Genomic DNA, 41,726 nt, shown 5'->3' with positions numbered 1-41,726 from the left:
ACGGCAGCCTTCCCCTGCGCGCTTTCCTGTGTCCTCGACATCTGCGCCGACGCGACCGCCGCGAGCGCGCCGGCGACCTGGGCGATGTAATGGCTGCCGACGAGCTCTTTCTTGGCGAAGTCGATCGCGATGTATTTTTCGCGGATCAGGATGCCTGACACGAACAGCACGGCGGTCAGGTCAAGCATGTAGATCAGCGCCAGCTTTCTGGCTACCGTAAGACTGCCGACGAGCCTGCCGATCGTTTTCATGGTCCACCCGAATGTGCGTTTCAGGTTTTCCTGGCTGCAATTAACGTGCCAAACCGGTGTGGTTCAATACTGTTTGTAGGGAAGGAACTTGCCCGACAAGACCACGTTGACGCGGTCGCCTTTCGGATCGGGCTCGCGCTGGATGTCCATCGAAAAATCGATGGCGCTCATGATGCCGTCGCCGAACTCTTCGTGAATGAGTTCCTTGATGGTGGTGCCGTACACGTTGACGATTTCATACCAGCGATAGATCAGCGGGTCGGTCGGTACGGCGGTGGCGAGCGATCCCTTGTAGGGAACGATCTGCAGCCAGGCGGTCTCTTCGTCGGTGAGGCTGAACAATTCCTTGGCGGTCGCCGCCTGGTCTTCGTCGAGCGTCATCTGGCCGAGCAGCGCGGCGGTCGTCCACTCCTTGCTGGCGCCGATTTTGGCGGCGATGTCCGCCCATTTCATTTTCTTCGCAACCTTGGCGGTCATGATCTTCTTCGTGACTTCGATGCGGTCCATCTCGGCTCCCTGCTGTCATGGAAAGCCGGAACAATGCAAGCGACATGCCCGGCCCGGCTGGAGTGCTTGAGCCCGACCGGCGCATGGGTTGGAGGCGGCCGTGAACGATTTCGGTGCGCGCGGGTGCGCTGCCGATGCAGCGCGCACCGGTTTGGCCGCTGCCGCCAGCGTGGCGCAGCGCTACTGCCTGCTCGCGATGTACCTGTCGATGATCTTCTGGATGGCGCCGCTCTCGTGCCCTTTCTTCAGCACGACGTCCACCTGCGCCAGGAATTTTTTCTTGTCCATGCTCTTGGCGAAGGCGAGGTAGTTCGGGTCTCGCGCGAAGGGCACCGGCAGGATGACGAACTTGTCGCGGTGCTGCGCCAGGTCGACGCCGGCAACCTTTCCCCGCAAGGCTTCCTCGAAGCCGGCACGGCCCACCGTCACCAGCACCGCGTCGATGCGGTCGTGCAGCAGCATGGCGAGCTGCGCGCTCGCGCTGTCGCCCGGCACGGGTTCGAAGATCTTGTCGCGGACGGCCTGGTCGTAGGCGTCGCCATGGCTGCAGTTGCGGCAGACGCCGATGAGCTTGCCCTTGAGGTCGGCCACCGTCGAAAAGGGAAATTCCTTGCCCGCCCTGGTCACCAGCACCAGTTCGTCATGGAAGAGCGGCTGGGCCGGATAATCGAAGATGACGAGCCTTTCCTTGTTGACCGACAGGCCGATGATTCCCGCCTCGCCGTTGGAGGCCATCTTGAGGGCGCGGCTCCAGGGGTAGAGCTCGAGGTTGAACTGCTGTCCCATTTCGTCCTGGATGTAACGCATGATCTCCACCAGGATGCCCTGCGCCATGCCTTGCTGGTCCTTGAAGACCTTGGGCGGACGCGATTCGTTGGCCGCGATCAGGATGGCTTCGGCATGCGCCGGCTTGACGATCAGGCCGGCGGAGAGGCTGGCGCAAAGCACGAGCAGGACAGAGGCTGCCACCTTCTTCATCGGAATCCCTCCCAGGGCATGCCATCGCGCACGTGCGAAGGCCGGCAGCCGGACGGAGCCTGCGCGGATGCCGTTCATTGCAGAGTAGCATCAATCCAGGCATTGTCACGTGCCCGCGAAAAGCCAAGCCGACGTATTCGGCAGTTTTCCAACGCATGCCGCAACCAAGGAATGACGAAATTCCGGATTTGTCCATGACAAATGCATTATGATGGCGGGGCGCCGCGCCCTTGCGCCCGCCAACCACACCATATCCATACCGAGGGAGACACCCACCATGAAGCCGCCCATCCTGCTTGCAGCCGCCCTTCTCGCCATCCAGGGCATTGCTGCCGCCAGCGACCGCCTGCCCACCATCCCGCCCGAGAAATACAGCCCCGAGCAGCAAAAGGCGGCGGAAGAATTCCTGGCATCCCGCAAGGTGCCTGTCTTCGGTCCCTTCGAGCCCCTCATGCATAGCCCGCAAGTGATGAACCAGGCGCGCGCCATGGGCGATTACCTGCGTTACAACTCCGCGCTCGGCAATACCCTGAGCGAGCTCGTCATCCTGATCACGGCGCGCAAATGGACCCAGGACTACGAATGGTATGTGCACTATCCGATCGCCCTGAAGGCAGGCATCAAGAAGGAAGTGGCGGATGCGATTGCGGAAGGCCGCCGGCCCACCGGCATGAGCGAGGACGAAGAAATCGTGTATGACTTCTCGACCGAACTCCACGAGAACAAGCGCGTCTCCGACCGCACCTTCGACCGGGCCGACAAGCGCTTCGGCAAGAAGGGCGTGGTGGATCTCACCGGCATCAACGCCTACTACACCTTGCTTGCCATGCAGATGAACGTGGCGCAGTACCAGATTCCGAAGGATGGCAAGAAGCTGTCGCGCTACCCCGACTAAGGATCATCCGACAGGCCGGCGGTGGCAGCACGGAAAGGCGCGTGTCCCTGGGGAGCGCGCCATCCGTGCATCACGTACCTTTGCGTGCCATCGCCGCCATGCGGCAACGATGCGGCAACGACTTATTTTGCGGCAGCCGGGCTGCTCGACGTCGATGAGGAAGAAGACGAGGACGAGTTCTTGCGGTCGCTCTTGCTGCCGGAACGGGAATCGGACTTGCCGCTGTCCTTCTTGTCCGAGTCGGACTTGGCATTGGCGGACGCGCTCGCTCCGCTGGACTGGTCGCTGGACTTCGACGCCTTGGACGTCGAGGCGGACTTGGCGGCCGCACCCGACTTCGCCATGCCGTTCACCGTCAGGCCGCTTTCCGAGAACTTCGCCGAGTTCTTGTCGCCGACCCCTTTCACCCGCTTCTCGAAGTCATCCCAGTCCTTGAACGCGCCATTCTTGCTGCGTTCGTCGATGATGCGCTTCGACATCACCGGTCCGATGCCCTTGATGCTGTCGAGCGCGGCCTGGTCAGCCTTGTTGACTTCCACTTCCGCGAATGCGATTCCCATGCTGAACAGCAGGGCCATCACCCCCAGGAACAGTTTTCTGAACATGGCACTCTCCTCGTCGTTGGATTAAAAAAGGTACAACAAAACTTGGAGAACCGCATTATTGGGAAAGTTCAACGTCCCCGGCGCGGGTGCGCCGCACCGTTTGACCGAAACTGGTCTAGCATCCTGCCATCCCCACTTTTCCTTTTGCGACATGGATATCTTCTACAGTCCCGAACACCGGGCGCACCGCGGCGAATTTGAATTCTTCCGGGGCGAGCTCGTGCCCTGCTTCGAAAAACCCGAGCGCGCCGATTACATCCACGCCGCCCTCGTGCGGCAGGAACTCGGCAACATCGTGGCCCCCGGCAGCTTCCCGCTGGACGCCATCGAGCGCGTGCACGCGCCGCGCTACCTGCGCTTCCTGGAGGGCGCCTGGGATGAATGGGCGGCGCTGGGCAATACCAGGGATGCCATCCCCGCCGTCTGGCCCATCCGCGGTTTCCGGCATGACGTCGAGCCCGACAGCTTCATCGCCCGCCTCGGGATGTACTCCTTCGATAGCGGCACGCCCTTCACTGCCGGTTCGTGGCAGGCGGCGAAACTCGGCGCCGACATCGCCTTGAGCGCGCAGCGCCGCATCGCCGGGGGCGCGCGCGCCGCGTTCGCCCTGTCGCGTCCGCCGGGCCACCATGCGGGCGCCGATTTCCTCGGCGGCTACTGTTTCATCAACAATGCGGCAGTCGCGGCGCAAGCCTTCATCGACGGCGGCGCGCACCGCGTCGCCATCCTCGACGTGGACTACCACCACGGCAACGGCACGCAATCCATCTTCTACGGCCGGCCGGACGTCCTGTTCCAGTCCATCCATGGCGACCCGAAGACGGAATATCCCTTTTTCCTCGGCCACGCCGATGAAACCGGCGAAGGCGCCGGCGCCGGCTTCAACCAAAACTATCCCTTGCCCGCCGGCAGCGGCAACGACGCCTGGTTCGCGGCCTTCGACCTCGCCGCGTCCCGCATCCGCGCCCATGCGCCCGATGCCCTGGTCGTGTCGCTCGGCGTGGATACCTACGTCGGCGACCCGATCTCGAAGTTCAGGCTCGATGCGCCGGAATACCTGCGCATGGGAGATGCCATCGCCGCGCTGGGCTTGCCGACGCTGTTCATCATGGAAGGAGGGTACGCGGTAAAGGAGATCGGCGACAACGTGGCAAGCGTGCTGCGCGGCTTCCGCGATCGCGCGGGCTGATGTCCGGGGCTGTCAGCCAGCTGCAACCTCTCTCCAGGACCGGACTCCAAGCTGCATGCCGCTTTCCGCATTCCCGCGGGGAAGCCCAATCAGCATGGTGATGTCATGGCAGGAAGAATCGCAAAAGCAACGATATTCATGATGGCGCTCAGCCTGGCGGCGCCCCCATCCTTCGGCGCCCGGGTTGGCGGCGGCCGCTCCGTCGGACGACAGGCGCCTCCCGCCGCGATGCGGCAGCGCAGCGCACAACCGCCGCGCAGCCAGCCCGCGCCGGCCGCTCCCGCGCAGCGCAGCCAGGACATGGCGCGCCAGACGGCACCAGTTGCGCCCAATCCTGCGCCGGTGCGTCCGCTGCCGCGCCAGGCCGGCAGCCCATGGGGCGGCATGCTTGGCGGCGCCCTGGTCGGCCTCGGGCTGGGATCCCTGCTTGGCAGCCAGCATCGCGATCCGGCACAACAGCCGCCGGTCCAGAGCGAAGGCGGCAATGGCGATCAGGACGCGGGCAGCGCCAGCGGAGACTGGACCCAGCCGGGAGCTCAGAACCAGGTTGCGCAGCAGGAACAGCAGCAGGGCCGCTTTGGCACGGCGCTGCTGCTCGGCCTCGCCGCGCTCGTGATCTATTTCCTGGTGCGCCGCGGACGCCGCCGGCAAGGCCGTTACTGAGAGCCGGCGCCGGCGCTGTCGCCGTTGCCGGAAACGACCAGGTCAATGGCAGTCCGGCACGTCCTGGTCGAGATAGACCTCGAAGGCGATGCTGCGCGCCGCCTTGTTGAGCAGGCTCTGCTGCACGCGCCTGGCGGACCAGTCATTCACGGCCTTCTTCAGGGCGGCGATGGTCCGGGTTTCGCCGGCCGGAACGACGAAGGCCAGCATGCCGGACGGCCCGCCGCGCAGGCGCGCGGAAAACTTTTTCCATTCGGGCATCTTGAGTAGCTCTTCGAGCAGCGCATCGTCATGCACGGCGGCATCGCAGGCGCCGGTGCGCAGGGCAATCAGCGAATCTGCCGGGGCGCGCTGCGGCATCTCGACCGCGCCGTAGCGGGCCGCCAGCGTGCCGGCATGATTCCCGCCTTCCGTCACGCATACCTTGCGCCCCTTGAGTGCTTCCCACGAACGTATCGTGGTATCGCTGCGCATGATGGCCATCGGCGCGGCGGCATATCCCGTTGGAATGGCGACGTGGCCGGCCGGCACCCCGCCCGTCGCGGAAAGCGTGGTGAGCACGAGATCCGGCCTGGGCAGCACCTTGCGCCGGCCATGGCCGGATTCGAGGGTGGTCAACGGCAGCCCCATGCCTTTCGCCAGTTCTCCCGCCAGCGCCTGGTCGATGGCTTCCGGCGTGCGGAACTTCGTGCCCGCCTTGTACTCGGGAACGGCTGCGTCGATGGCAACCAGCAGCCGGCCCCGCTGGCGCGCCTGCTCTAGCGCTTCCGCCGCGCCGCACGCCGAGGCGGCAGCCGCCAGCAAGCCGGTCAGTACCAGGGCGGTGATCCGGAAACGGCGTGACGACATGGCAGGGCGACTCCTTAGACGTACTGGTAGCGCAGCACGCGGTGCTTGAGGTTTTCCAGCAGCAGCTGGTCGATCAGCGGCGCGAGGATGGCGATCGCAAGGATGTTCGTCATGACGCCCACCATGTCGGCGGTTTCCCCGGCATAGGACAAGGAACGGCCGAGTCCCTTGCCGAAGCCGACCAGCATCTCGCAGGAGATGAGCGCGCGCCAGGCGTTGCCGAACGCGAGCTGGGCGCCGGTGATCAGCTCGGGCATGACCGCCGGGAGGTACACGCGCTTGAGCAGGTCCCATTGCGAGGCGCCCATGACCCGGGCCGCGGAGACATGCACCTTCTGCACGCTTTCGGTGGCATTCATGACCGACAGCGCGGCGGGAAAGAAGGCCGAGATGGCAACGACGACGATGATGGGCATGTTGCCGAATCCCATCATGATGAGGAACAGCGGCACCCAGGCGATCGACGGAATCGACTGCAGGATGATGATGGCGTACTTCAGCACCTCGCGGAAGAATGCCAGCACCGCGCCGACCAGCCCGAATCCGATGCCGAACAGCAGGGCCGAACCATAGCCGCCGCCCAGCCGGGCGAGGCTGTCCGTCAGGGCGGTGCGGAAGGCCGGCGTCTGCAATTCCTGCCACAGCCGCGCGGCGACTGTCGGCACGCCGGGCATGAGGAAGGAAGGAAGCACCCATGCGGCGATCTGCCAGATGAACAGGATGAAGACGACGGCGAGGATCATCGCCAGTTTTTTCTTGTTGCCGGTGATGCGGGTTTGGGTGCTCATGGATGTTGCAGGGGCTGCGCGAAAGATGGAGGGATGCCGCTATTGTAGTGGACCTTGCCACCTGACTTCATACCTGACTTCGCGCCGATGCGCCTGACGCCGGTTCAGCAGACGATCACGTTTCCGGATTCGTTGCGCGCCCGGCTCTTGACCACGCCCAATCCCAGCCTTTCCGCATCGACGCCTTGCTTCTTGGCCAACAGGCAAGCCGCCAGGGTGGGATTGCGGCTCCAGGCGACCAGCATGTCCTGCATGCGCGCGAGATCGCCCTGTTCCGGGACGCCGAACATGCGTGCATGCGCCTCGCGTTCGGCCCCGGTCAGCAGGCCGGCTTCCTTGCGTCCGGCAAGCCGGTTCCAGGTCTCGGCGCCGTCCGGGGTCAGCTCGAAGGCGATCACGGCTTCCATGTTGCCCTTGGCGTCCGCGGCCAGCACTTCGCAGCGTTCGGCAACGTAGTCTTCGATCGCCGCGAGCGCGCGCTCCCGCGCCCTTCCCAGGTCGCCGTCCGTGCCGATGAATACCTGCGGCCGGGTCCGGACCAGGTTGGCCGCGATGGCCAGCCGCACGTCGTCGCTCAACAGCTTCCGCAGCATCGCAATGCTCGTCACGCCCACGACGAAAGCGGAGTTGGACGGCTTGTACACGCCGCGCGTGCTCACGTGCGCGGACAGCAGCCTGACATCGCTTTGCAGCTCGAAGGGCGAATAGCCGACGAGGGAACCGAGGAAGCTGCCCGCATCGGCATTCTCGAGCGATGGCATGCCGCGCACCGAAAGCGATCCCTGCACCTGCACCACCTGCTCGCGGCTCGACCCGAGGAACTCGCGATAAGCCACCCGCTGCTTGACGTGCGCCACGCTCAGGCCCAGTCCGGCGGTCTTGACGAGAACGCCGGACAATCCCGCGCCCTTGTTCCGGAGGCGCACCTCGGTCTCGCCGACGGACAGGCTGAGCTGGGGCTGCATCGCCAGCTGGCGCAGCGCCATGCCCGGCCCGCCCGGCGCAGAAGCACGCGTGAGTTCGCGGATGTGGCGTCCGAGGCCATGCCCGCCCGACAGCATGGGATCGCCGCGCGCGCCGGCATCGATCCGCCTGCCATCGACTTCGAGGCTGCCGTCGCGCTCCAGGCTGAGCGCGACGGTCCGTTCGCTCAGCTTGCCGGCGCCGGCTTCCACGCCCGCGCCGAAGGCGCTGATTCCGCCGATGTTGCCGATGCCCGCGCCGAAGGTGAGCCCCACGCTCGACAGGGCGTTCGCGCTGATCTTCAGCGCCTGGCGCGCATCGGTCGTCTGCATGGCGACGGATACCGTCTTGGTGCGCCCGATGTTCAGGCCCAGCGCGAAGTCGACGCTGCCGGCGCTCAGCGCCAGGCTGGCCATGGAGGTATTGCCGGCGACGCGCACGGCGTTGCCGCTTTCGAAGGCGATCGCGTCGCCCAGCCGCGTGCCATGCTCGCTGATCGCCTCGAGGATGGCGCCGGGATGCCGGCGACGCTGGCGATGCAGGAAACCGGCCGCCAGGTTGCGGGTGCGCGAACGCCTCAGCCGCGTTCGCCATCCGCGCTCGATGCTGCCCAGCATCACGCGCATCTTCCTGCCATCGATGCCGTCGAGGCATTCCTGGATGAACGCCATGCTTCGCCTCAGTCGGACCAGACGCGGGCTGCGCGCCGCGAAGCGCGCGCCGAGCCGTGCGGCGGACGCATCATGCATCATGCCGTCCATGCCATCGAGCGCCTGGCGCAGCGCGCCGAGAAAAGCGCCGGATACCCGGTCGTTCTCCCGTGGCGGAAACGTCGGCATGTCGGGCAGCATGCCGCAAGACAGGCGCGCAAGGCGTTCCGTGCCCGAGCGCATCGCCTGCAACGCCTCGTCCATCGCCGCGCGGTCGAACGGTTTTTCCTCCGCCTGCGCCAGCAAGGTCTTCAATCGGCAGGACGCCTCGAGAAAGTCCATGCGCGCCTGCATGCGCCGCTCGCAGGCGCGAACGACCTCGCGCATGGCGCGGCCGCGCGCCCGCGGGCCGGCATGGTCCATCGCTTGCTGGACCCGGACGTAGGCCCTTTCGAGGATCGCGAGCTCATGCCGGGGATCGGCCAGCCGGTCCGCCTGCTTCTTCGCCGTGCCATCGCCGTATGCCTTGCCGCAGGCCTTCTGCAGGCGCCTGCGATGCCAGTCCACGCGGGCGCGAAAGTAGGCGAGCGGCATCGGCAGCGCCCAGTCCAGCCAGGGCAGGCGCAGCGTGCAATGTTCCATGATGCGGGTGGTCCAGGCATGCTCGAGCGCTGCCGCGCGCAGGATGCCGTCCTTGCCGTTCGACGGCACCCTGTCGAGCAGGTCGCGCAGCCTGGCAACCGGTTCCCTGTCCGCACCGGCTTCGCGTTGCGGCGCTTCCTGCCGGGTGCCGGCATCCTCGTCGAGCTGGCGATTGAATTCGGTTTCGATCCGCCCGAGGATGTTGCGGCCGCGTGCCGGATCCGATGACGGACAGACGAGCGTTTCGCGGCGCAGCGGCGTGTTCATGAACCAATTCAGCGCCACGCGCCGCGTATTTCGCGCGCATGCCGCGGGAAAGCGCTCCTGCGCGATCCGCGCCGCCTTGCCGGCAAGGTCATCGGCGACCTGTTCCGGCAGCGGGGCGCAGCGCAGGGCGAACAGGCTGGGCTGGTTCCAGTGCTCCAGCATGACCTGCTCGCAGATCAGTTCGAGCACGTCGTGGCCGTGCCAGCGCCTGCGTTCCACCGGCGTGGCGCCATGGGCGTCCGTGCCGAAGCGGAACAGCTCCTGGTGCATCTTCAAGGCGCACGGCGCAATGACGTGGCCCTCGGCGGCGCGACCGTGATAAGCGGTCTTGCCGATGATGTCCGCACCGGCATCCACATGGTAGAAGGGGCTTTTGCGGAAGAAGCCGAGCACGGCGCGCCGCAGCCGCGGCAGGCTGGCGCGCGTTATCCAGGTCCTGACCTTGGACTGCCGCAGGTCGGCGGCATGCAGGGGGGTGCCGCGCGCATCCGAAAGGAAGCCATTGCGCACGGCATTGATGGCGCCGCGCTGGTAAGCCGTCAGGGCCGGGTCCTTCGCGTAGCCGCACAAGCTTCCTGCGCGCTCGCCCTGGCTGCCTTGCAAATGATCGTTCCATGCCCGCCAGGCGCAGAACGTCAGCCGATGCTGCAGCAGCATGCGCCATGCGGGGTTGCCGGCGCAGCTTCTTTCCAGCTCGGGGGTCGCGACCGTCTCCCTCGAAAGCATGGCGCACGCGCTGGAGAATTCCGCCTCCCCGTGCTCTGGAAAAGCTGCCATGAAGGCGTTCCTTGCCATGCCATGATGCACGTGGAGCAAGAGGTAGGTGCGCATCAGCTCGCACTCGACCAGGTCCAGCGGGCCAAGCAGGTGCTGCAGGAACGCGTAGAGCGCGCCGGCATGCTCCATGCGCGAAAGCCGCGTCGCCATGTCGACGAAGGCATTGATCGCAGGTGCGGTGGCCGCGTCGCCGGCAAGCGCCACGGACAGGATGCGCATGAAGCGCAGGTGAGGCGCCCGGCCCGGGGCGGCGGGCTGGGCCGCGAGGAGGGCGTCGATGCCATCGCGCAGCGCCTGCAGGCCGGCCATGCCGGTGCCCAGCTTCTCGCAGGCGGTGTCGAGCAGGCCGGGAATGGGCGGCAAGGCAAAGGGCGTGATGAGATCGGGCGGATGCAGGGCGGGCGGTTGCGGATCGGGGGCGCCGGACACCTCGACCCGGTCGCCTCGCCTGACGCCGGTGCGATAGGCGTATTCGGGGCGCGACTCGCCGCAAGACCATTGGGCATAGCAGATCGGCAGCTTGAAGACCGCGCGGTCTCGTTTCGCAAGGTGGGCGAAGGTGAAGGGAGGCCGCGTGCCGTGTGCTGCGGCGCGCTTTCCGTCGGCGCGCCTCGCTACCTGGAGGTTGCCGCCGTTCCGGTGCGTGATCCGCACGCGCCGTCCGATGACGGAGTGTCCCCGCGCGTCCATGGACGGCTCCACGCAATGGCCGTGTCCCAGAAGCGGAGTCTGGAGCGAACGGTGATGGCCATTCGCTGGCCGGTGTTGCAACAGGCTGGTCAGTCCGCTCATCGATGAATGGGTCGAACAATTAGAAATGACGATTCACGAACATCTGCTGCTTCCACCAAGGAGGTTCGCAAGGCATTGACGCCGGATAATGTCGGTGATTTGCGGAACCGCCACTTTGATCATTATCAGCTTGTGGCGCAGGCATTCCGCCCAAACAAAACGCCGTTGCCGAACGGGATCCTCTCCGTTCGCGCAACGGCGCATGCTGGCGCATTCCGGGCCGCGGCCATCCGCCGCGGCACCCGCGAATCGTCAGAGCTTCCTGTCCTTCTGCCAGCCCAGTTCCAGGATGGACTTGACGTCGAACGGCTTGCCGTCCTTCGTCTTCAGCGCGCCCTGTTCCTCGAGGATGCCCGCGATTTCCTGCATGCGTGCCTGCTCCTTGGTCGTTACCGCCGGGCTGAACACCTGGGTCTTGATGGCATCGGTGATCACCGCCTCGCGCGGCAACTCGCCCTTCTTGAGGGTCTTGAGCGTCGGTTCAGAGATGAAGTAGCTGGCGATGTACTTCGAGGCGTCGGCGGGCTTCTTCTGCAGCATGTCGATCGCATCCTTCTGTGCGTCCAGCGACTTCCAGACGGCATCCTTGCGCTTCTTCAGCGTGTCTCCGGAAGTAATGACCACCATGCAGGGGAAGGGCCAGACCTCGCCGACCTCGTAGATCTGCTTGACCGGCGCGATCAGCTTGGCGATGCTGGCCTGCGGCTCGAAGAGGAAGGCGGCATCGACGCGCTTGGCGGCAAGCGATTGCACCGCGACCTGCGGACTCACGCCCATGACATTGACGTCGTCGGGCTTGAGGCCGGCCTGCTTGAGGACCACGCCCTTCAGGACGGTGTCGGCGGTGCTGCCTTCGGCTTGCGAAGCGAGCGTCTTGCCCTTCAGGCCGTTGATGTCCTTGATGCCGGCATCCTCGCGCACGATCATCGCGTGGTAGCCATTCTGCGCACCGCCGACGACCTTCAGGTCCGCGCCCTTGGACGCCCAGGCGATCGCATTGGTGAATCCCAGCACGCCGGAATCGAGCTGGCCGCCGACGATGGCCTTGATCAGGTCGGTGCCCGACTTGAATTCGATGAGCTCGACATCCAGGCCGTGCTTCTTGTACAGGCCGGCTTCCTGCGCCAGGATGGCTTGCGCATCATCCATCACGCGCAGGTAGCCGACCTTGAATTTTTCTTCCGCCATCGCCTGGGTGGCGAAGGCAAGGGTAATCGCCGCCGCGGCGGCAAGCTTGGTGAAACTCATACTCCAGCTCCTTCCATCAGGGGAACGTCATCGTGTTCGGCACGGATGCCGAGCAGCTCCAGGATTTCACGACGCATCGCCGCGAAATCGGAGAGGTCGTGGGTCTTTTCGATATGCACCAGGTTGAATTCCTTCAGCACCTTGGCCGGGCGCGGACTGAACACCAGGATGTGGTCGGCCAGGAACAGCGCCTCGTCGACGTCGTGGGTCACCAGCAGCACGGTCGGGCGCGCTTCCCGGATCAGGTCGCGCAGCACGTCCTGCAGCGTCATGCGCGTCAGCGCGTCGAGCGCGCCGAAGGGTTCGTCCAGCAGCAGCACTTCCGGGCGCGAGATGAAAGCGCGGGCCAGCGCCGCGCGCTGCCGCATCCCGCCCGATACCTGGTGCGGGTAATAGGCCTCGAAGCCTTTCAGCGCGACCTTCGCCAGCCAGGCTGCCGCCTGTTCGCGCGCCTCCTTCTTGGCGACCTTCTGCAATTCCAGGGCCATGGCAACGTTCTGCTCAAGGGTGAGCCAGGGATAAAGCGCGTTCTCCTGGAACATCAGGGTGCGCTCGGGCCCGGGTCCCGTGATCGCCCGGTCGCCGATGCGCACGCCGCCGTTGCTTGCTTTCTCCAGGCCGGCGGCGATATGCAGCAGGGTGGATTTTCCGCAGCCGGAAGGACCCACCAGCGCCACCAGTTCGCCCTGCTCGAAGGTACGGCTGAAGTTTCCGATCACGTCGAGGCCGGAAAACTGCTTTGAAACATTGTCGAAGGAAAGCTTCATCTTCAATTCAATCTGACGAGGGAAAGCCGCGCCCGGCTTGCCTGGGGGCAGGCAAGCCGGGCGCGGTGCCATGGCTTATCAATATTGGGCAAGGATATGCATTTGCCATGCCATAGACAACAACATTTACCGACTAAGCTTATGTCGCGTGCACATAAGCTTCGCCTCCAGCGAAAGCTCAGACCTCGACCACGAAGGCCGGATCGAAGCAAGTGTTTTCCCAGCGGATATCCTGCAGGCTGGCGGCGTCCCGCAGGTTGAGCGCGTAGCCGCGGGGATTTGCGAGGATGCGCGTGCCGTTCACGGCGTAATCGAAGCTGTCGTGCACGTGCCCGTGTATCCAGAGCCGCATCTTTCCCATCAGGCCGGACAGGTCGCTGATGAAGCCGGCGTTCAGCAGCGATCCCGCGTAGCGCGGATGCAGGGAGCCGGCATGCGGCGCATGGTGCGTCACGACCACGGTGGGGCCGTCGAAGGGTTCGTCGAGCTTGCCTGCCAGCCACGCCCGCGAGGCATGGTGGATCCGCCGCGCGTCTTCCGCCCGGAATTGCCCGGCGGCAGTGCGGATGGCCCGGTGGTCGTGCAGGGTCCTCTCGACGTCGGCCATCGCCGCTTCCCGGCAACCCGGGATGAACTCGAAGTCGGTCCAGAGGCAGCAACCAAGGAAACGAACGCCTTGAAGGCGGAGCTCGCCGTTTTCCAGGTGATGCACCCGGCCTCCGGAAGACGCTTCCCCCAGGCGTTCCAGGGTCTGCTCGTAGGTTCCGTCATAGAACTCGTGGTTGCCGTGCACGTACACCACCGGCACCGGCCAGTCGGCGAAGCGCTCGATGGCGCGCGTGCCGCCATGGATGTCGCCCGCGATGACGAGCACGTCGGCGTCGGCAGGCGCAATGATGCGCTCGCCGGCAAAGCGCCGGTCGATGAAATCGAGATGCAGGTCGGAAGCGAACTGGATCTTCATGGGCAATCACGCATCGTCGAGTCCGCCGGTGCGCCTCAGCTGCCGGCGCAGCGCCTGGTTTTCTTCCCGGCGCGCCCGCTTGGCGGCGCCGATGGCGCCATGGGCGCCGGCCTGCCGGAATTTCGCCGTCACCACGTGCGGATTGCGCGGTTTCGGCGGCTTGATGCTGGTCTTCATGGGGATTTCTCCTGTGCTGTCTGCGTGGCATGCTCCTTGTTTGAACGGGAGTGCGGCAAAAAGATGCGGCGATTGTCCTTGTCGAGGCCAATCATGTCAAAGCGGCCATGACCCGGAGAAAGAGGCTGTCTCATTTCCGGCAACGCCGTAGGCCGTCCCGCGCAGGGCAGGCATGGCGTGACCGTCACTTTGGTTTTGCAATGCAACATGCAACAGCCGTCAAAAATTTTAACTGGTTGTTGCCAGGATGCAACCATGCAGCTACTATGGAACGATACGCATAAACACGGGCACAGGAAGCGAACGGAAGCGCGCGTTACGCTCCAGCCCCGTTACACGGAGATGGAGTGGGCCCGTTCATGGAATGGTCGAGCCGTATGCAAAGCAATGTGAGCCGCAACCGGCACCTGGCAGCGCTTAGCCTGGGCATTTGCCTCGGCCTCCTCGTGCTTGCCGCGCCGTACGTCGCGGCCTGGCTTCGCTATACGACCGCCCCCATCCTCGTCCTCCTGATCTGGTTCGTCATGACCGCCGATCGCGCGCAGTCCGACGTGGCCTTGCGAGAATCCGAAAAGAAATTCCGCAATTTCTTCGAGCAGTCGCTCGTGGGCCTGTATGTGATCCAGGACGGCCGCGTCGCCTACGCGAACAACAAGACCGCCCAGCTGCTGAGCTACGACGGTCCCGACGAGCTGATCGGCGTGCCGCTGGAGAAACTGACGGCGCCCGAGGACCTGCCCAAGCTGCTCGAGAACCACCGCAAGCGCCTTGACGGCGAAGTCACGAGCATCCGCTACACCTACCGCGCCCTGCGCCGGGACGGCCAGCGGGTGTGGGTGGATGTGCAAGGCAGCGCATGCATCTACGAAGGGCGTCCCGCGGTGATGGGCGTGGCGCTCGACGTGACCCGGCAGGTGGCATTCGAGCACCAGTCCCGGCTCGCCAACCGGGTCTTCGATTCCACCAGCGAAGGCATCGTGATCACCGACGCGGAATGCCGCATCGAAGCCGTCAATCCGGCGTTCACGCGCATCACCGGCTATGGCGCCGAGGAAGCCGTCGGCAAGCTGTCCCGCATGATGACCGGCCAGGGCGCGCAGGCGAAGATCAACCGCGACATGCTGGCTCACCTTGCTTCCGACGACCACTGGCAGGGCGAGATGCGCGACCGCCGCAAGAACGGCGAGTGGTATCCGGCCTGGCTGTCGATTTCCACGGTGCGCGACGCCGACCGGAACATCACCAACTACGTGGGCGTCTTCACCGACAATACCCGCCGCAAGCAGGCCGAGAGCCGGCTGCAATTCCTGGCCAGCCACGACAGCCTCACCGGCATGATCAACCGCAGCGGGCTGATGGCCAAGTTCAGCGAGGAAATCCACCGCGCCGCGCTCGACAACCGCCAGCTCGCCCTGCTGTTCATCGACCTCGACCGCTTCAAGACCGTCAACGATACCCTCGGACACCTTGCCGGCGACCAGCTCCTGGTGGCCGCCGCCGAGCGCATGCGCCAGCAGCTCAAGGGAAGCGACGTCGCTGCCCGCCTCGGGGGTGACGAGTTCACCGTGCTGCTCAACGATCCCCAGTCCTCGGGCGCCGCGGCCAAGCTGGCGGAACGCCTGATCGCCGCCATGGGTCAGCCGTTCATGATCGGCGGCCAGGAAATGTTCGTTACCGCCAGCATCGGCGTCGCCTGCTATCCCGCCGACGGCACCGACGCCCCGACCCTGCTCAAGAACGCCGACGTGGCGATGTACCGCGCAAAGCAGCGCGGCCGCAATACCTTCCAGTTCTTCACGAGCGACATGAACACGCTCGCGTTCGAGCAGTTGCTGCTGGAAAACAGCCTGCGCCGCGCCATCGAGCGCAGCGAATTCGAGCTGCATTACCAGCCGCAGCTTTCCACCGCCACCGGTCAGCTTGCCGGCATCGAGGCTCTCATCCGCTGGCGTCATCCCGAACTCGGGCTGGTGCTGCCGGGAACCTTCATCACCATGGCGGAGCAGAATGGCCTCATCGTGCCGATCGGGGCCTGGGTGTTGCAGGAAGCCTGCCGTCAGGGCAAGGCCTGGCACGATGCCGGATGGGAATTCGGCCACATCGCTGTCAACCTGTCGGCGCGGCAGTTCGCCTCGGACGACCTACTGGACACGATACGCGCCGCGCTGGACAAGAGCGGCCTGCCGCCTTCCATGCTGGAGCTCGAAATCACCGAAAGCACGATCATGCAGAGCCCGCAGGAAGCCATCAGCCTGCTGGGCAAGCTGCGGGACATGGGCGTGGCGCTGTCGATCGACGACTTCGGCACCGGCTATTCCTCGCTTGCCAGCCTGAAGCAGTATCCGCTCGACAGCCTCAAGATCGACCGCAGTTTCGTCAAGGGCACGCCGGACGACGCCGATGACGTCGCGATCACCGAAGCCATCATCGCCATCGCGCGCAAGATGGGCCTGAAGGTGGTGGCGGAAGGGGTGGAAACCACCGAGCAGGCGGAATTCCTGCGCGCGGCGGGCTGCGACCTTGCCCAAGGGTTCCTGTTCGGCAGGCCGGCTTCGGCCTCCGATCTCGAGCGGCAATGGCGCGGCGTCCGCCTCGCCTCGGTTGCCTGATCCTGCCGTCGCCTTCGCCGCACCCACCCGGGCAAACCCGCGCGAGCGTCCTTTGCTTCAGCTCAAAATCTTGCCGCGCCGCGCACGCAAGCCTGCCGGAATTGGATAGGGTCGCACAGTGCAACCCCGTTATCCATCCATTCCCTGACGCATGTTCGGACCACAGGCAGATTATGTGCTGGCCCATCCCGCCAGCTTCATGGCCCGCGCCATCAAGGCCTTCCGCGCCAACCAGGGCCTGCTGCTGGCCGGCGCGGTGGCCTACTACGCCCTACTTTCCATCGTTCCCCTGCTCATCCTGATCGTCATCGCGCTGTCCCACCTGCTCGATGCCCGCGAGCTCCTGCTGACCCTCGGCCGCTACCTGGAATGGATCATCCCCGGGCAATCCCGGCCGATCATCGCCGAGCTGGCGAATTTCCTGGATCATCGCGAAGTCGTCGGCTGGTTCCTGCTGCTGACGATGATCTTCTTCAGCTCGCTGGCCTTCACCGTGCTCGAGAATGCCATGTCGGTCATCTTCGTCCACCGGGTGGCGATACACCGGCGGCATTTCCTGGTGTCGGCGGTGATTCCCTACTGTTACATCCTGCTGCTCGGCATGGGCTTCCTGCTGGTGACGCTGGTGGCCGGGGTGCTGCAGACCATCGGCCAGGAAAGCGTGCTGTTTCTCGGCCGCGAGTGGTCGCTCAGCGGCGTATCCGGCGTGCTGCTTTACCTGCTGGGCCTGGCGGGTGAAATCTTCATGCTGACCTCCGTCTACCTCGTCATGCCCGTCGGCCGGCTGTACCTGCGCCATGCGCTGGTGGGCGGCGTGACCGCCGCGCTGCTCTGGGAAGTCACCCGCCACCTGCTGGTGTGGTACTTCACCACCCTCTCCCAGGTGAGCGTGGTCTATGGATCGATGACGACCGCCATCGCCGTCCTGCTCAGCCTGGAAATCGCCGCCACTTTGCTGCTGTTCGGCGCCCAGGTCATCTCCGAGTACGAAAGGCTGGGACGCCTCGACCGCGACCAGCCGCCGGAGGGATTTCACACCTGACGCCGTCCCGGTTTGTCACGGCGGAAGTACTTCCGCCAGGCAAATGACAGAGGTTTGGAGTCGATCAAAGCAGCCCGCATGCGGCTTGCCTATATTGAAACCATCTTTGTCCCGGAGGTCGTATGCAACAAGCTGATGCCGTCGTCGTCGGACTCGTCGTGGCGCTGGTGCTTGCCGCCGTCGCTGCGATTTTCCTGATCCCGCACTGATTCCCGCCATCTATGCGCGCCGCGCCGCTGGCACGACCGGCGGCGCGGCGTTTCACTTGATGAGTTGCAGGCATTCCCGGAACCGGGGATGGGTGCTGCGCTCCAGCCATTCGAAGATCATCATTTCCGTCGTCACGATGTCCACCCCGGCAGCCGCCATGCGCCGCAGGGCCGCTTCCTTGTTGACGTCGGCGCGCGAGCCGATCGCGTCGGCCACCACCATCACCCGCATCCGCTCGCGCAGCGACAGCGCGGTCTGCAGGACGCAGACATGCGCCTCGCAGCCGGCCAGAACGGCAATGTCCCGGTCCGGCGACAGCGCCGCCAGCAGGCCGGGTTCGGCGCTGGCATCGAAGGCGTCCTTTTCGACGACCACGCCGCACAGCGCTTCGATCCGCGGATGGTTCGGCCCGAGCGACGCCGGGCTCTGCGCGGTGCCGACGATCGGGACGCCGAGCAGGCTGGCCGCCTTCGCCAGCTTGACAGTCTGGTAGAGGACGGTTTCCGCGCCGGCGATCGCCGGCATCAGGCGTTCCTGGAAGTCGATGAGCAGCAGGTTGGCGCGCGTGGACTGGCAGAGCCGGGACATGGGATTCCTTTTCGCTCAGCTTGCGGAGGCGGGAAAGGCCGGCCCGGCCGTCGTGCCTGTGATACCTGTGGTGCCTGTGGTGCCTGTCGAACCCGTGGTGCCCGTAGATCCGGTCGTTCCCGTGGTTCCCGTCGTGGCGCCGGCCGCGATCGGCACGGGCGGGATGAGCTGGGCGCGGATCTCGCCGTTCGGGAACGACAGGCTGTGCAGGTCGATGTAGTAGCCGCCGGCATTCAGCTGGAGGATCTGCGACGCCGTCATGCGCCCACTGCCCAGCCAGGTGTCGCCGCCGGGCGTTGCCTGCGACAAGGTGAAAATTACCGGACCGTTGATGCCGGCGATCGCATCGTGGATATGCGCCGACGTCGGCAGCATGCCGCTGACTGATACGCTGACGGTGAAGTCTCCACTCACCGGGTTGATGGCAAGGACGCCGCTGCCGGCGGCAAGGCTGGGATTCGGCGGCACCGCCGCGCTGCCGTCGAGCGTGAACGGAAACGTGACGCTGCTGGCCGGCGCCGCGGCAGCCGCGGCGGGAAGGGCAGGCACGTTGGCCGCGCCCGTGGCGGCCGTCACTCCCGGATTGCCGCCCCCGCCTCCGCAGGCGCCGAGCAGGCCGATGCATAGCAGGGCGGCGAGCGCCGCGCGCCCGCGTCCGAAGAACCTCATGATTCCTCCACCTCGTTGGATGTTGCTCCCTGCGGATGACCGGAACCGGTCATGCCCATGACATGTGGACGGCCGCGCCCCGCCGGTAATTCCCGGACCGCGCCGTTTGCTTGAGGCGACTCAGCACCTGCCGGCGGGCAAGCCTCAGGCGGCGACCAGCACGCTGCACTTCACCTTTTCCACCAGCACCGCGTCCATCGCGCCGCGCCACCAGCGCATGGCGAAGCTCTTGTGGCGCGAATGCCCGACGATCACGAGCTCGACGCCGAGCTTGTCCACCAGCGAAGCGATGACGGTGGCGGGTTCGCCGACCTCGAGGTGGGGAATGACCTGCAGTCCTGCTTCGGCCAGCATCGCGCGGCCGGATTCGAGCACCTGCTGCATCGCCTTCTGCTCGGCCTGTTCCTCCTCGACGGTGGGCACGGCGGCGGCGAATTCGGCGGCGATGACGATCGGCATGGGCGTGATCACGGCCAGCAGGTGTACTTCGGCTGAGCCGCCCGGGGCCAGCCGGATGCACTCCTTGAGCGCGACCCGGCTTTCCGGCGTGCCGTTGTAGGCGACGAGAATCTTGCGGTACATAATTGCCTCCGTGGAGAATGCCTCAGGAACAGGAACCGACGTCGCGATGATAAAGCATGTTCGTACGCTTCAACCCGGCTTTTCTCAAGACCGCCCGTGCCGGCTTTCGCCCCCCGCTTTCATTGTAGGGCGAACGCGGTCGGCCGCAACGTGCTCCGGTAACGCAAAGTTTTGTGGCAGCCCGGGAGCGCTTTGCGCATAATGGGAGTCATCCCCATGCCAGACAAGGTCAACGCATGCTGAAATTCGTTGTCATGGACACCAACGCCATTTCGCGCAACCTGCTCGCCTCGGTGCTCGCCAACGGCGGACACGAGGTGATCGGCGAGTTCAATACCACTCCGGCCTCGATCGCCACCATGGTCAAGCTGCAGCCGCAGGTGGTCTGCATCGACATCGGCGACGCCGACGGCGACGGCCTCGGCAAGCTCGACCTGATCCGCGCCGAACTGCCGAAGGCGCTGCTGTTCATGGTGTCCGGACAATTCGCGGCCGAGGCGGTGCAGGCCGGCGCCGCGCGCGGCGTGCACGGCTTCATCGTCAAGCCGTTCAAGTCGGCCACCGTGCTGACCACCATCCGCAACGCCATCATCAAGATCGCCAGGCGCCACAAGGAAGGCGCGGAGCAGGACTCCTGACGCCGGCCGGCGGGCCGGAGCCCGCCACCAAACTCATCGTTACCTGCCGAATTGCGCGAGCCGGCGCTCCATGGTTTCGCCCGCGGTGCCGGGCAGCCGGTCGAAACGATCGCCCATCTGGCGGTCCAGCATCTGGATGCGGGTTGCGGGCGCGGGGTGGGTCCTGAACAGCAGGGCGAACTCGCCGGCGCTGCCGTTTTGCGCCTGCAGCATCTGCAATACCGCCGGCAGGCCGAAGGCGTCATAGCCGGCGCGGGCGGCGATCACCACGCCGAGGCGGTCCGCCTCGAACTCGTCGTCCTTGTCCAGGCCGCTGACATACAGCTTGCGGCCGACGTTCAGCAAGGCCGCGCGCGCTTCCGGATGCGGACCGTTCGACCCCCTGTTCGAGGCGCCGATGACATCGCTCACCAGCGCCATCCCGGCCTGCTTCTGGACCGCGCGCAGATGGTGCTTCTTCAGCACGTGCCCGATCTCATGGGCGAGCACGCCGGCCAGCTCCGCCTCGTTGCGCATGCGCGCGACCAGCCCGCGGGTGACGAATACGTAGCCGCCGGGCGTGGCGAAGGCGTTGAAGCCGGGGTCGTCGAGCACGCCGAAGGTCCAGGGCAGGTCGGGGCGCTCCGTCTGTAGCGCCAGCCACCGGCCGAGCGCATTCACGTATTGCTGCAGCGCCGGATCGGGCGCCAGCGGCTTGGCCCCGAGCAGTGTGGCGGCGAACTCCTGGCCGAGCCGGATTTCTTCCGATTCGTCGGTGTCCTTCGCCGCCTTGGTCAGGTTGCCCAGCGTGTTTTCCAGGTTCAGGTTGCCGAGCTTGCTGCCCAGCTTGTCGCTGAGTTTGTCGAGGCCGGGAATCGCGAACGGCAGTTGCGCCATGGCGCCCGTGCTGGCGCACAGCAGCAGCGCGGCGAGGGTGGATCGGATGTGTCGCATGTCAGCCTCCTTCCATCTTGCGCAGGCCGGATTGCGCCGGCTCGCCGAGATAATCCACGCGCGCCGGCGTCAGCCGGCTGCGCTGGGCGAAATCCTGTGCCGCGTTGCGGTCCGTGCCGAAGCGCTGCAGCTTCTCGAACTCGGCCGGATTCGCCTGGGCGCGCTGCAGGTCCTCTTCCGACAGGCCGCGCACGCCGGTGGTCACGGTCGCCGTGTTGGACGTGCGGCCGGCGGTAAGCAGGCCATTGATGGCGTTCATCGCGCCGGACGCGCCTCCGGCAGGCGCCGGCGCGGCAATCGCGTTCTCGGGCCGCAGGCTGAGCATTCGCACCCAGCCGCTCTGGCCCGCGCCGGTCTTCACCTGCCGCCAGGCGCCCTGTCGCGCCATGACCTCGACGCGGGTGTTTTCCGGCAGCCTGGCGACGATGTCGGAATCCGCCTGGCCTAGCGACTGCAGTTCCGCCGCGCGCGTGGTGACGGCGCTTTCCGCCTGCGCCAGGCCGGCGGCGAGCGCCAGCGTCATCACCCAGATGGGTGCTCTCCTCATGTGCTTCTCCTTGGTTCGTATAATTCGACGCGCGCCGCCCTGCCCTTGACCTCGAAGTTGCCGCGCCTGACGAAGGCAGGGACATCGCCCTGCCCGCCTTCCGCGGCTTCCATCGTTTCCCGCGTGACCAGCACCCTCGCCACGCCCTTGGTCAAGCCTTCCACGCGGCTCGCGAGGTTGACCGTGTCGCCGATGGCGGTGTAGTCCAGCTTCTGCGGCGCGCCGATGAAGCCGACCACCGCCGGGCCGGTATGGATGCCGATGCCGACGTCGAAATCGCCGACGTCCGATCCCTCGTCGATCAGCATCTGCCGGAATTCGAGCAGCACCCTTTCCATGTCGAGCGCGGCCGCGATGGCGCGCGACGCGTGCGCCGCGTCGTCGACGGGCGCGCCCCAGAAGGCCATGATGCAGTCGCCGATGAATTTGTCGAGGGTGCCCCCGTGGCGAAAGATCACCTCGACCTGCCGCTCGAAGTAACGGTTGAGCAGGGCCACCACTTCCTGCGGGGAGCGCTGTTCCGACAGCGTGGTGAAACCCCGGATGTCCGAGAACAGCACGGTGATCTTGCGCTCCTGGCCCGACAGGCTTTCCACTGTTTCACCCTGCTCCACGATCTGCTGCACCACGTTGGGATTGAGAAATCGCCGGAACAGCGACACGGCCTGCTCGCGGGTCCGCCGCTCCCGCAGGTAGCCGGCGAGGGCGGCGCATACGAACCAGGTCCAGGCAAAGATCAACGGTGTGGCAACCGGCAGCAGCAGGTTCCGCTCCACCATCTGGTCGGCCAGCGCGAGCGCCGCGGCGGAGACCGCCAGCAGCGCCGCCCCGGTTGCCACCGGGTTGAGGCGGCGGGCGAAGCTCCAGGAAACGAACAGCAGCAAGGCGGCGCCGAGCAGGAAGGGCCCGAAGGGCGACCCGGTCCGCAGGCTGCGTCCGCTGATGAGGTTGTCCAGCGCCACCGCCAGCACGTCCACGCCGGGATATCCAGCCCCGAGGGGCGTGAGATGATGGTCGAAGGAAGACGCCGCCGATGCGCCGACCACGATCAGCTTGTTGCGGAACATTCCGGCGAGGACTTCCACCTCGGCCTCGCGCATCGCCGGCCGTTCCTCGGTGAGCAGCTTGTACACGTCGCCATAGGGAATGCGCCGGTGTCCCCGCGCCGGCCAGCGAAGGCGAAAGTCGGCGCCATCGGGCAGCACCGCCCCGGAGGCGGCGGCGACGCGCGCCGGCAAGGATGGCAGCCGCATGCCGCCGTCCTCTGCGTACAATCGGTAGCGCCGCAGTACGCCATCGCCATCCTCGAGGCGGTTGATCAGGCCCAGCCGCCAGGCGGCTGGCTCGATCGCCATCGGGAGCTGTACCGTTGCGGGACGCGCGGCCGGCGCGCGCGGCGCGGCGGAAATGCCGAAGGCCTTCGCAAGCAGATCCGGGCGCACCGGCACGAGGCTGGGCGAAGCCGGCACCTGCATCGCCGACACATAGACCTGGGGCGTGGCCGCGATCACTTCCGACAGGCGGGCATCGCTTTTCGGACGCTTCAGGTCCTGCTCCGAAAAGGCAACGTCGAAAATGATGGCGCGCGGCGAGAATTCCGCCAGCGCCTCGATCAGGTCGGCATGGATTTCGCGCGGCCAGGACCACAGGCCTGCAATCTTCTGCATGCCGCGCATGCTGGCGTCGTCGATGTCGATGATGACGATGGAAGGATCGGCGGAATAGTTGCCGGCATGCCGCTGCAGATAGATGTCCGCCGTGCGCGCTTCGATGGTGGCGAGCAACCTGGCGCCGAACAGCTCGCCCGCCAGGGCGGCCGCGAACGCCAGCGCGAGCACGACGTAGAGGCGCGCCGGCGCATGGCGCGACCTGGCTGTGGTGAATGGAGCGGACGAAGGAGGCATGCGGCGGCGGCACCCGTGCCGCTCGATGAATGATGTTGGTGACAGGCAATGTTATCTGCAACGCCGCTTCCGCCGCAAGGACATTTGCCGTCCGGGCAAGCTCGGCCGCGACAGGAATTTCCTGATTCCAACCGTCATCTTTTTTGATGACAAGCAAATATGTTGATGCATCAATCCGCCATCAAGGCAGTCCTACTCCTTACCCCGTTGCGATGCGCATCGTCGTCGCGCGCAGCGGGGGATTTCTTCACTCCAGGAGTCGAACATGTTGCAGATCCCTTCCAGTTCAACCTTGACGCAGACAGCACGCTGCATGTCAGCCATGATGCTGCTCACCCTGCTCACCGCCTGCGGCGGAAGCAGCGGCGGCACGGCACTTGCCGTCCTGGGGACGCAACCTGAGGCGCCAGCCAGCACCGGCGTCGTTCCCACCGCCGTCGGCGGCGTGTCGGAAACCGCCACGCCCGCGAGCAGCGGCAGCGGAGGCAGCAGCGGCACTACCGGCGCGAATGGCACGAATGGCACCACCGGCAGCGGCGGGGCAGCGTCCGGCATGACGGACACGGCGCCGGTTGTCACTCCAAACACCCCGCCCTCCACCTCCGCTTCCACCAGTACCGCGGGCTTGAGTGCAAGATTCAGCTTCCCGGTCGGCATCGCCATCGACGGCGCCGGCAATCTCTACGTTGCCGACCGCAACAACAGCACCATCCGCAAGATCACGCCCGCGGGCGTGGTATCCACCTTCGCCGGCGCGCCGCAGCAGGCCGGAAGCGTCGACGCGACCGGGGGCACCGCGCGCTTCAACCTGCCTTCCGGCGTCGCGGTCGACCGTGCCGGCACCGTCTACGTGGCCGACACCGCCAACCACACCATCCGCCGCATCGCCGCCACCGGTGCGGTGGTTACCATCGCCGGACAGCCGATGAACAACGGCAGCAACGACGGCGCGGCGTCCGCTGCACGCTTCAATTCGCCCTCCGCCATCGCGGTGGATGGCGCGGGCAACCTCTACGTCGCCGACACCCTGAACTACGCGGTGCGCAAGATCACCCCCGCCGGCATCGTCTCGACCCTCGCCGGACAGGCAGGCGAGCCGGGATACGTGGACGCGCAGGGAACGCAGGCCCGCTTCATCAAGCCGGAAGGCATCACCGTGGACGCGGGCGGAAACGTCTTCGTCACCGATACCGATTTCTTCCCCTCATGCCATCTTTGCACGCGCACCAATTCGACAGTCCGCAAGATCACCCCGGACGGCATGGTGAGCACCATTGCAGGCACGCCCCTGACCATCGGCAGCGCCGACGGCACCGGTGCCGCCGCGGCCTTCGCCTACCCGGCCGGCATCACGGTCGATGGCGCGGGAACGATGTACGTGGCCGATACCAACAACTTCACGATCCGCAAGGTCACGCCCCAGGGCGCGACGAGCACGCTGGCCGGGATGGCGGGCATGGAAGGCAGCGTGGATGGAACGGGGGCTGCGGCGCGCTTCGCCTATCCCAAGGGAGTGGCGGTGGATGCCGCCGGCAACCTGTACGTTACCGAGGCTTTCACGGTGCGCAAGATCAGCCCGCAAGGCGTGGTGTCCACCTTCGCCGGCAAGGCTTTGACGTCGGGCAGCGACGACAGCGCACCCTAGCGCGCAATGACCGGAGCATCCTTGTCTCCGGTCTTGCTTTCGGACTTCTTCTTGTTGCGCTTGTCCACGCTGCCGGTCGCGGAATCGATCTTCGGATCGACGCTCTTGGGCGGCGTGGCGATGGACTTGGAATCGGTCGTCGGCGGCACGACGACCGCCCCCGAGTCCGATGGCGTTTTGGTGCCGTTATTGCCGGGAACCGGCATGCCCTTCTCCGGCGCGGCCTGCATGCCGGGGTCGCGCGGCATGGGCAACTTGTCTTGCGAGAGAGCCTGCTCCATCGCAGCCAGGGAGGCCACGGCAGCCAGGGCGGCCGCCATCCGTGCCAGCTTGTTCAGTCGACGTTTCGCATTCATCGCCATCTCCAGGGTGGGATACGATCATCTCAATGGCGCGGCGGATCCTGTCTCCTTCGTCACCGTCTCGCGCGGTTCGCCACGGCGTGACAATTCTTCCTGCAAGGCCCGCATTTCCTCGCCAAGCTCCTGCCGGCGCACCGCATCCATCAGCTTGAGCACCTTGGGAAACAGGTGCTCTTCCTCCTCCTTGTGATGATGCTCGGTCTGCTCCTTGAGCACCTTGAACTTGGGATCGAAGGTCTGTTCGGACGGCTTCATCTCGAGCAGGTCCGCCAGCAGGCGCTTGAGCGAGAGATGCTCTTCAAGCGACTCGAGGAGGATGTCCTCGGTGCGCGCGGCCTTGACCGCCGGATAAAAGATGCGCTCTTCCGACGCGATGTGGACCGTCAGCTGGTCGGCCACGCTGGCGAACACCTGTTTCTTCTCGCCTTCGTCGGCATCTGCCACCTGGTCCATCATTTCTTCCAGCAAACGATGCTGGGCCGTCAGGTATTGCACCGCGTCGATGCCATTCTGTTCCATGCCTTGTCTCTCCAGGTTGTTTCGCACAGGTTAGAGAAGCCGGAGGGGCACAGGTTCAGCCCGTTCCCGAAGGAATGGCGCAAGGAACGCGGGACGCTTTGCGCTTACAATGGTCGCCCCTGCCCTTTCCACGATGAAAATGAACCGCCGACCTCTCGATGCGACCGCCATGCTGACGCTCCTCGTCCTGTGCATCTTGTGGGGCCTGCAGCAGGTCGCCGTCAAGGCGGTGGCGCCATCGGTGAGCCCGACGCTGCAGCTCGGGCTGCGGTCGCTGGTGGCGGCGGCGCTGGTGTATGGCCTCATCCTGGTCCGCGGGCCGCGCCTCGCGCTACGCGATGGCACCTTGTTGCCGGGGCTGGGCGCAGGCTTGCTGTTTGCCATCGAGTTCCTGTTTGCCGCCGTAGGCCTGCAGTACACCACCGCCTCGCACATGTCGGTCTTTCTCTACACGGCGCCCATCTTCACCGTGCTTGGCCTGCAGCTGATGGTGCCAGGCGAGCGGCTGAGCCCGCGGCAGTGGGCCGGCGTGCTTGCCGCCTTCGCCGGCGTCGCGGTCGCATTCTCCAACGGCTTTTCCAGCAGCGAAAAAAGCATGACGGACATGTTGCTCGGCGATGCGCTGGGCGTGCTGGGCGGCCTGTTCTGGGCCGCGACGACGGTGCTCATCCGCTGCAGCGCGCTCTCCGAAGCGCCGCCGGCGACCACGCTGTTCTACCAGCTCGCCGGCTGCGGCGTGCTGCTCAGCGCGATCGCGGTCGGCAGCGGACAGCACCATGGCATGCAACTCACGCCGCTCGCATGGGGCAGCCTGTTCTTCCAGTCGGTGATCGTGGCCTTTGCAAGCTACCTCGCCTGGTTCTGGCTGCTGCGTCGTTACCTTGCCTCGCGCGTCACGGTGTTTTCCTTCCTCACGCCGATGTTCGGCGTCGGCTTCGGCGTGCTCATCCTGCACGATCCGGTGGACATCCGCTTCGGCATCGGCGCATTGATGGTGCTGGCGGGCGTGGTGCTGGTCAATCTCAGGCGCCCGGCATCCTGAGCCTGCACCGCATCGCGCACGTCTGATTGCCATCTCGACAGGCATTTCCGCTGCCTGCGCGCTTGATATTGAACTGCCACGATTCGCCCCAACATCACGTGAACAACGCGCGCGATGCCGCCGCTCAAGCAAGGGAAAGCCATGCGAATTCGTGTAATCGTGATACTCGTGCTGCTCGGATTGCTCCACGCCTACATCGGCTGGCGCATCCTGCCCGGCCTGCCGGTCGAACCGGCGTTCAAGATCGCCGGCGGCCTGCTGCTGGCTTGCTCCCTCGGGCTTATCCCCGCCGGACTGCTCGCACATTCGGTGCGCCAGCCCTGGGGCGACCGCCTCAGCTGGGTAGGCATGCTCGCGCTGGGCGCTTTCTCCTCATTGCTGGTGCTGACTTTCCTGCGCGACCTGGCGCTGCTGGCGGCGGCCGTGGCCGGCTGGCATGATCCGCTGTTTTCCAAGCGCACGGCGGCAGCGGTTCCCTTGCTGGCGGGCGCCATCACGCTCATCGGCTTCTTCAACGCCCGCCGCGTCGCCTCGGTGGTCAGCGTCGACATTCCGATCAGCGGCCTGCCCAGCGAATTGCACGGCTTCACCATCGCGCAGATCAGCGACATCCACGTCGGCCCGACCATCAAGCGCGGCTACCTCGATGCGATCGTCGACAAGGTGAACCGGATCGAGGCCGACGTGGTGGCGGTCACGGGGGACCTCGTCGATGGCAGCGTCCGCCACCTCGCGCCGCATACCGCGCCGCTGGAACGATTGCAGGCACGGCATGGCGCCTACTTCGTGACCGGCAACCACGAGTATTATTCCAACGCCCATGAATGGATCGCCGAAGTGAAGCGCCTCGGCCTGAACGTCTTGCTCAACCGCCACGTGGTGCTCGAGCACGAAGGCAGGCAGGTGGTGCTGGCCGGCGTGACCGACTACACAGCGCATCACTTCGACCCCTCGCACAAGAGCGATCCGGGCAGGGCCATCGCCGGCGCGCCGCCCGGGGCGGCAGTGAAGATCTTGCTGGCGCACCAGCCGCGCACCGCCCGCGCCGCGGCCGATGCCGGCTTCGACGTGCAGCTTTCCGGACACACGCACGGCGGGCAATTCTTTCCGTGGAATTTCTTCGTGCCGATGCAGCAGCCCTATGTCGCCGGCCTCAACCGGCTGCGGCAGCTCTGGGTCTATACCAGCCGCGGCACCGGCTACTGGGGCCCGCCGAAGCGCTTCGGCGCACCGTCCGAGATCACGCGCCTGCGGCTGGTGAGCGCATAAGTTACCTTGGCCGCCTCACTTGACCATGGTGTTGGTGCGGAACAATTCCTTGAGTTCGCGCGGCTGCGAGCGCCAGTACTGCGGCGGTGCATCCACCTGGGCGCCCAGGGCCGCGGCGGCATGCCATGGCCAGCGCGGATCGTAGAGAATGCCGCGCGCCAGCGCGATCATGTCCGCCTTGCCGGACGCGATGATGTCCTCGGCCTGCTGCGCCTCGGTGATCAGTCCGACCGCCATCGTCGGCATCCCGGCTTCCCGCTTGATGCGTTCGGCGAAGGGTACCTGGTAGCCGGGACCAAGTTCGATCTTCTGCAGCGGCGACAAGCCGCCGCTCGAGACGTCGATGTAGCCGCAGCCGCGCTGCTTCAGGGCTCGCGCGAACGCGACGGTCTGTTCCACGTCCCATCCGCCATCCACCCAGTCCGTCGCCGAAACGCGCACGCCGACCGCTTTCTCCTTCGGGAAGTTGGCGCGCACGATATCGAAGATTTCCAGCGGAAAGCGCATGCGGTTTTCCAGCGTCCCGCCATAGCCGTCCTCGCGCCGGTTCGACAGCGGCGACAGGAATTGATGCAGCAGGTAGCCGTGCGCGGCATGCACCTCGATCGAGTCCAGCCCCAGCCGGGCCGCGCGCCGGGCCGCCGCGGCGAAGGCGTCGCGCACGCGCTGCAGGCCGGCCTCGTCCAGCGCCAGCGGCGTCTCGTCATGACCGGCGAAGGGGATGGCGGAAGGCGCGACGGTGCGCCATCCCTGCGGCGCGGTCGATGGAATGGATTGGCCGCCTTCCCAGGGCACGTGCGTCGAGGCCTTGCGTCCCGCGTGGGCAAGCTGGATCGCGACCGGGATGGGCGAATGGCGGCGCACCGCCTGCAGCACGCGCGCCAGCGCGGCTTCATTGTCGTCCGACCACAGGCCGAGATCGCCCGCGGTGATGCGGCCTTGCGGTTCCACCGCAGTCGCTTCGATGATCAGCATGCCCGCACCGGACAGCGCGAGGTGCCCGAGGTGCATCATGTGCCAATCGGTCGCGGAACCTTCGCTGGCGGAGTACTGGCACATCGGCGCAACGACGATGCGGTTGGTCAGCTGCAAGGACCCCAGCTGCATGCTCGTGAAAAGATGACTCATCTATTGTTTTCCCGATGATGTTGAGGAGACGGTTAAGGAGGCATTAAGCAGGATTGCCAATAAGGACATGGTCGCCCACAATGGCGGCCAAGCCGACTGGATGAAAACCACCATGCATATGCAGAACAACAAGAATTTAACCACTATTGCGTCTTACGTGCTGGCAGCGGTTACGCTGCTGGTCGTGATGAAGGCGGGCCTGCTGGCCTCGCTGTTCGCCGGCCTGCTGGTATTTTCCCTGGTGCACATGCTCGCGCCCGCTCTCGGGAAAAACATCAGCAGCCAGCGCGCCAAGGTGATCGCGGTGACGGTGCTGGTCGTGCTGATCGTGCTGGCGCTCAGCGCAGCGATCTGGGGCGCGGTCACCTTCTTCCAGAGCGATGCGGGCAGCATCGGAAACCTGATGCAGCGGCTGGCGGACATCGTCGAAGCGTCGCGCGGCAAGATGCCGGAATGGTTGCGGTCCCATGTCCCGGCCGGCGCGGATGCCCTGCGGGAAATGATTTCCAGCTGGTTCAGGGCCAATGCCTCGAATGCCCAGACCATGGGCGAGCAGGCTGGCCGCACCCTGGCCCATGTACTGATCGGCATGGTGGTGGGCGCGATGGCGGCGTTGTACGACACCACCTATCCTCCCGACTACAAGCCCTTGTCGGCGGCGCTGCATGCGCGCATCGCCAACCTGCATGCGGCTTTCCAGAACATCGTGTTCGCCCAGGTCAGGATCGCCGCCATCAACGCCATCCTGACCGCCATCTACCTGATGGTGATCCTGCCGCTGGCGGGCATCCACCTGCCCCTGGCGAAGACCATGGTGGCCGTGACCTTCCTCGCCGGACTGCTGCCGGTGATCGGCAACCTGATTTCCAACACCGTGATCGTCATCATCAGCCTGTCGCATTCGCTCGAGATCGCGGTCGCGTCGCTGGTCTTCCTGATCATCATCCACAAGCTGGAGTATTTCCTGAACGCGAAGATCATCGGCTCCCATATCGACGCCCGCGCCTGGGAACTGCTGGCGGCCATGCTCGTGATGGAAGCCTTGTTCGGCCTGCCCGGGGTGGTGGCCGCGCCTGTCTTCTATGCCTACCTGAAAAAGGAACTCAGCGACAACGGGCTGGTGTAGCGGGCTGACGCCGCCTTTCCGCTTCCTCAGGCGTCGCCGACGGTAACGACCACCATGCCGGTGCCGCCGCAATTCGGGCAAGTCTTGCCGGCAAGATTGCCTTGGCCATCGCATTCCGGGCAGGTGACTTCCCCGGTCTGCGGCGTCCCCGGCGCGGCTTCGTCGCCCGGATGCAGCAGTTCGGTGGCCCGTTCGGTCTTCTGCGGCGTGGGATGTGCGTTGCTTGCCATGGCGCTACTCCTCGAAAAGAGACGACGAAGAGACGAAGGCGAGCAATATGCAGGCCAGTCGTGCATTCCACGCCGCCCCTCCCCGCACCGCCCATGCCCGGCTGTGTCTCGCGAGAGAATTTGCCGCCTCGCGTAGAAATTCCACCGGGACCCGCAACGGGCCAAATATCGCTACGTTTCCGTTTTTCCGAAGTTTTCCTTCTGATTACTTCGATTTTTCCATTGACGGCGCTTCGCTATGATCCATTCGTCGTCAATGACTTTCCGGCCGCCGGCAAGGCGCCCGGCATGAAGCGGTTTCTTACCCTGGAGGATGCATGAAAAAATTGTTGGTGACCCTGATGATCGCGGCCAGCGCGGCGTCCATGGTGGCCGTGGATGCGAATGCCAAGCGCATGGGCGGCGGCAGTTCGATCGGCAAGCAGTCGCAATCGGTGAGCCGCCAGCCCGCTGCGCCGATGCAGCAGCAGGCCGCACCGCAGCCCGCCAGGCAAGCCGCTCCCGCCGCGGCTCCCCAGGCACCGGCGGCGAAACCGTCGATGCCCTGGAAGAGCATGCTCGGCGGCGCCCTGCTCGGTCTGGGCCTGGGCGCACTGTTCTCGCATCTCGGCCTGAGCGGCGCAATGGCCGGCATGCTGAGCTCCCTGTTGATGATCGCCTTGCTGGCAGCGGCCGGTTACTTCATCTTCCGCATGCTGCGCAGGAAATCCGGCGATAGCGCGGGTCCCCGTCCCGCCTATGCCGGCGCGGCTGGCGCCGCCACGCCGGAGATCGGCTCGCGCCTCGAACCGGCATTATCTTCGCCCGCGGCGCGCCAGGCGGAATTCGCAGGCGGCGGCGCGGCAGCGAACGTGGCTGAGGCGGTCCCCGTCGTCGACGTGCCCGCGGGCTTCGACGTGCAAGGCTTCCTGCGCCACGCGAAGACCTACTTCATCCGCCTGCAGGCGGCATGGGACAAGGCGGACATTAACGACCTGAAGGAATTCACCTCGCCCGAGATGTACGCCGAGCTGAAGCTGCAACTGCAGGAGCGCGGCCCGTCGACCAACCATACCGACGTGGTATCGCTCGACGCCGAGCTGGCTGCCATGGAGCAGATCGGCGACCAGTACATGGCCAGCGTGCGGTTCAGCGGCATGATCCGCGAAGCGGAGAACGCCCCGGCGGAAGCCTTCGCGGAAGTGTGGAACCTGGTCAAGCCGGCATCAGGCCAGGGCGGCTGGGTGCTCGCCGGCATCCAGCAGCTGTCCTGACGCAGCGCACAAGCTCCTCATCCGCTCTCCCTCCCTCGGAGCGGATTTTCACCCGCACAAGGATTCGCCTTGTGCGGTTTTTTTTTGCGCCGCCGCGAGTGTCCGCCGTGGCCCGTCAGGGCAGATGGGCGCGGATCAGCCTGCCGGCAATCGAGAAGTCGGGCGCGATTTCCGGCAGCGGATCGCCCGGCCCTACCCAACGGGCTTCCGCGATTTCGGTGGGATCGACCTGGATGTCGCCGCCGGCGTGGTCCGCCGTAAAGGCGATCATCAGCGAGTGCGGGAAGGGCCATGACTGGCTGCCGAAGTAGCGCAGGTTGGTCACGTTCAAGCCGACCTCTTCCATGACCTCCCGGTGCACCGCTTCCTCCACCGATTCTCCGGGCTCCAGGAAGCCTGCCAGCGCGCTGAAGCGGTTGGTGGGTGACATGGCATTGCGCGCCAGCAGGATGGCGTCGCCCCTGCGCACCAGGACCATCATCGCGGGCGAAATGCGCGGGTAGGCGGTCATGCCGCACTGTGGGCAGCGGGCGCAGCGTTCGTGATCGAGATAGGCCGTGGCCGTGCCGCAGGCGCCGCAGAAGCGGTGGGTGCGCGCCCATTCCACGATCTGGTAGGCGCGTCCCGCCAGGGCCACCATGCCATCGTCCCAGATGCCGAACAGGGTGCGCAGCTTGCGGAAGGCGTATCCGGTTGGCGGCGCGACGGACGCATCCAGCCAGGCCGCATGGCAGTAGCGATCCTCGAGCATGCCGACGGCGTGCATGCGTTCCGGCGGCAAGGCCAGCAGGGCGGCGTCGGTTGCCGGCGGCAGCGTCAGGTCATCGCCGCGCAGCAGCAGCTCGTCGCCGCGGAACAGGAAGGTATGCGGCTGTTCGTGCTCCAGCCGGCGGACGAGCGGAGAGAAGGCTTGAGGGGTTTGCAGCATGGTCGGGTTCCGGGTGGCGATCCTGACATGATACCGATTTGCCACCCGGCCGGTCGTTGCCACCGGCGCCTGCCCGGAACGGGACGCTAGTCCACCACCACCGCGCGGTAGCGGTTGACCTGTCCCGACTGCACCAGCGAAGCCCGGTTGCCCCAGGCATTACGGATCGACGACACCACCGCCGCCACTTCCTCGTCGCTGAGCATCGCGCTGAACGGCGGCATGCCATAGGGGCGGGGGTTGCCGCCCGTGCTCGGCGGATAGCCGCCATGCAGCACCATGCGGATCACGTTCGTTGGGGAGGACAAGGTCACCGCGCGGTTGCCCGCGAGCGGCGGATAATGCGGACCTTCGCCCTGGCCATTCGCGCCATGGCAGTCCACGCAATGCTTTTCGTACAGCGACGCGCCCAGCGCCAGCTGGGCCTCGTGTTCCGGCCCGGGAGACGGCGCCTTTTCCTCGGATGGATGCTGCGGCAGCGACTTGAGATAGACCGCCATCGCGCGCACGTCCTCGCCGGACAGGTGCTGCAGGCTTTCACGCACCACTTCCGCCATCGGGCCGGAAACCGCGCCCTTCATCGACACGCCGGTCTTGAGCAGGTCGGCGACTTCCTCGACCTTCCAGGCGCCGAGGCCGGCATCTTTTTCCCCGGTCAGCGGCGAGGCGTACCAGTCGAGCATCGGGATCATGGCGCCGCTCAGGTCCGCCTTGGCTTGGGTGGCGCCGAGGATGTTGCGCGGCGTGTGGCAGGCGTTGCAATGCCCCAGTCCCTGGACCAGATAGGCGCCACGGTTCCACTCGGCGTTTTGCCCGGGCTGAGGCTCGAACACGCCGGGCCGGAAATACAGGGCGCGCCAGCCGGCCAGCAGGATCCGCTGGTCGAAGGGAAACTGCAGCTCCGGTTTCCTGCTTGCCTGGCGCACCGGCGGCAGGGATTGCAGGTAGGCGAACATCGCATCCGCGTCGGCGCGGCTGACCCGGGTGTAGTTCGGGAAGGGAAAGGCCGGATACAGCAGCGTGCCGTTCTTGCCCTTGCCGTCATGCAGCGCATGCCAGAAGTCGTCGGCGCTCCAGTCGCCGATGCCGGTGTCCTTGTCGGGCGTGATGTTGGGGCCATAGAAGGTGCCGAAGCCGGTGCGGATCGCCCTGCCGCCCGCATAGGGCATGCCGCCGCGCGCGGTGTGGCAGGCCACGCAGTCGCCGGCGCGCACCAGGTATTCGCCGCGTGCGATCCAGGCTGCCTTATCGGCCGGGACGGGCGTGGCGGCGACGGGCGCGTCGTTGCGCGTTCCGAGCCACGCGACCAAGCCGGCGGCGACGGCAACGACGACCAGCAAGGTCAGGATAAGGCGTTTCATCGTCCGCTCCCCTGCACGCTGCCGCAGGCCACCGGCAGCTTGAGCGTCTTGGTGGACGGCGCGGGATCGGCCGGCATGGATTGCGAGGCCAGCCAGGCGGACACCGCCGACACCTCTTCTGGCGCGAGCTGCTTGGCGATCTGGCCCATGCAGTCGGGAGCCGCCGCGCGCCGGGTGCCTTCGCGCCAGGCGCCGAACTGCGAATTGATGTAATCGCGCGGAATCCCCAGCAACGACGGAGTGGAGGGCACGACGCCGGTCAGCGCTTCGCCGTGGCAGGAAGCGCAGGACGGGATGTTGCGCGCCGGATCGCCGTTCACCACCAGGGCCCGGCCTTTTTCCAGCAATTGGGGCGTTGCGCCTTCCACCGACTGGGCGGGCGGGTAGGGGGCATGCAGCGCGGAAAAATACTCGGCGATTTCCTTCAGGTAGTCGTCGGACAGGTGCTGCACCAAGTGGGTCATGAGCGGATATTGCTGCCGCCGGCCATCGCGGAAGTTGACCAGCTGGTTGTACAGGTAGCCGGCCGGCTTGCCGGCGATGCGGGGGTAGTAGCCGTCGCTGGCGGCGCGGCCTTCCTTGCCATGGCAGGCCATGCAGGGCGCGGCGCGCTTGTTCATGTCGCGTTCGTCCGCGGCGTGGGAAGACAGGGCGAACACCGCGCACAACAGCGCCGCGGCAAACGCCGGCAAGCGGATCGTTGCGGCGGGACGGCGTGGCGGCGAAGAAGTCTCGGACCGGAAAATGGGCATGCTGGATGGATGCAGGTTGGCGAGGGATCGAAGGCGCGAGCCGCCCGTCTCTGGAAAGACGCGGTGGCTTGCGGTTGGTTCAACAGGCTTCGGGACGGGGCGCTGCCGATCAGGATGGCTTGACGCGGCGGGGCAGCACGTCCTTCAGCGCCTTGTGCGCATCCAGCAGCATGGTTTCCGTCACGTCCCAGCCGACGCAGCCATCGGTGACCGAGCAGCCGTAGACCAGCTTCGAGAGGTCGGCGGGAATCGACTGCTTGCCGCCGACGATGTTGGACTCGATCATCACGCCGACCAGCGACTGGTTGCCGAAGCGGATCTGGTTGACCACGTCGGCCATCACCAGCGGCTGCAGGTCGGGGTTCTTGAAGCTGTTTGCGTGCGAGCAGTCGACCACGATGCTGGCAGGCAGCTTTGCCTTGGCCAGCGCCTGCTCCGCCATCGCCACCGACACGGTGTCGTAGTTCGGCCGGCCGTCGCCGCCGCGCAGCACCACGTGGCCATGGCGATTGCCGCTGGTGCGCACGATGGCGACCGAGCCCTGGCCGTTGATGCCGAGGAAGGAATGCGGATGCGAAGCGGAAAGGATGGCGTTGATGGCGATGCCGATGTCGCCGTCGGTGCCGTTCTTGAAGCCGACCGGCGTCGACAGGCCGGAAGACATTTCCCGGTGGGTCTGCGACTCGGTGGTGCGCGCGCCGATGGCGGTCCAGGCGATCAGGTCGCCGAGGTATTGCGGCGAGATCGGGTCCAGCGCTTCGGTGGCGGTCGGCAGGCCGAGCTCGCACACGTCGAGCAGGAAGCGGCGCGCGTTCGCCATGCCGCGCTCGATGTGGAAGGAATCATCCATGTCCGGGTCGTTGATGTAGCCCTTCCAGCCGGTGGTGGTGCGCGGCTTTTCGAAATACACCCGCATCACCAGCAGCAGGGTGTCCTTCACCTCTTCCTGCAGCGCCTTGAGCCGGCGCGCGTAGTCGAGGCCGGCGACCGGGTCGTGGATGGAACAGGGTCCGACCACCGCGAACAGGCGCGGATCCTTGCGGTCGAGGATGTTGCGCAGGGCTTCGCGGCTCTGCGTGACCACGGTGCCGGCGGCCTCGGACAGCGGCAGCCGCGCGTGCAGTTCCTCCGGGGTGGGCATGGATTCGAAGGAGGCGACGTTGACGTTTTCGAGATGGAAGGTGGTCATGATGGCATGCGGGGCGGAAGGAAAGCCGGAAGGAAAACACCGGCGCAAAAACCGATAGTGTAGCCGTTCAGGCATGACAGCCGTGCAATCCGGCGCTCCGGCGGGGCGGGAAGCCGGTGGACCGCCATGAAAACCGGCGCCCGACCCGCCATGCTTGCCGTTCCGCCATCGTCTTTGCCCGGCGGCTGGCGTAGAATCGCCTTCGTTCCCGATTCCCTCTCCACCGCGCCTCCGGCGCCCCGGTACCGCTCCGCCATGTACAGCCAGCCCATCGTCATGCTCGACTTCGAAACCACCGGACTCAGCCCGGCCTCCGGCGACCGCATCACCGAAGTCGCGGCCTTGCGCATCCGGGATGGCGACATCGTCGAACGCTATGTCTCGCTGGTGAACTGCCATGTCCGCATCCCGGCATTCATCACCCAGCTGACCGGCATCACCCAGCGGATGGTCGACGACGCCCCTTGCGTATCGCAGGTGATCCCCGAGCTGATCGACTTCATCGGGTCCGACACGCTGGCGGCGCACAACGCCAGCTTCGATGAAAAATTCCTGAACTCGGAAAGCCTGGCGCTGGGAATGCGGCCGCGCTACCGGCGCATGGTGTGCTCGCTCAAGCTGTCGCGCAGGCTGTTTCCCGGCCTGCCGAGCTACAAGCTCGGGATGCTGTCGAGCGCGCTGGGCATCCGCTTCAGCGGGCAGGCGCACCGCGCCGAGGCGGACGCGGAAGCTAGCGCCCGGGTGCTGCTGCACGCGGCGGATTATCTCGGGCAGACCTATGGCGTGGAGCGCATCGACCCCGAATTGCTGGAACGCTTGAATGCGCTGAGCGCCGCCCGGGTGCCACACTTCCTGCGCCAGGCCTTCTCCTGACCGGTCTCCGGCCGTTGGGCCGCTCGGAACTGCGGCGCGATGGCACTTTTCCCGCCTGCAAGGTCAAACCCTCAGAAGCAGGAGGGCGACATGAATCGAATCATGGTGGTGATGCTGGGAGGCATGCTGGCGCTTGCAGCGGGTAGCCAGGCACAGGAGTGGCATCCGGAATTGCATGCCCCGCAAGGGGCTGCGCAGGAACAGGCAGGGGGTCAAGTACAGGGGCAAGTGCAGGGACAAGCCCAGGAGTCATCCCGGGAGCGTGCTCGGCAGAATCCACCGAACCCCCAGGACATATGCGCCGCGGGAAAGGACAAGTGCGCCGAAGGCCTGTCGGCGAAGCGGCATCCGCATGTGCTCTCGCCGCCGCTTTCGGTCAGGGATGTGACGCCGCCCAAGGAGGCGCCGCGGCGCGAGGCCGCGCCGGTGACCGTGCCGAATGTCACGGTGCCGGCGCCTCCGCCCACCATCACGGGCTGCGATGGCGGCGGTTGCTGGAACAGCGAAGGCGGACGCTACAACGGCCCGGGCGCCGCGCCGGGCGGCGCGGTCACCAGCGGCAGCGGCCGCCTGTGCACGACCAACGGCGCCTTCGTGCAGTGCTTCTGATGGATCAGGCGATGTCCTTGCGGCTGTTGATGATCTTCGAGACGAGGCCGTAGTCGATCGCTTCCTCGGGCGACATCCAGTAGTCGCGGTCGATGTCCTTGAGCACCTTCTCGAGCGGCTGGCCGGTTTCCTCGGCGATCACGCGGGCGATGCGCTCGCGCATGCGGATGATTTCCTTGGCCTGGATCGCGATGTCCGACGCCTGGCCGCCCATGCCGCCGCTCGGCTGGTGGATCAGGAAGCGCGTGTTCTTGAGGCAGAAGCGCCTTTCCTTCGGCACGGCGAGGAACAGGTGGGTGCCGGCACTGGCGACCCAGCCGCTGCCGATCATGTTCACCGGCACGCCGATGAATTTCACCACGTCGTGGATCACGTCGCCGGACTCAACGTGGCCGCCGGGGGACGACACCAGCATGGTGATCGGCGCGTCGGACTGGTCGGCCAGCGCGATCAGGCGGCGGGCGGTGTCCTTGGCGAGCTTGTCGTTGATGCCGCCAAACACGAATACAAAGCGGGAATCAAAAATCTTTTGTTCGATGAACCGATCGTCGGTGATCTGTACCGGTGCGTTGTCGTTGTCTTCGTTCAGGTCAATCATGTTCGCCATCAATGAGAGTAAGCCGGCATGCCGCCGGCCGGGATCATCATGGTACTGCGATCGCCGGCCGTTTGCATGGTTTGCGTCGTCCGCACATGCGGCGGGCTTGCGTTACGTCAGGGAAAGGATGCTTCCCGCGGATAAAGGCCGTGGCTCTGGCCGAACAGGCGCACCAGTCCCAGCAAGGCATCGACGTTCGGCGTGGCCACGCCGACCAGCTTGCCGATGTCATGCACCGCGGTCACCAGCGCGTCGATCTCCAGCGGCCGCCGCGCCTCGGCGTCCTGCAGCATGGACGTCTTGAAGGCGCCGAGCTTGCGCGTGACTTCCATGCGGTCTTCGCCGCTTTGCGTGATCGGGCAGCCTATCCTGGCGCCGATGTCGGCGGCTTCCTGCATCACGGCCAGGCAGAACCGGCGCACCAGCGGATCATCGAGCATCCTGTCGCCGGTCGCGCCGGTGATGGCCGATACGGGATTCATGGTCATGTTGCCCCAGAGCTTGTACCAGATGTCGGAGCGGATGTCGGCGCTCGCTTCGGTGTCGAAGCAGGCCTCGGCCAGCAAGGCGGCGACCTTGTCGAGCCGGGCGCTGCGGCCACCTGCCGGTTCGCCCACGATCAGGCGGTTGCCGAAGCCCGGCTTCACCAGGCCGGGTTCCGGGCAGGAACTCGACAGGTGCACCACGCAGCCGATGACCTGCGAGGCGGGCATGGCCTTCGCGAGCACGCCCTGCGGATCGAGCGAGGGTAGGCGGGTGCCCGCCAGCGGCCCTTCGATCGCGTCGAAGAACCACCACGGCACGCCGTTCATTGCCGTCAAGATGATCGTTTCCGGGCCGAGCAGCGGCGCGATGTGCCGGGCCACTTCCTGCAAGCCGGTCGCCTTGACCGCAAGCACCACGAGGTCCTGCACGCCGAAGCGGCGCGGATCGTCGCCGGCCTCGACGGGAAAGGCCTTCGTGCCATCGTCCGACTGCAGGCGCAAACCGTGCGCGCGGATCGCGTCCAGCGTGCGGCCGCGCGCAATGACGCTGACGTCGTTGCCCGAAGCCGCCAGGCGGGCGCCGATCAGGCCACCCACCGCGCCGGCGCCGTACAAAGTAATGTTCATGCTGCTCCTTGTTGCTCTAGGTAGGGATGGAATGCCGCCGGCCGGGCCGCTCCCGCCATTCTTACTATATTCATGGGATTGGGCCACCCGGCACGGCATGCTATGGTAATGCGCCTGTCGAAATGCCGCCGGACCGGCGACCGGCAAGCTGCAACCGGCGGCCACAAGCCGCCAGCGCGTGCCGAAATGGCTTTACCTCGATATCCATGCCATGAAAACCATCCTCATCCTCGTGCTGCTCGCGTCCTGCCTGGTTGCCTGGCGCAGCGACAACGTGCTGGACCTGATCCAGGGCACGCCGCCGGCAAGGACGGCCTCCCCGGCGCAAATGCCGGTGCAGGTGCGGTCCGGATCGCTGGCCATCGACGCCGCGAACGAAGCTCGCGCGGCCCAGGCTTTCCTGGAAGGCCGGGACAAGCCGCAACGCTCCACCGCGCGCAAGACCTTCGACATCCTGTCCGGCGGGACGCGAGACTGACTCCCCCCATAATCCGCATGACCCCCGCCGCCCGCAATGCATTTTGCGGCGACATGTTGCCATCCGTTCAACGCTATTTCTTGAAAGTAATAGTAGGATATATCCTGACGCTGGCTTTCCCTGCCGGGCAACACATCGGCAGCGCGAGGGCGGGCGGACATCAAAATAAGAACGGCACTCACGGAATCGCGGCATGCGTGCGTGGGTTGCGCGGAGAACGTTGGGGGCGCCATCATGTACATCGATACCATCCATGACGCGATCATTGGCGGCGAGGACGAGCTTCGCCAGCAATTGCTGGAATACCAGGCCATCCTCGACAATGCCTCGCTGGGCATCATCTTTACCCGCGACCGCCGCTTCCGGCACTGCAATCCCCGCTTCTCCGAAATGTACGGCTGGCCCGGCAACGAACTCATCGGCCAGTCAACCTCCATCGTCTATCCGTCGGAACAGGCATTCGCCGCCCTGAGCAGCATCGCCGGTCCCATCCTGGGCAGCGGCCAGCGCCTCGATACGGAATTGCAGATGAAGCGGCGCGACGGCTCGCTGTTCTGGTGCCGGATGCTCGGCCGCGCGATTGACCCGAGCGACCACCGCAAGGGCACGATCTTCATCGTGGAAGACATCACCGAGAGGAAGAACGCCGAGCAGGCGCTGCTGCGCGCGCACGAAGAACTGGAGCGCCGGGTGCAGGAACGTACCGCCGAGCTGGCGATGGCCAACGCGCGCCTGCATGCCGAAATCCAGGAACGCAAGCTGGCGGAACAGCAGATCCGCTATCTCGCCCAGCACGATGCCCTGACCGGCCTGCCGAACCGGCGCCTGATGGAAGACAGGCTGGAGCAGGCCATCGAGATGGCGCGCCGCCACCAGGGGCGGGTCGCGGTCCTGTTCATCGACCTCGACCGCTTCAAGCCCATCAACGACAAGCATGGGCACCGGGTGGGCGACCTGCTGCTCCAGGCGACGGCCGCGCGCCTGCGCAAGCTGCTGCGCGCCGTCGATACGGTGTCGCGCTTCGGCGGAGACGAGTTCATCCTGGTGCTGCCCGAGATGCAGTCCGCGACGGCGGCGGTGGAAGCGGCGCAACGGGTGCAGGGCGCGCTGGCCCAGCCTTACTTCATCGAGGACCATGCGCTGAGCGTCACGCCCAGCATCGGCATCAGCCTCTTCCCCGAGCATGGGCAGGATGCGTCCCTCCTGATCGGCTGCGCCGACACCGCCATGTACCATGCGAAGAAGGCAGGCCGCGCGAACGTCCAGCTCTTCGATCCGGCAATGAAGACCTGATTGGCATGCGCATCGCGCGGCTTCCCGATCCGTGGAAAGCGCGCAACCATCGTCCATGCGGCGCGACGATTTGCGGCGATTTCCACGGGCATTGAACCCCAAGGACGGCAAACTGTGATTTACTTCAGGAATCTTATCGCGCCGACCAGACCTTGATGCTCTGCAAATGAAAGCCGACGAACCGATCAGCTTTTCGTCCTCCGTCGGGAGCGACGAACTGTTCCAGCGGCTCTTCCGCAGGCACGGTTCCATCATGCTGCTGATC

42 protein-coding genes are annotated in these 41,726 nt (G+C 65.9%); 15 read left to right on the top strand and 27 right to left on the bottom strand.

The window, feature by feature from the left end:
- The 3 genes from G3574_RS17885 to G3574_RS17875 all read right to left on the bottom strand — a co-directional run.
- The coding region (locus tag G3574_RS17885; RefSeq protein ID WP_163966049.1) for a hypothetical protein at nt 1-251 on the bottom strand (251 nt) is incomplete at its 3' end.
- A gap of 63 nt (nt 252-314) precedes the next feature.
- A complete protein-coding gene (cynS, locus tag G3574_RS17880; RefSeq protein WP_163966165.1) occupies nt 315-758 on the bottom strand; it encodes a cyanase in 444 nt (147 codons plus the stop codon).
- 180 nt (nt 759-938) lie between these two features.
- Entirely contained in the window at nt 939-1,736 is a 798-nt protein-coding gene (locus tag G3574_RS17875) for a substrate-binding periplasmic protein (RefSeq protein ID WP_163966162.1), read from the bottom strand.
- A gap of 277 nt (nt 1,737-2,013) precedes the next feature.
- Between G3574_RS17875 and G3574_RS17870 the strand changes: the two genes are divergently transcribed.
- A complete protein-coding gene (locus G3574_RS17870) occupies nt 2,014-2,631 on the top strand; it encodes a carboxymuconolactone decarboxylase family protein (RefSeq protein ID WP_163966158.1) in 618 nt (205 codons plus the stop codon).
- 122 nt (nt 2,632-2,753) lie between these two features.
- Here the strand turns inward: G3574_RS17870 and G3574_RS17865 are convergent, their stop codons facing one another.
- A complete protein-coding gene (locus G3574_RS17865; RefSeq protein ID WP_235953497.1) occupies nt 2,754-3,236 on the bottom strand; it encodes a ComEA family DNA-binding protein in 483 nt (160 codons plus the stop codon).
- Between the two features lie 151 nt (nt 3,237-3,387).
- On the opposite strand from G3574_RS17865, the gene G3574_RS17860 reads away from it, so the two are divergent.
- A complete protein-coding gene (locus tag G3574_RS17860; RefSeq protein WP_163966155.1) occupies nt 3,388-4,425 on the top strand; it encodes a histone deacetylase family protein in 1,038 nt (345 codons plus the stop codon).
- A 105-nt stretch (nt 4,426-4,530) separates the two neighbouring features.
- Complete coding sequence (locus G3574_RS17855; protein WP_163966152.1) at nt 4,531-5,088, top strand: hypothetical protein; 558 nt, start codon at nt 4,531-4,533, stop codon at nt 5,086-5,088.
- Between the two features lie 42 nt (nt 5,089-5,130).
- Here G3574_RS17855 and G3574_RS17850 read toward each other — a convergent pair whose 3' ends face one another.
- The 7 genes from G3574_RS17850 to G3574_RS17820 all read right to left on the bottom strand — a co-directional run bounded on the left by G3574_RS17850 (nt 5,131) and on the right by G3574_RS17820 (nt 13,972).
- Nucleotides 5,131-5,937: a type 2 periplasmic-binding domain-containing protein gene (locus tag G3574_RS17850; RefSeq protein WP_163966150.1), complete on the bottom strand. Its 807-nt coding sequence runs from the start codon at nt 5,935-5,937 to the stop codon at nt 5,131-5,133.
- Nucleotides 5,938-5,951: 14 nt separating this feature from the next.
- Entirely contained in the window at nt 5,952-6,725 is a 774-nt protein-coding gene (locus tag G3574_RS17845; RefSeq protein WP_163966147.1) for an ABC transporter permease, read from the bottom strand.
- A gap of 104 nt (nt 6,726-6,829) precedes the next feature.
- Nucleotides 6,830-10,714 (bottom strand): hypothetical protein, encoded by a 3,885-nt coding sequence (locus tag G3574_RS17840; protein WP_163966144.1) that lies wholly within the window; start codon nt 10,712-10,714, stop codon nt 6,830-6,832.
- Between the two features lie 354 nt (nt 10,715-11,068).
- Nucleotides 11,069-12,064, bottom strand: coding sequence for an ABC transporter substrate-binding protein (locus tag G3574_RS17835; RefSeq protein WP_163966141.1), 996 nt, complete (start codon nt 12,062-12,064; stop codon nt 11,069-11,071).
- The gene (locus G3574_RS17830; protein ID WP_163966138.1) at nt 12,061-12,831 is read right to left on the bottom strand and encodes an ABC transporter ATP-binding protein; all 771 of its coding nucleotides are present in this window, start codon (nt 12,829-12,831) and stop codon (nt 12,061-12,063) included. Before G3574_RS17830 ends, G3574_RS17835 begins: the two co-directional genes overlap by 4 nt.
- Nucleotides 12,832-13,009: 178 nt before the next feature.
- Complete coding sequence (locus tag G3574_RS17825) at nt 13,010-13,795, bottom strand: metallophosphoesterase (RefSeq protein ID WP_163966135.1); 786 nt, start codon at nt 13,793-13,795, stop codon at nt 13,010-13,012.
- A gap of 6 nt (nt 13,796-13,801) precedes the next feature.
- On the bottom strand, nt 13,802-13,972 hold the full coding sequence (locus G3574_RS17820) for a hypothetical protein (protein ID WP_163966133.1): 171 nt from the start codon (nt 13,970-13,972) through the stop codon (nt 13,802-13,804).
- 377 nt (nt 13,973-14,349) lie between these two features.
- Here G3574_RS17820 and G3574_RS17815 point away from each other — a divergent pair, with 377 nt between their 5' ends.
- Both G3574_RS17815 and G3574_RS17810 read left to right on the top strand, forming a co-directional pair.
- On the top strand, nt 14,350-16,581 hold the full coding sequence (locus tag G3574_RS17815) for a putative bifunctional diguanylate cyclase/phosphodiesterase (protein ID WP_235953496.1): 2,232 nt from the start codon (nt 14,350-14,352) through the stop codon (nt 16,579-16,581).
- A gap of 151 nt (nt 16,582-16,732) precedes the next feature.
- The gene (locus G3574_RS17810; RefSeq protein WP_163966130.1) at nt 16,733-17,623 is read left to right on the top strand and encodes a YihY/virulence factor BrkB family protein; all 891 of its coding nucleotides are present in this window, start codon (nt 16,733-16,735) and stop codon (nt 17,621-17,623) included.
- Nucleotides 17,624-17,884: 261 nt separating this feature from the next.
- Here G3574_RS17810 and G3574_RS17805 read toward each other — a convergent pair whose 3' ends face one another.
- The 3 genes from G3574_RS17805 to G3574_RS17795 all read right to left on the bottom strand — a co-directional run bounded on the left by G3574_RS17805 (nt 17,885) and on the right by G3574_RS17795 (nt 19,672).
- Nucleotides 17,885-18,421, bottom strand: coding sequence for an isochorismatase family protein (locus G3574_RS17805; RefSeq protein ID WP_163966128.1), 537 nt, complete (start codon nt 18,419-18,421; stop codon nt 17,885-17,887).
- A gap of 15 nt (nt 18,422-18,436) precedes the next feature.
- Nucleotides 18,437-19,090, bottom strand: coding sequence for a CHRD domain-containing protein (locus tag G3574_RS17800; RefSeq protein WP_163966126.1), 654 nt, complete (start codon nt 19,088-19,090; stop codon nt 18,437-18,439).
- Nucleotides 19,091-19,234: 144 nt separating this feature from the next.
- Nucleotides 19,235-19,672, bottom strand: a complete 438-nt coding sequence (locus G3574_RS17795; protein ID WP_163966125.1) for a universal stress protein — start codon at nt 19,670-19,672, stop codon at nt 19,235-19,237.
- 236 nt (nt 19,673-19,908) lie between these two features.
- On the opposite strand from G3574_RS17795, the gene G3574_RS17790 reads away from it, so the two are divergent.
- On the top strand, nt 19,909-20,310 hold the full coding sequence (locus G3574_RS17790; RefSeq protein WP_163966123.1) for a response regulator: 402 nt from the start codon (nt 19,909-19,911) through the stop codon (nt 20,308-20,310).
- 39 nt (nt 20,311-20,349) lie between these two features.
- Here the strand turns inward: G3574_RS17790 and G3574_RS17785 are convergent, their stop codons facing one another.
- From G3574_RS17785 to G3574_RS17775, 3 genes are read right to left on the bottom strand one after another with little or no spacing between them, the layout of a single operon-like run.
- Complete coding sequence (locus tag G3574_RS17785; protein ID WP_163966120.1) at nt 20,350-21,243, bottom strand: M48 family metallopeptidase; 894 nt, start codon at nt 21,241-21,243, stop codon at nt 20,350-20,352.
- A 1-nt stretch (nt 21,244) separates the two neighbouring features.
- Complete coding sequence (locus G3574_RS17780) at nt 21,245-21,790, bottom strand: SH3 domain-containing protein (protein ID WP_163966116.1); 546 nt, start codon at nt 21,788-21,790, stop codon at nt 21,245-21,247.
- Nucleotides 21,787-23,694: an adenylate/guanylate cyclase domain-containing protein gene (locus tag G3574_RS17775; protein WP_163966113.1), complete on the bottom strand. Its 1,908-nt coding sequence runs from the start codon at nt 23,692-23,694 to the stop codon at nt 21,787-21,789. Before G3574_RS17775 ends, G3574_RS17780 begins: the two co-directional genes overlap by 4 nt.
- 265 nt (nt 23,695-23,959) lie before the next feature.
- Between G3574_RS17775 and G3574_RS28695 the strand changes: the two genes are divergently transcribed.
- Nucleotides 23,960-25,339 (top strand): NHL repeat-containing protein, encoded by a 1,380-nt coding sequence (locus tag G3574_RS28695; protein WP_163966111.1) that lies wholly within the window; start codon nt 23,960-23,962, stop codon nt 25,337-25,339.
- On the opposite strand, the gene G3574_RS17765 is transcribed toward G3574_RS28695, so the two are convergent.
- Entirely contained in the window at nt 25,336-25,695 is a 360-nt protein-coding gene (locus G3574_RS17765) for a hypothetical protein (RefSeq protein WP_163966108.1), read from the bottom strand. The two genes, G3574_RS28695 and G3574_RS17765, sit on opposite strands and share 4 nt — an antisense overlap.
- A 24-nt stretch (nt 25,696-25,719) precedes the next feature.
- Nucleotides 25,720-26,220 (bottom strand): hemerythrin domain-containing protein, encoded by a 501-nt coding sequence (locus G3574_RS17760; protein ID WP_205609839.1) that lies wholly within the window; start codon nt 26,218-26,220, stop codon nt 25,720-25,722.
- Nucleotides 26,221-26,353: 133 nt separating this feature from the next.
- Here G3574_RS17760 and G3574_RS17755 point away from each other — a divergent pair, with 133 nt between their 5' ends.
- Nucleotides 26,354-27,262, top strand: a complete 909-nt coding sequence (locus G3574_RS17755) for a DMT family transporter (protein WP_163966105.1) — start codon at nt 26,354-26,356, stop codon at nt 27,260-27,262.
- 114 nt (nt 27,263-27,376) lie between these two features.
- On the top strand, nt 27,377-28,531 hold the full coding sequence (locus G3574_RS17750; RefSeq protein ID WP_407941683.1) for a metallophosphoesterase: 1,155 nt from the start codon (nt 27,377-27,379) through the stop codon (nt 28,529-28,531).
- Between the two features lie 15 nt (nt 28,532-28,546).
- Here the strand turns inward: G3574_RS17750 and G3574_RS17745 are convergent, their stop codons facing one another.
- A complete protein-coding gene (locus tag G3574_RS17745) occupies nt 28,547-29,659 on the bottom strand; it encodes an NADH:flavin oxidoreductase/NADH oxidase (RefSeq protein WP_163966098.1) in 1,113 nt (370 codons plus the stop codon).
- Between the two features lie 67 nt (nt 29,660-29,726).
- Here G3574_RS17745 and G3574_RS17740 point away from each other — a divergent pair, with 67 nt between their 5' ends.
- A complete protein-coding gene (locus tag G3574_RS17740; RefSeq protein WP_328804805.1) occupies nt 29,727-30,785 on the top strand; it encodes an AI-2E family transporter in 1,059 nt (352 codons plus the stop codon).
- 26 nt (nt 30,786-30,811) lie between these two features.
- Here the strand turns inward: G3574_RS17740 and G3574_RS17735 are convergent, their stop codons facing one another.
- Nucleotides 30,812-31,015, bottom strand: coding sequence for a hypothetical protein (locus G3574_RS17735; RefSeq protein ID WP_163966095.1), 204 nt, complete (start codon nt 31,013-31,015; stop codon nt 30,812-30,814).
- A gap of 317 nt (nt 31,016-31,332) precedes the next feature.
- Here G3574_RS17735 and G3574_RS17730 point away from each other — a divergent pair, with 317 nt between their 5' ends.
- Nucleotides 31,333-32,268 carry a Tim44 domain-containing protein gene (locus G3574_RS17730; protein ID WP_163966092.1) on the top strand — a complete coding sequence of 312 codons (936 nt, stop codon included), beginning with the start codon at nt 31,333-31,335 and terminating at the stop codon, nt 32,266-32,268.
- A 115-nt stretch (nt 32,269-32,383) separates the two neighbouring features.
- Here G3574_RS17730 and nudC read toward each other — a convergent pair whose 3' ends face one another.
- From nudC to G3574_RS17710, 4 genes are all read right to left on the bottom strand, one after another.
- The gene (gene nudC, locus G3574_RS17725) at nt 32,384-33,196 is read right to left on the bottom strand and encodes an NAD(+) diphosphatase (protein WP_163966090.1); all 813 of its coding nucleotides are present in this window, start codon (nt 33,194-33,196) and stop codon (nt 32,384-32,386) included.
- A gap of 86 nt (nt 33,197-33,282) precedes the next feature.
- A complete protein-coding gene (locus G3574_RS17720) occupies nt 33,283-34,557 on the bottom strand; it encodes a cytochrome c (RefSeq protein WP_163966087.1) in 1,275 nt (424 codons plus the stop codon).
- A complete protein-coding gene (locus G3574_RS17715; RefSeq protein WP_163966083.1) occupies nt 34,554-35,309 on the bottom strand; it encodes a c-type cytochrome in 756 nt (251 codons plus the stop codon). Before G3574_RS17715 ends, G3574_RS17720 begins: the two co-directional genes overlap by 4 nt.
- Before the next feature lie 109 nt (nt 35,310-35,418).
- Nucleotides 35,419-36,498: a 3-deoxy-7-phosphoheptulonate synthase gene (locus G3574_RS17710; protein ID WP_163966081.1), complete on the bottom strand. Its 1,080-nt coding sequence runs from the start codon at nt 36,496-36,498 to the stop codon at nt 35,419-35,421.
- 255 nt (nt 36,499-36,753) lie between these two features.
- Between G3574_RS17710 and G3574_RS17705 the strand changes: the two genes are divergently transcribed.
- Together G3574_RS17705 and G3574_RS17700 are read left to right on the top strand one after the other, a co-directional pair.
- Nucleotides 36,754-37,371, top strand: coding sequence for a 3'-5' exonuclease (locus G3574_RS17705; protein ID WP_163966169.1), 618 nt, complete (start codon nt 36,754-36,756; stop codon nt 37,369-37,371).
- A 90-nt stretch (nt 37,372-37,461) separates the two neighbouring features.
- Nucleotides 37,462-37,980 (top strand): hypothetical protein, encoded by a 519-nt coding sequence (locus G3574_RS17700; protein WP_163966078.1) that lies wholly within the window; start codon nt 37,462-37,464, stop codon nt 37,978-37,980.
- A 4-nt stretch (nt 37,981-37,984) separates the two neighbouring features.
- Here the strand turns inward: G3574_RS17700 and G3574_RS17695 are convergent, their stop codons facing one another.
- Both G3574_RS17695 and G3574_RS17690 read right to left on the bottom strand, forming a co-directional pair.
- The gene (locus tag G3574_RS17695; protein ID WP_163966076.1) at nt 37,985-38,578 is read right to left on the bottom strand and encodes an ATP-dependent Clp protease proteolytic subunit; all 594 of its coding nucleotides are present in this window, start codon (nt 38,576-38,578) and stop codon (nt 37,985-37,987) included.
- A gap of 116 nt (nt 38,579-38,694) precedes the next feature.
- On the bottom strand, nt 38,695-39,690 hold the full coding sequence (locus G3574_RS17690; RefSeq protein WP_163966072.1) for a 2-dehydropantoate 2-reductase: 996 nt from the start codon (nt 39,688-39,690) through the stop codon (nt 38,695-38,697).
- Nucleotides 39,691-39,901: 211 nt separating this feature from the next.
- On the opposite strand from G3574_RS17690, the gene G3574_RS17685 reads away from it, so the two are divergent.
- Nucleotides 39,902-40,168, top strand: a complete 267-nt coding sequence (locus tag G3574_RS17685; RefSeq protein ID WP_163966069.1) for a hypothetical protein — start codon at nt 39,902-39,904, stop codon at nt 40,166-40,168.
- 234 nt (nt 40,169-40,402) lie between these two features.
- The gene (locus G3574_RS17680) at nt 40,403-41,461 is read left to right on the top strand and encodes a sensor domain-containing protein (protein WP_163966065.1); all 1,059 of its coding nucleotides are present in this window, start codon (nt 40,403-40,405) and stop codon (nt 41,459-41,461) included.
- The last annotated feature ends 265 nt before the right edge of the window (nt 41,462-41,726 follow it).

It is taken from the genome of Noviherbaspirillum galbum (assembly GCF_010974945.1).
GTDB lineage: Bacteria > Pseudomonadota > Gammaproteobacteria > Burkholderiales > Burkholderiaceae_D > Noviherbaspirillum > Noviherbaspirillum galbum.
This window is presented reverse-complemented; position numbering and strand designations above follow the sequence as displayed.

Bases quoted from the DNA above. Each gene is read 5' to 3' on its own strand.
- cynS (WP_163966165.1), bottom strand. From the start codon at position 758: ATGGACCGCATCGAAGTCACGAAGAAGATCATGACCGCCAAGGTTGCG.
- G3574_RS17875 (WP_163966162.1), bottom strand. From the start codon at position 1,736: ATGAAGAAGGTGGCAGCCTCTGTCCTGCTCGTGCTTTGCGCCAGCCTC.
- G3574_RS17870 (WP_163966158.1), top strand. From the start codon at position 2,014: ATGAAGCCGCCCATCCTGCTTGCAGCCGCCCTTCTCGCCATCCAGGGC.
- G3574_RS17865 (WP_235953497.1), bottom strand. From the start codon at position 3,236: ATGTTCAGAAAACTGTTCCTGGGGGTGATGGCCCTGCTGTTCAGCATG.
- G3574_RS17860 (WP_163966155.1), top strand. From the start codon at position 3,388: ATGGATATCTTCTACAGTCCCGAACACCGGGCGCACCGCGGCGAATTT.
- G3574_RS17855 (WP_163966152.1), top strand. From the start codon at position 4,531: ATGGCAGGAAGAATCGCAAAAGCAACGATATTCATGATGGCGCTCAGC.
- G3574_RS17850 (WP_163966150.1), bottom strand. From the start codon at position 5,937: ATGTCGTCACGCCGTTTCCGGATCACCGCCCTGGTACTGACCGGCTTG.
- G3574_RS17845 (WP_163966147.1), bottom strand. From the start codon at position 6,725: ATGAGCACCCAAACCCGCATCACCGGCAACAAGAAAAAACTGGCGATG.
- G3574_RS17840 (WP_163966144.1), bottom strand. From the start codon at position 10,714: ATGGACGCGCGGGGACACTCCGTCATCGGACGGCGCGTGCGGATCACG.
- G3574_RS17835 (WP_163966141.1), bottom strand. From the start codon at position 12,064: ATGAGTTTCACCAAGCTTGCCGCCGCGGCGGCGATTACCCTTGCCTTC.
- G3574_RS17830 (WP_163966138.1), bottom strand. From the start codon at position 12,831: ATGAAGCTTTCCTTCGACAATGTTTCAAAGCAGTTTTCCGGCCTCGAC.
- G3574_RS17825 (WP_163966135.1), bottom strand. From the start codon at position 13,795: ATGAAGATCCAGTTCGCTTCCGACCTGCATCTCGATTTCATCGACCGG.
- G3574_RS17820 (WP_163966133.1), bottom strand. From the start codon at position 13,972: ATGAAGACCAGCATCAAGCCGCCGAAACCGCGCAATCCGCACGTGGTG.
- G3574_RS17815 (WP_235953496.1), top strand. From the start codon at position 14,350: ATGCAAAGCAATGTGAGCCGCAACCGGCACCTGGCAGCGCTTAGCCTG.
- G3574_RS17810 (WP_163966130.1), top strand. From the start codon at position 16,733: ATGTTCGGACCACAGGCAGATTATGTGCTGGCCCATCCCGCCAGCTTC.
- G3574_RS17805 (WP_163966128.1), bottom strand. From the start codon at position 18,421: ATGTCCCGGCTCTGCCAGTCCACGCGCGCCAACCTGCTGCTCATCGAC.
- G3574_RS17800 (WP_163966126.1), bottom strand. From the start codon at position 19,090: ATGAGGTTCTTCGGACGCGGGCGCGCGGCGCTCGCCGCCCTGCTATGC.
- G3574_RS17795 (WP_163966125.1), bottom strand. From the start codon at position 19,672: ATGTACCGCAAGATTCTCGTCGCCTACAACGGCACGCCGGAAAGCCGG.
- G3574_RS17790 (WP_163966123.1), top strand. From the start codon at position 19,909: ATGCTGAAATTCGTTGTCATGGACACCAACGCCATTTCGCGCAACCTG.
- G3574_RS17785 (WP_163966120.1), bottom strand. From the start codon at position 21,243: ATGCGACACATCCGATCCACCCTCGCCGCGCTGCTGCTGTGCGCCAGC.
- G3574_RS17780 (WP_163966116.1), bottom strand. From the start codon at position 21,790: ATGAGGAGAGCACCCATCTGGGTGATGACGCTGGCGCTCGCCGCCGGC.
- G3574_RS17775 (WP_163966113.1), bottom strand. From the start codon at position 23,694: ATGCCTCCTTCGTCCGCTCCATTCACCACAGCCAGGTCGCGCCATGCG.
- G3574_RS28695 (WP_163966111.1), top strand. From the start codon at position 23,960: ATGTTGCAGATCCCTTCCAGTTCAACCTTGACGCAGACAGCACGCTGC.
- G3574_RS17765 (WP_163966108.1), bottom strand. From the start codon at position 25,695: ATGAATGCGAAACGTCGACTGAACAAGCTGGCACGGATGGCGGCCGCC.
- G3574_RS17760 (WP_205609839.1), bottom strand. From the start codon at position 26,220: ATGGAACAGAATGGCATCGACGCGGTGCAATACCTGACGGCCCAGCAT.
- G3574_RS17755 (WP_163966105.1), top strand. From the start codon at position 26,354: ATGAAAATGAACCGCCGACCTCTCGATGCGACCGCCATGCTGACGCTC.
- G3574_RS17750 (WP_407941683.1), top strand. From the start codon at position 27,377: ATGCCGCCGCTCAAGCAAGGGAAAGCCATGCGAATTCGTGTAATCGTG.
- G3574_RS17745 (WP_163966098.1), bottom strand. From the start codon at position 29,659: ATGAGTCATCTTTTCACGAGCATGCAGCTGGGGTCCTTGCAGCTGACC.
- G3574_RS17740 (WP_328804805.1), top strand. From the start codon at position 29,727: ATGGTCGCCCACAATGGCGGCCAAGCCGACTGGATGAAAACCACCATG.
- G3574_RS17735 (WP_163966095.1), bottom strand. From the start codon at position 31,015: ATGGCAAGCAACGCACATCCCACGCCGCAGAAGACCGAACGGGCCACC.
- G3574_RS17730 (WP_163966092.1), top strand. From the start codon at position 31,333: ATGAAAAAATTGTTGGTGACCCTGATGATCGCGGCCAGCGCGGCGTCC.
- nudC (WP_163966090.1), bottom strand. From the start codon at position 33,196: ATGCTGCAAACCCCTCAAGCCTTCTCTCCGCTCGTCCGCCGGCTGGAG.
- G3574_RS17720 (WP_163966087.1), bottom strand. From the start codon at position 34,557: ATGAAACGCCTTATCCTGACCTTGCTGGTCGTCGTTGCCGTCGCCGCC.
- G3574_RS17715 (WP_163966083.1), bottom strand. From the start codon at position 35,309: ATGCCCATTTTCCGGTCCGAGACTTCTTCGCCGCCACGCCGTCCCGCC.
- G3574_RS17710 (WP_163966081.1), bottom strand. From the start codon at position 36,498: ATGACCACCTTCCATCTCGAAAACGTCAACGTCGCCTCCTTCGAATCC.
- G3574_RS17705 (WP_163966169.1), top strand. From the start codon at position 36,754: ATGTACAGCCAGCCCATCGTCATGCTCGACTTCGAAACCACCGGACTC.
- G3574_RS17700 (WP_163966078.1), top strand. From the start codon at position 37,462: ATGAATCGAATCATGGTGGTGATGCTGGGAGGCATGCTGGCGCTTGCA.
- G3574_RS17695 (WP_163966076.1), bottom strand. From the start codon at position 38,578: ATGATTGACCTGAACGAAGACAACGACAACGCACCGGTACAGATCACC.
- G3574_RS17690 (WP_163966072.1), bottom strand. From the start codon at position 39,690: ATGAACATTACTTTGTACGGCGCCGGCGCGGTGGGTGGCCTGATCGGC.
- G3574_RS17685 (WP_163966069.1), top strand. From the start codon at position 39,902: ATGAAAACCATCCTCATCCTCGTGCTGCTCGCGTCCTGCCTGGTTGCC.
- G3574_RS17680 (WP_163966065.1), top strand. From the start codon at position 40,403: ATGTACATCGATACCATCCATGACGCGATCATTGGCGGCGAGGACGAG.